56 protein-coding genes (1 of these 56 running past the window's edge) are annotated in these 57,671 nt (G+C 41.5%); 34 read left to right on the top strand and 22 right to left on the bottom strand.

Going from position 1 to position 57,671, the window contains the following annotated elements:
* Window positions 1-20 precede the first annotated feature (20 nt).
* From CSV76_RS05435 to CSV76_RS05415, 5 genes are read left to right on the top strand one after another with little or no spacing between them, the layout of a single operon-like run.
* Entirely contained in the window at window positions 21-1,541 is a 1,521-nt protein-coding gene (locus tag CSV76_RS05435) for a phytoene desaturase family protein (protein ID WP_099624918.1), read from the top strand.
* 13 nt (window positions 1,542-1,554) lie between these two features.
* The gene (locus CSV76_RS05430) at window positions 1,555-2,418 is read left to right on the top strand and encodes a phytoene/squalene synthase family protein (RefSeq protein WP_085427651.1); all 864 of its coding nucleotides are present in this window, start codon (window positions 1,555-1,557) and stop codon (window positions 2,416-2,418) included.
* A gap of 18 nt (window positions 2,419-2,436) precedes the next feature.
* The gene (locus CSV76_RS05425) at window positions 2,437-3,945 is read left to right on the top strand and encodes a phytoene desaturase family protein (protein ID WP_099624917.1); all 1,509 of its coding nucleotides are present in this window, start codon (window positions 2,437-2,439) and stop codon (window positions 3,943-3,945) included.
* Between the two features lie 27 nt (window positions 3,946-3,972).
* Window positions 3,973-5,091 carry a glycosyltransferase family 2 protein gene (locus tag CSV76_RS05420; RefSeq protein ID WP_099624916.1) on the top strand — a complete coding sequence of 373 codons (1,119 nt, stop codon included), beginning with the start codon at window positions 3,973-3,975 and terminating at the stop codon, window positions 5,089-5,091.
* A gap of 38 nt (window positions 5,092-5,129) precedes the next feature.
* Window positions 5,130-5,612 (top strand): glycosyl-4,4'-diaponeurosporenoate acyltransferase CrtO family protein, encoded by a 483-nt coding sequence (locus CSV76_RS05415; RefSeq protein WP_099624915.1) that lies wholly within the window; start codon window positions 5,130-5,132, stop codon window positions 5,610-5,612.
* 105 nt (window positions 5,613-5,717) lie between these two features.
* Here CSV76_RS05415 and CSV76_RS05410 read toward each other — a convergent pair whose 3' ends face one another.
* The gene (locus CSV76_RS05410; protein WP_099624914.1) at window positions 5,718-6,503 is read right to left on the bottom strand and encodes a lantibiotic ABC transporter permease; all 786 of its coding nucleotides are present in this window, start codon (window positions 6,501-6,503) and stop codon (window positions 5,718-5,720) included.
* Window positions 6,504-6,655: 152 nt separating this feature from the next.
* Here CSV76_RS05410 and CSV76_RS05405 point away from each other — a divergent pair, with 152 nt between their 5' ends.
* Window positions 6,656-7,048 (top strand): (deoxy)nucleoside triphosphate pyrophosphohydrolase, encoded by a 393-nt coding sequence (locus CSV76_RS05405; protein WP_085427646.1) that lies wholly within the window; start codon window positions 6,656-6,658, stop codon window positions 7,046-7,048.
* A gap of 24 nt (window positions 7,049-7,072) precedes the next feature.
* On the top strand, window positions 7,073-9,976 hold the full coding sequence (locus CSV76_RS05400; protein ID WP_099624913.1) for a DEAD/DEAH box helicase: 2,904 nt from the start codon (window positions 7,073-7,075) through the stop codon (window positions 9,974-9,976).
* Window positions 9,977-10,015: 39 nt separating this feature from the next.
* On the opposite strand, the gene CSV76_RS05395 is transcribed toward CSV76_RS05400, so the two are convergent.
* A complete protein-coding gene (locus CSV76_RS05395) occupies window positions 10,016-11,803 on the bottom strand; it encodes a multicopper oxidase family protein (protein ID WP_099624912.1) in 1,788 nt (595 codons plus the stop codon).
* 158 nt (window positions 11,804-11,961) lie between these two features.
* Between CSV76_RS05395 and CSV76_RS05390 the strand changes: the two genes are divergently transcribed.
* Entirely contained in the window at window positions 11,962-12,819 is an 858-nt protein-coding gene (locus CSV76_RS05390; RefSeq protein ID WP_085427643.1) for a YitT family protein, read from the top strand.
* 49 nt (window positions 12,820-12,868) lie between these two features.
* On the opposite strand, the gene CSV76_RS05385 is transcribed toward CSV76_RS05390, so the two are convergent.
* A complete protein-coding gene (locus CSV76_RS05385) occupies window positions 12,869-14,602 on the bottom strand; it encodes a globin-coupled sensor protein (RefSeq protein WP_085427642.1) in 1,734 nt (577 codons plus the stop codon).
* 191 nt (window positions 14,603-14,793) lie between these two features.
* Here CSV76_RS05385 and CSV76_RS05380 point away from each other — a divergent pair, with 191 nt between their 5' ends.
* Complete coding sequence (locus CSV76_RS05380) at window positions 14,794-16,248, top strand: protein adenylyltransferase SelO (RefSeq protein ID WP_099624911.1); 1,455 nt, start codon at window positions 14,794-14,796, stop codon at window positions 16,246-16,248.
* Window positions 16,249-16,407: 159 nt separating this feature from the next.
* On the opposite strand, the gene CSV76_RS05375 is transcribed toward CSV76_RS05380, so the two are convergent.
* The 6 genes from CSV76_RS05375 to CSV76_RS05350 form a co-directional block, all read right to left on the bottom strand.
* On the bottom strand, window positions 16,408-17,346 hold the full coding sequence (locus CSV76_RS05375; RefSeq protein ID WP_085427640.1) for an ABC transporter permease: 939 nt from the start codon (window positions 17,344-17,346) through the stop codon (window positions 16,408-16,410).
* Entirely contained in the window at window positions 17,324-18,247 is a 924-nt protein-coding gene (locus CSV76_RS05370; RefSeq protein WP_099624910.1) for an ABC transporter ATP-binding protein, read from the bottom strand. The genes CSV76_RS05375 and CSV76_RS05370 overlap by 23 nt, the downstream gene beginning before the upstream one ends.
* A 72-nt stretch (window positions 18,248-18,319) precedes the next feature.
* On the bottom strand, window positions 18,320-18,991 hold the full coding sequence (locus tag CSV76_RS05365) for an ABC-2 transporter permease (RefSeq protein WP_085427638.1): 672 nt from the start codon (window positions 18,989-18,991) through the stop codon (window positions 18,320-18,322).
* Window positions 18,991-19,848, bottom strand: coding sequence for an ABC transporter ATP-binding protein (locus CSV76_RS05360; RefSeq protein ID WP_085427637.1), 858 nt, complete (start codon window positions 19,846-19,848; stop codon window positions 18,991-18,993). The genes CSV76_RS05365 and CSV76_RS05360 overlap by 1 nt, the downstream gene beginning before the upstream one ends.
* 5 nt (window positions 19,849-19,853) lie before the next feature.
* Window positions 19,854-20,225, bottom strand: a complete 372-nt coding sequence (locus tag CSV76_RS05355) for a GntR family transcriptional regulator (protein WP_085427636.1) — start codon at window positions 20,223-20,225, stop codon at window positions 19,854-19,856.
* 123 nt (window positions 20,226-20,348) lie between these two features.
* A complete protein-coding gene (locus CSV76_RS05350) occupies window positions 20,349-21,677 on the bottom strand; it encodes a TrkH family potassium uptake protein (RefSeq protein WP_099624909.1) in 1,329 nt (442 codons plus the stop codon).
* Between the two features lie 175 nt (window positions 21,678-21,852).
* Between CSV76_RS05350 and CSV76_RS05345 the strand changes: the two genes are divergently transcribed.
* Window positions 21,853-22,077 carry a group-specific protein gene (locus CSV76_RS05345; protein WP_099624908.1) on the top strand — a complete coding sequence of 75 codons (225 nt, stop codon included), beginning with the start codon at window positions 21,853-21,855 and terminating at the stop codon, window positions 22,075-22,077.
* Window positions 22,078-22,100: 23 nt separating this feature from the next.
* On the opposite strand, the gene CSV76_RS17200 is transcribed toward CSV76_RS05345, so the two are convergent.
* Both CSV76_RS17200 and CSV76_RS05340 read right to left on the bottom strand, forming a co-directional pair.
* The gene (locus tag CSV76_RS17200; RefSeq protein WP_157129956.1) at window positions 22,101-22,256 is read right to left on the bottom strand and encodes a hypothetical protein; all 156 of its coding nucleotides are present in this window, start codon (window positions 22,254-22,256) and stop codon (window positions 22,101-22,103) included.
* Window positions 22,257-22,319: 63 nt separating this feature from the next.
* The gene (locus CSV76_RS05340) at window positions 22,320-23,249 is read right to left on the bottom strand and encodes a patatin-like phospholipase family protein (protein WP_085427633.1); all 930 of its coding nucleotides are present in this window, start codon (window positions 23,247-23,249) and stop codon (window positions 22,320-22,322) included.
* Between the two features lie 169 nt (window positions 23,250-23,418).
* On the opposite strand from CSV76_RS05340, the gene CSV76_RS05335 reads away from it, so the two are divergent.
* The 7 genes from CSV76_RS05335 (at window position 23,419) to CSV76_RS05305 (ending at window position 29,336) form a co-directional block, all read left to right on the top strand.
* Window positions 23,419-23,766 carry a DUF378 domain-containing protein gene (locus CSV76_RS05335; protein ID WP_085427632.1) on the top strand — a complete coding sequence of 116 codons (348 nt, stop codon included), beginning with the start codon at window positions 23,419-23,421 and terminating at the stop codon, window positions 23,764-23,766.
* 136 nt (window positions 23,767-23,902) lie between these two features.
* On the top strand, window positions 23,903-24,466 hold the full coding sequence (locus tag CSV76_RS05330) for an RNA polymerase sigma factor (RefSeq protein ID WP_099624907.1): 564 nt from the start codon (window positions 23,903-23,905) through the stop codon (window positions 24,464-24,466).
* Entirely contained in the window at window positions 24,459-25,172 is a 714-nt protein-coding gene (locus CSV76_RS05325; protein ID WP_099624906.1) for an anti-sigma factor, read from the top strand. The genes CSV76_RS05330 and CSV76_RS05325 overlap by 8 nt, the downstream gene beginning before the upstream one ends.
* Window positions 25,173-25,338: 166 nt before the next feature.
* The gene (locus CSV76_RS05320) at window positions 25,339-26,700 is read left to right on the top strand and encodes a copper amine oxidase (RefSeq protein WP_099624905.1); all 1,362 of its coding nucleotides are present in this window, start codon (window positions 25,339-25,341) and stop codon (window positions 26,698-26,700) included.
* Between the two features lie 36 nt (window positions 26,701-26,736).
* Window positions 26,737-27,375: a class F sortase gene (locus CSV76_RS05315; RefSeq protein ID WP_099624904.1), complete on the top strand. Its 639-nt coding sequence runs from the start codon at window positions 26,737-26,739 to the stop codon at window positions 27,373-27,375.
* Between the two features lie 127 nt (window positions 27,376-27,502).
* A complete protein-coding gene (locus CSV76_RS05310; protein WP_099624903.1) occupies window positions 27,503-28,027 on the top strand; it encodes an RNA polymerase sigma factor in 525 nt (174 codons plus the stop codon).
* A complete protein-coding gene (locus CSV76_RS05305; RefSeq protein WP_099624902.1) occupies window positions 28,020-29,336 on the top strand; it encodes a DUF4179 domain-containing protein in 1,317 nt (438 codons plus the stop codon). The genes CSV76_RS05310 and CSV76_RS05305 overlap by 8 nt, the downstream gene beginning before the upstream one ends.
* Before the next feature lie 33 nt (window positions 29,337-29,369).
* Here the strand turns inward: CSV76_RS05305 and pgeF are convergent, their stop codons facing one another.
* Window positions 29,370-30,131, bottom strand: coding sequence for a peptidoglycan editing factor PgeF (gene pgeF / locus CSV76_RS05300; protein WP_085427625.1), 762 nt, complete (start codon window positions 30,129-30,131; stop codon window positions 29,370-29,372).
* A complete protein-coding gene (locus CSV76_RS05295) occupies window positions 30,128-31,261 on the bottom strand; it encodes an amidohydrolase (protein WP_085427624.1) in 1,134 nt (377 codons plus the stop codon). The genes pgeF and CSV76_RS05295 overlap by 4 nt, the downstream gene beginning before the upstream one ends.
* Window positions 31,262-31,803: 542 nt before the next feature.
* On the opposite strand from CSV76_RS05295, the gene CSV76_RS05290 reads away from it, so the two are divergent.
* Entirely contained in the window at window positions 31,804-33,285 is a 1,482-nt protein-coding gene (locus CSV76_RS05290; RefSeq protein ID WP_099624901.1) for a BCCT family transporter, read from the top strand.
* A 486-nt stretch (window positions 33,286-33,771) separates the two neighbouring features.
* Entirely contained in the window at window positions 33,772-35,328 is a 1,557-nt protein-coding gene (locus CSV76_RS05285) for an ABC-F family ATP-binding cassette domain-containing protein (RefSeq protein ID WP_099624900.1), read from the top strand.
* Window positions 35,329-35,436: 108 nt separating this feature from the next.
* Here the strand turns inward: CSV76_RS05285 and CSV76_RS05280 are convergent, their stop codons facing one another.
* Window positions 35,437-36,303: a LysR family transcriptional regulator gene (locus CSV76_RS05280; RefSeq protein ID WP_085429038.1), complete on the bottom strand. Its 867-nt coding sequence runs from the start codon at window positions 36,301-36,303 to the stop codon at window positions 35,437-35,439.
* A 114-nt stretch (window positions 36,304-36,417) separates the two neighbouring features.
* Between CSV76_RS05280 and CSV76_RS05275 the strand changes: the two genes are divergently transcribed.
* From CSV76_RS05275 to CSV76_RS05265, 3 genes are all read left to right on the top strand, one after another.
* Window positions 36,418-37,113, top strand: coding sequence for a CoA transferase subunit A (locus CSV76_RS05275; RefSeq protein WP_085427621.1), 696 nt, complete (start codon window positions 36,418-36,420; stop codon window positions 37,111-37,113).
* Window positions 37,114-37,128: 15 nt separating this feature from the next.
* Entirely contained in the window at window positions 37,129-37,779 is a 651-nt protein-coding gene (locus CSV76_RS05270) for a 3-oxoacid CoA-transferase subunit B (protein WP_085427620.1), read from the top strand.
* Window positions 37,780-37,848: 69 nt separating this feature from the next.
* On the top strand, window positions 37,849-38,781 hold the full coding sequence (locus CSV76_RS05265) for a 3-hydroxyacyl-CoA dehydrogenase family protein (protein ID WP_085427619.1): 933 nt from the start codon (window positions 37,849-37,851) through the stop codon (window positions 38,779-38,781).
* A 41-nt stretch (window positions 38,782-38,822) separates the two neighbouring features.
* Here the strand turns inward: CSV76_RS05265 and CSV76_RS05260 are convergent, their stop codons facing one another.
* From CSV76_RS05260 to CSV76_RS05245, 4 genes are all read right to left on the bottom strand, one after another.
* On the bottom strand, window positions 38,823-39,830 hold the full coding sequence (locus CSV76_RS05260) for a FecCD family ABC transporter permease (RefSeq protein ID WP_085427618.1): 1,008 nt from the start codon (window positions 39,828-39,830) through the stop codon (window positions 38,823-38,825).
* The gene (locus CSV76_RS05255) at window positions 39,827-40,834 is read right to left on the bottom strand and encodes a FecCD family ABC transporter permease (protein WP_085427617.1); all 1,008 of its coding nucleotides are present in this window, start codon (window positions 40,832-40,834) and stop codon (window positions 39,827-39,829) included. Before CSV76_RS05255 ends, CSV76_RS05260 begins: the two co-directional genes overlap by 4 nt.
* Before the next feature lie 71 nt (window positions 40,835-40,905).
* Window positions 40,906-41,838: an iron-hydroxamate ABC transporter substrate-binding protein gene (locus tag CSV76_RS05250; protein ID WP_099624899.1), complete on the bottom strand. Its 933-nt coding sequence runs from the start codon at window positions 41,836-41,838 to the stop codon at window positions 40,906-40,908.
* Window positions 41,839-41,841: 3 nt separating this feature from the next.
* The gene (locus CSV76_RS05245; protein ID WP_085427615.1) at window positions 41,842-42,636 is read right to left on the bottom strand and encodes an ABC transporter ATP-binding protein; all 795 of its coding nucleotides are present in this window, start codon (window positions 42,634-42,636) and stop codon (window positions 41,842-41,844) included.
* A 121-nt stretch (window positions 42,637-42,757) separates the two neighbouring features.
* On the opposite strand from CSV76_RS05245, the gene CSV76_RS05240 reads away from it, so the two are divergent.
* Complete coding sequence (locus CSV76_RS05240; protein WP_085427614.1) at window positions 42,758-43,804, top strand: NAD(P)/FAD-dependent oxidoreductase; 1,047 nt, start codon at window positions 42,758-42,760, stop codon at window positions 43,802-43,804.
* Window positions 43,805-43,844: 40 nt separating this feature from the next.
* Here the strand turns inward: CSV76_RS05240 and CSV76_RS05235 are convergent, their stop codons facing one another.
* Both CSV76_RS05235 and CSV76_RS05230 read right to left on the bottom strand, forming a co-directional pair.
* Window positions 43,845-44,465: an MOSC domain-containing protein gene (locus CSV76_RS05235; protein ID WP_085429037.1), complete on the bottom strand. Its 621-nt coding sequence runs from the start codon at window positions 44,463-44,465 to the stop codon at window positions 43,845-43,847.
* 118 nt (window positions 44,466-44,583) lie between these two features.
* On the bottom strand, window positions 44,584-44,916 hold the full coding sequence (locus CSV76_RS05230) for a DUF5658 family protein (RefSeq protein WP_085427613.1): 333 nt from the start codon (window positions 44,914-44,916) through the stop codon (window positions 44,584-44,586).
* Window positions 44,917-45,137: 221 nt separating this feature from the next.
* On the opposite strand from CSV76_RS05230, the gene CSV76_RS05225 reads away from it, so the two are divergent.
* From CSV76_RS05225 to CSV76_RS05210, 4 genes are all read left to right on the top strand, one after another.
* Entirely contained in the window at window positions 45,138-45,500 is a 363-nt protein-coding gene (locus tag CSV76_RS05225) for a GntR family transcriptional regulator (RefSeq protein ID WP_198166270.1), read from the top strand.
* Window positions 45,500-46,408: an ATP-binding cassette domain-containing protein gene (locus CSV76_RS05220; RefSeq protein WP_198166139.1), complete on the top strand. Its 909-nt coding sequence runs from the start codon at window positions 45,500-45,502 to the stop codon at window positions 46,406-46,408. The genes CSV76_RS05225 and CSV76_RS05220 overlap by 1 nt, the downstream gene beginning before the upstream one ends.
* Window positions 46,380-47,132 carry a hypothetical protein gene (locus CSV76_RS05215; protein ID WP_085427610.1) on the top strand — a complete coding sequence of 251 codons (753 nt, stop codon included), beginning with the start codon at window positions 46,380-46,382 and terminating at the stop codon, window positions 47,130-47,132. The genes CSV76_RS05220 and CSV76_RS05215 overlap by 29 nt, the downstream gene beginning before the upstream one ends.
* A 131-nt stretch (window positions 47,133-47,263) precedes the next feature.
* Window positions 47,264-47,839, top strand: a complete 576-nt coding sequence (locus CSV76_RS05210; protein WP_143560345.1) for a hypothetical protein — start codon at window positions 47,264-47,266, stop codon at window positions 47,837-47,839.
* A gap of 58 nt (window positions 47,840-47,897) precedes the next feature.
* Here CSV76_RS05210 and CSV76_RS05205 read toward each other — a convergent pair whose 3' ends face one another.
* A complete protein-coding gene (locus CSV76_RS05205) occupies window positions 47,898-48,749 on the bottom strand; it encodes a dimethylarginine dimethylaminohydrolase family protein (protein ID WP_369823288.1) in 852 nt (283 codons plus the stop codon).
* Between the two features lie 203 nt (window positions 48,750-48,952).
* On the opposite strand from CSV76_RS05205, the gene nhaC reads away from it, so the two are divergent.
* Window positions 48,953-50,401, top strand: coding sequence for a Na+/H+ antiporter NhaC (gene nhaC / locus CSV76_RS05200; protein WP_085427607.1), 1,449 nt, complete (start codon window positions 48,953-48,955; stop codon window positions 50,399-50,401).
* Between the two features lie 44 nt (window positions 50,402-50,445).
* Here nhaC and CSV76_RS05195 read toward each other — a convergent pair whose 3' ends face one another.
* Window positions 50,446-51,684: an HTH domain-containing protein gene (locus CSV76_RS05195; RefSeq protein WP_085427606.1), complete on the bottom strand. Its 1,239-nt coding sequence runs from the start codon at window positions 51,682-51,684 to the stop codon at window positions 50,446-50,448.
* Window positions 51,685-51,772: 88 nt separating this feature from the next.
* Here CSV76_RS05195 and CSV76_RS05190 point away from each other — a divergent pair, with 88 nt between their 5' ends.
* The 6 genes from CSV76_RS05190 to CSV76_RS05165 all read left to right on the top strand — a co-directional run.
* Complete coding sequence (locus CSV76_RS05190) at window positions 51,773-52,885, top strand: mandelate racemase/muconate lactonizing enzyme family protein (RefSeq protein ID WP_099624898.1); 1,113 nt, start codon at window positions 51,773-51,775, stop codon at window positions 52,883-52,885.
* A complete protein-coding gene (locus tag CSV76_RS05185; RefSeq protein WP_099624897.1) occupies window positions 52,882-53,538 on the top strand; it encodes a GNAT family N-acetyltransferase in 657 nt (218 codons plus the stop codon). The genes CSV76_RS05190 and CSV76_RS05185 overlap by 4 nt, the downstream gene beginning before the upstream one ends.
* A gap of 139 nt (window positions 53,539-53,677) precedes the next feature.
* Entirely contained in the window at window positions 53,678-54,724 is a 1,047-nt protein-coding gene (gene selD / locus CSV76_RS05180) for a selenide, water dikinase SelD (RefSeq protein ID WP_099624896.1), read from the top strand.
* Between the two features lie 21 nt (window positions 54,725-54,745).
* Window positions 54,746-55,780, top strand: a complete 1,035-nt coding sequence (gene mnmH / locus CSV76_RS05175) for a tRNA 2-selenouridine(34) synthase MnmH (protein ID WP_099624895.1) — start codon at window positions 54,746-54,748, stop codon at window positions 55,778-55,780.
* A 187-nt stretch (window positions 55,781-55,967) separates the two neighbouring features.
* Window positions 55,968-56,396, top strand: a complete 429-nt coding sequence (locus CSV76_RS05170) for a YugN family protein (protein WP_085427601.1) — start codon at window positions 55,968-55,970, stop codon at window positions 56,394-56,396.
* Window positions 56,397-56,576: 180 nt separating this feature from the next.
* A protein-coding gene (locus CSV76_RS05165) for an MFS transporter (protein WP_085427600.1) crosses the window boundary here: on the top strand, window positions 56,577-57,671 show its 5' portion. The gene runs 198 nt beyond the window's last position; only the first 1,095 of its 1,293 coding nucleotides appear in the window; the start codon lies at window positions 56,577-56,579; its stop codon lies beyond the right edge, outside the window.

Raw genomic sequence — 57,671 nt, 5'->3', positions numbered from 1 at the left:
GAAGTGAGGAGATGTAAAAAATGAAGAAAAAGGTAAACGTAATTGGCGCGGGTGTAGCAGGACTCGCGAGTGCCACCCGACTTCAACACGCGGGTTATCAAGTAGAGCTATTTGAGAAGGAATCTATGGCTGGAGGTAAGATGCACCGTATTCAACAAGACGGCTATCAATTCGATTTAGGGCCCACCATTGTAATGATGCCTGATCTATATAAAGAAATTTTTTATCTGTGTGGAAAAGACCCCGATGACTATATTCCTATGGAACGTTTAGATCCAATGTATAGCGTATACTTTGGCGACAAACCACAGGATCACTATGAAATCTCTGCTGAACTATCAAAACTGATGGAAGTGTTCGAAGGAATAAGCGAAGATGACGCGGCTGGATTCCTAGAATACTTGCAAGTGATTTATAAGCGTTTCCTAGTGGCGAAAGAACATTTCTTGCAGAAGCCATTCCGTAAACCATCGGATTTCTATAACTTGTCTGTACTTAAACAAGGTTTGAAGCTGAAGACGTTTGACACAGCGGATGCATTTATGAGCAAGTACATTAAAGATGAACGTCTAAAGCAGATGATCAGTTTCCAGACATTATATATTGGGGTTTCTCCTTATAGTGGACCGTCACTATATACGATGATTCCGATGATCGAATTCCTCTACGGTGTCTGGTTTATTAAAGGCGGAATGTACACTATGGCATCATCGCTTGAGCGTTTGTTCCTAGAGCTTGGTGGCAAAGTACATTACAATACACCGGTCGAGGAGATAGTCATTGAAAATAGAGTAGCAAAAGGTATACAAGTTGCGGGTGAGTTCATCGAATCCGATTATGTAATGTGCAATGCGGACTTCCCATACGCAATGAAAAATTTGGTGAAAGATGTGCCTTCTAAAGGGAAGTACACAGATAAGAAAATAGATAATATGAAATACTCTTGTTCATGCTTCCTGATGTATCTCGGAATGGATAAGAAATATGAAGAAATAAAGACTGCACACAACTTTATCTTCAATGAGAAGTTGAGAGAAAACTTGGATGATATTTTTACTGGTAAGAAACTAGAAGAGGCATCTTTCTACGTTTATATTGGCTCCAAGTTGGATCCTTCATTGGCACCTGAAGGTAAAGATGGTTTGTATATTCTAGTACCTGTTTCCGACCGTTCATGTTCACAATACGAGTGGGATGAAGAAACAATCCAGCATTATCGCCACTACGTTCTAGAAGCATTGAAGAAAGTAAAAGGCTTTGAAAACGTGGAAAATGAAATTGTGTCTGAAAGCTTTATGACGCCGAAAGACTTTGAAGAACGTTTCAACGCACAAAATGGTGCAACATTCGGGTTGCAGCCAACACTTAGCCAAAGTAATCATTTACGTCCACAAAGTAAAGCAACGCATTGTGAAAATTTATACTTTACAGGTAGTAGTACACATCCAGGTGCAGGGGTGCCGATTGTTCTTCTTTCCGCACGAATCGCGACAGAAGAACTCATGCATGATGATAGAGGTATATTATTCCAAGCAACTTGAGAGGAGAATTCATATGGTAATCGATCGATCATCGACTATAGCTTCTGACTATGCCTATTGTGAAAAAATCATCAAGCGTCATTCAAAGAGCTTTTATTACGCGTTCTCAAATCTACCAAAAGATAAAGCACGCGCAGTATATGCTATCTATGCCTTTTGCCGAACTGCAGATGATAGTGTAGATGAAAATAATACAAGCGGTTTACAACTTATTGCGTTGGATCGATTGACAGATGAACTCAATCATTTTGCAAAAGGCCAAGAAGTAGATCATCCATTATGGAGAGCTTTACGTGACGTATTCAATCGTTTCGATATGGACTTACAACCGTTTTATGAACAACTGACAGGGCAACGTATGGATATTCATTTTATGAGCCCATCGAATCTTAGTTCATTGGAAACGTATAGTAAGTATGTGGCAGGTTCTGTAGGAAAAATGTTATTACCCATTATTGCGAGTAACGCTAAGACGGACTTGAATCGCGTGGCGGAAGATCTCGGCATTGCAATGCAACTAACAAATATCCTTCGTGATGTCGGTGAAGATTACCGAGACAAAGGTCGTATTTACTTGCCACAAGAGGAAATGGAACGCTATAAGTATAGTGAAGTTTTTTTGTCAGAAGGGCAAATCACAAAGAACTTTGTGGCTATGTGGGAATATCTTGCGAAACGTGCGGAGAACTTATATGACAATTTCACGCAACATATTGGAGAATTCGATGAGGATAGCCGTTTTCCCGTATTATCGTCAGCACATGTTTATCAAGGAATATTAAATAGTGTACGAAAAAGTGGATACGATTGTTTTAATCAGAAAAATTATGTGTCAGCGGTGGAAATGGCAAAGTTAGTTGCCCGTGCGAGCATGTAAGAAGGAGAGTGGCCCTATATGTTGGAAAACCAAAAACGCGTAGTGGTGATTGGCGGTGGCCTAGGTGGGCTGTCGGCTGCTATTTCATTAGCGCAACGTGATTATTCTGTAACCTTGTATGAACAAAACAATCATCTAGGTGGAAAATTAAATCGCTTGGAGCAAGACGGTTTCGGTTTCGATTTGGGCCCTTCCATTTTGACGATGCCGCATATTTTCGAAAAGCTGTTTGAGGATAGTGGGAAGTGTATGTCAGATTACGTAAAAATACTTAGATTAGAGCGTGAATGGCGTTCTTTCTTCCCCGACGGAACAGTGCTCGATTTATATGGTGATTTACAAAAGATGGAGCAGATGAACCCACAGTTATCACATAAGGATATGAAAGATTATCAGAAGTTCCTGAACTATTCTAAAGGTCTGTATGACATGACGGAAGCGGGCTACTTCAAAGAAGGACTGGACTCCACGAGTGAAGTGATTAAACATCATGGTGCACTCAAGTCGATTAAAGGCTTTGATCTGTTTTCTACTGTACACGGTGCAATTGACAAGCGTGTACGTAATCCGCATCTGCGCGATATGTTGTCGTACTTTATTAAATATGTTGGTTCTTCTCCTTATGACGCGCCAGCTATACTAAATATGATGGTCTATATGCAGCATGCGCAAGGTTGTTGGTATGTACCGGGCGGAATGCATCATTTAGCTAATGCACTTGTTCAATTGGCAGAAGAAGTTGGTGTCAAGCTACATACAGGGATCGGTGTTCGGAAAATGAAGACAGTTGGAGACCAAATTATTGGTGCTGAACTGGCTAACGGTGAAATAGTAGAGGCAGACTATTTCATTTCCAATATGGAAGTAATTCCGTTCTACCAGAAGATGGTCGATAGTGACCCTAAGTTCACGAAAAAACTCGAGAAGAAGTTTGAGCCATCCAGTTCAGGCTTGGTGCTTCATTTAGGCGTAAAGAAGAGCTATCCGCAACTTAATCATCACAACTTCTTCTTCTCCAAGAATCTCAAAAAGCAAATGGATAAAGTGTTTGTGAAGAAGCAATTACCTGATGACCCAACAATTTATCTTGTTAACACGAATAAAACAGATACTTCACAAACGTTACCGGGTCACGAAAATCTGAAAATCCTACCGCATATTCCATATATTCAAGACAACCCATTTACGCCAGCGGATTATTTGAAGCTTGAGAATAACGTGTTAGAAAAGCTTGAGCGTATGGGGCTAGAAGGTTTACGTGAGAACATCGTAACGCGTGATGTCTGGACGCCTCATGATATTGAACGCACATATGGCTCTCACCGTGGAGCGATTTATGGGACGGTATCGGATAAAAAGAAGAATAAAGGATTCAAACACTCGAAGCATAGTGAACGCTTTGATAATTTGTACTTTGTTGGCGGTACAGTCAATCCAGGTGGCGGTATGCCCATGGTGACGCTAAGTGGTCAACAAGTATGCGATAAGATCCTGACGCGTGATATGGTGAAACGGTCACGATCATAAAGGAATGATACAGAGGAGGAGTTTGTGATGGATGTCTTATCGATCTTGCTACTGATTGCACTTGTCATAGCGCTCCTTGGCTTGTTATGTGGCGTACTAGTTTTTTGGCGAGTACCCACCATTCAGCATAAAGGTATTCCCACATCTTCTGTTTCCATTATCATTCCAGCAAGAAATGAAGAGTTTCGTCTGAAGCCGTTACTTGAATCCATTGTTCATCAGCGACACGTATCGTATGAAGTGATTGTGGTAGATGACGGCTCTACTGACGGTACAAGAGAATTGGCACGATCTTACGGTGCTAATGTAATTTCAAATGAATTATTGGAAGAAGGCTGGATTGGAAAGTCTGCTGCTTGTTGGGCGGGTTCATTGGTAGCTAACAATAAATTATTACTATTTATGGATGCAGATACGGTCTTTACACATCCAGACAGTTTGTCGAATTATATCGCATCATTTGAATCCATGGGGAGCGGTGGAATTTTGTCTTTACAGCCGGAGCACTATGCCGAGAAATGGTATGAGCAGTTGGCATTTCTGTTTCCACTCATTGTGATGGCGGGTATGAACGTCTTTACAGTTGCAGGAACTCGTTTGAAGGCAGGGGGTTCGTTCGGGCCGTGCTTGTTATGTGATAAGATGCAGTATGAAGAGATTGGCGGACATGCGGTCGTACGTGGAGCCGTAATGGATGATTTAGCGCTTGGGAAGGCGTTTCAACAACATGATTTGCCTGTACGTTGCTATGGTGGTAAGGGAATAGCCTGGTTGCGTATGTATCCAGGAGGCTTATCCGATATGGTACAAGGCTATTCAAAAAGTATGGCAAGTGGTTCTGCAGCGACGCACCCACTCGTTATGGTATTGATCTATACATGGATGGCGGGTGCATTAATTGCTGCTAGTATGCTATTTGCTTCAGGCTTTAGTTCGACAAGTTGGCTAGGGGTGTCTATTGGTTTATATATACTGTACGCAGTTGAATTAGCGGTCGCATCTAAACGTGTCGGTCGTTTTATTTGGTGGATATTCCCGCTATATCCACTATTGTTGGTCGTCTTTATTTCTATCTTTACGTACTCACTTTATCTATCAAAGCGAAAAGGTAGTGTACAATGGAAAGGGCGAAATATTAATGTGTGAGGTAATGAGTTGAAGGAACCAATGAAGGGGGTGATGGGATGCCGCTGATCGAATTGCCACTGCATAGAGTCATTCTTCTGGATGCAGTCGCGTGGATGATCTTTCATCTAACTATATCGGTGGCGGCGCAGCGAATTCCTATCAATTGGTTTGCGCGGAATGGACGCTTGTTTAAGAGTTTTTCTTGGGAACAGGAAGGACGAATTTGGCAACGGTTATTCCGCGTGAAGAAGTGGAAGGGGCATATTCCAGACGGTACGTTGTTCATTTCGAGCGGATACAATAAAAGTCATTTGCATGGAGCGGATGATTCATCGCTTTATGACTTTCTTTTAGAATCAAGACGTGCGGAATGTGTACATTGGTTAACTATTTTGCCGGGATTTCTTTTCTTTTTCTGGAATCCAGTTTGGGCTGCTTGGCTTAATGTTGCCTATGCCGTACTGTTTAACGTGCCGTTGATCGTGGTGCAACGATTTAATCGTCCTCGATTGGAAAGGCTGTTGAATTCATCACGATAAGTTTTGTAGTAGAATGTATGTATTGGGTATTGTATGATAACACAACCTAATTGCACAACTATTTGACGCAAAGGAAAAGGCAATCGCCTGCTCCTTTGCGCTTTTTTATTTGCGTAACTTTTTCACAACAACGAATACAATAGTCAGTGCTATAAGCGCTAAGCAAATTATTATCGATAGAATAATCGTAGGATACTCTCCATTAAATCCACTCACTGCAGTGTGCTTCGAGTAAATACCGTAATATGCCCAAATCAACACAAGGGCATAGGCGATATCTTGTTGTCGAATAGTAGTCATAATTCCGATAGCAGCGCCAACAAATAAAATGATAATCGTCCATGTGACTTCAGATATTCCAAATCCATCCCAATCAATTGAGACGAGAAAGGCGGTAATATTCGCGATCGTAGCAATCGTGATCCATCCAAAGTAGACACTGAATGGAAGTTTGACGAAAAATGCTTCTCTACGTGTCAGTGTTGCATTCAAGGTGATGGTATTGATTTTGATGAGAGTTAGCAACATAAGCAACATCACAACAACGGAAAAAAGTAAGTATTCATAATGCCATAAGAAAATCCATGAAGCATTTAACAAAGATGAAATACAGAAGTACTTACCTACTTGACTTAGAAGCTGTGGATTTTTCGTTTTCTGGACCAACCCTAATTGATAGACGACGTGGAATAATAACAGTAAATAGATCAAACTCCAAATGGAAAATGTAAATCCTGCAGGTGCGAATAGATTTCCATATTTATCTGACAGCTCACCTGTTGTTTGTCCGTTCAGAGGTAGTATATTTGCGAGTGCATTGGCTGCAATCATGATGACATATGTAACAACAATTGCCACGCGCAATAATACGGATGTGTTTCCTCGTTTCATTTCTACACCTCATTTAAGTAGATTATATTATAGTAGTTGGTTAAGTATTCCTGTTTTCTTGCAGACTGAAACACTTTGAGACTTCTTCATTTAACTTCAATCGGTGGTATAATGAATCCCAACTGGATATAGCAAAAATAGAGGTGAAAAGAATGAAGAAACAAGTACATGTTGTAGGAGCAGTAATTGAAAATGCGCAAGGTGAATTATTGGCTGCTCTTCGAAGTCCTGAGATGACATTGCCGAATTATTGGGAGTTTCCAGGCGGGAAAATAGAATCTGGCGAAACATGCCAAGAAGCGCTACGCCGTGAGATTCAGGAAGAACTAGGTTGCGTGATTACGGTAGGAGAAGCAGTAGAAGACACTACATATGAATATGAAAAAGTGATCGTTCGTTTGGAAACATTCATGGCGAGCATTGTCGAAGGAAAGCCTGTGGCGGCAGAACATGCAGAATTACGCTGGGTTGTTAGAGATCAATTACATATGCTTGAATGGGCACCTGCGGATATTCCGGCGATAGAAAAGCTGGCAAACCAATAGCTTTAGAAATGGGGTAGCTTAGGAATGGGAGATTTTATTCGGCAATTAGAAGCATCTTTACAAAAAGGTTTTGTGAATAAAGAACATCATCAAAGTGGTAGTTATAAACCGGAGCTTTTGGTGAACAGTTCCCAAAAGAATACGACGGTGTTGTCTTCTATTCAAGATGAACTTCGTCACTGTGAACAATTTCTCTTTTCCGTGGCATTCATTACAGAAAGTGGGCTCGCTACACTTAAATCATTATTTTATGATCTACATAAACGAGGTGTAAATGGTCGGATCATCACGTCTACTTACTTATACTTCAATCAACCAAAAGTATTTCGTGAGCTTCTGAACATCCCAAATATTGAAGTGCGGTTAACTGAAAAGCAAGGCTTTCATTCAAAGGGGTATATTTTTCAGCAAGGTGATCAGTATTCATTAATTGTAGGGAGCTCAAACTTAACGGCACATGCGCTACAAGTGAATTATGAGTGGAATGTGAAGCTGACATCTCACCGCGATGGTGACATCGTTTATCACTTTAAGGATCAGTTTGAGGATGTATGGTCAGATGCTAATGAGTTAACTGAAGAGTGGATTGCACACTATGAAACAGCTTATCAAGACAATGCAGACCGGACGAGGGTGTCTCAAGTATTCGAGCATCCATCAGCTTATCAAACTAATGCGATTGAGCAAGCTTTGGAAGTAGTTCCGAATAAGATGCAACAAGCAGCTCTTGGCAGTATTGAAGCAGTACGTGCAACTGGTCATGATAAAGGACTAGTTATTTCAGCTACGGGTACAGGGAAGACGTATCTTGCTGCTTTTGATGTGCGAAAATTTTCACCTAAACGTATGCTGTTTATTGTGCATAGAGAACAAATCTTGAAGAAAGCCATGCAGGATTTTAAACGTGTACTCGGTGGAATGGATGAAGACTTCGGCTTGTACGTCGGGGCGAATCGACAGGCGGATAAAAAGTACGTTTTTGCGAGTATCCAAACATTATCAAAAGCTGAAAATCTTCAAGACTTCAATCCAGAAGACTTTGATTACATTTTAATTGACGAAGTGCATAAAGCAGGCGCAACTAGTTATTTACGTGTAATTGATTATTTCACACCTAAGTTCTTAATGGGGATGACCGCTACGCCTGAACGTACAGATGATTTCAACATTTACGAGCTTTTCGATTATCATATTGCGTATGAGATTCGTCTTCAAGAAGCGTTAGAAGAAGATATGCTGTGTCCGTTCCATTATTTTGGTGTGACGGATTTTGAAATAGATGGGGAGCTTATTGGTGACCACACCGTTCTTTCTAAATTGGTAACGAATGAACGTGTTGAGCATGTCATTGAAAAGATTACCTATTATAGTCACGCTGGTGATCAGGTGAAAGGCTTGATGTTTTGCAGTCGAAAAGAAGAGGCACATGAATTATCAAAAGAACTCAATTTGCGCGGCTATAGAACCGTAGCGTTAACGGGCGATGATTCGTATGATGAGCGCATGCGCAGAGTGGATCAGCTAGAAAAAGGAGAACTCGATTATATACTGACCGTGGATATTTTCAATGAAGGTATCGATATTCCAAGTATCAACCAAGTGGTCATGCTTAGACAAACACAGTCCAGTATCATTTTCATTCAACAACTAGGACGTGGACTGCGCAAGGATCACAACAAGCCCTTCGTTACGGTCATTGATTTTATCGGAAACTATGCGAATAACTATTTGATTCCAATTGCATTGTCTGGGGACCGATCGATGAATAAAGACAATGTTCGACGGAATATGAAAGATACTAGTTATATTAAAGGTGTCTCGACAATTAATTTTGAAGAAGTTGCACAGAAGCGTATTTTCAACGCAATCAACAGCAGTAATTTAACGTCTTTGAAAATCTTGAAAGATGCGTATCAAGATTTGAGGAATAAAATTGGCAGAGTGCCTTATCTATTCGATTTTATCGAGCAGCATTCTATTGATCCGGTCGTTATTATTAATAAACACGATAGTTACTTTGATTTTCTATTGAAGGTTGTATCTAAGGAAGATTCTATTCAAACGATTACTCCTTATGAGAATCAAGTATTAACGATGTTTTCTATAGAATTGATCAATGGCAAACGGATCCATGAAGTAGTACTGGCGGAAATGTTACTTTCTAAAGGAAGTGTACGCTTAGATGAATTCATCTACGAGCTAGAAACTACAGGCTGTCAAGTAGATGAGGATACGATTGAATCCGTCACACGAATTTATGATTTATCGTTTTTCACACAAAACGCCCAAAGGAAATATGGCAATCAAGCGATTATTACGATGGATCATAACCGAGTTTTCACGTTCAACGAAAAGATCCAGCAGAGTATAGAAGATGATTCGTATGCAGTGTTTCTAATTGCGGACGTGTTGCGTAGTGCGAAAGAGAAATCCAAAGTATACGATTGTGCAAATAAATTAACGCTGCATGCCAAATATTCACGTAAAGATGTATGTAAATTATTGAATTGGCAGGCGGATGAGAGCTCGACGATGTATGGTTATAAAACGAAGCACGGTACTTGTCCTATATTCGTCACGTATCATAAGCATGGAGAAGTGGAAGCGAGCGTGGATTACGGTGATGAATTCATCAATCCTGAGTTATTCAAATGGTATACTCGCAGTAACCGAACGCTCCGATCGAATGAAGTGCAAACGATTATTCAGGCGAAAGAAAAAGATATCGACATTCATTTATTCGTAAAGAAAGATGACGATGAGGGAACAGACTTCTATTACTTGGGTAAAGGCCTACCTGACCAGCAAAGTGTTGTGGAAGACCATATGATAGATGGTAAAGGAAAGCGTTTACCAGTAGTCCATATGAACATGGTAATGGAGCACCCAGTAGAAAACACACTCTATGATTATTTGATAGAAGCCTAAAAACCCCGCGAGATTCATCTCTCACGGGGTTCTTTTTCATCATTCACATTCGCATCGATACGTTTCAGAACAAGGAGGACATGTAGGACATTTTTTATGATGACGTTCTTTTTTCGATGGGTGATTCGATTTCTTTTTCTTACAAGTACAGCTTTTTTTACACGTACACTTACCCTGACATGTACAATTCTTCTTGCACTCACATTTGCGTTTTGGTTTATGCTCTTTACATGTGCAGTTGGTTTTGCAGCCACATTTGCGCTCCACTACTTCGAATTGTCGCATCATATCATGATCTTCGTGCTCTAAAATATGACAATGAAGCATGTAGCGACCGGTGAATGGAGCAAAGCGCATAATCACTCGTGTTACAAATCCAGGTGGAGATTGGACGACGTCTTTCCATCCTCGTTCATTTACGGGAGGTTTTACAGGAGGACCTGTAAAATTCAGTAAACCATTCGCTGTGAAACCTTGGGCGTCAAAAGGGATGCGGTCGAGAATCTGGAATTGGATCAAATGGATGTGTATAGGATGCGTTGCGCCGGCCGTGTTGATGATGCGCCAGATTTCTGTATCATTCAGTTGAGGTTTAAAATCGATTCGTTCCATGAAACCTTTATTATTAAACAAGAACTTTAAACGACCATATTCATCGATGTCTGCATCCAGTGTAATATCACGTGTTTGAGCAGCGTCACATTCCCGAAGTTTGGGGATATGGCTGAGTATAGCTGGGAGATTGCTCGTATCTGGTGCCGTTAATTCAACCACTCTAAACTGCATAATTTGTCCGTCGGTTTCGGGGTCAGGCAGAGCACCTACTGGCGGTGCGAAATCAAACGGTGTCGCTGCGGTGTTTTCTAAGACGATCGTATCATCGGGTGCCAGTTTGGAGAAATCGATAATTACGTCCATACGTTCAGCGGGTGCAATCGTTAACTCATCCATATAGGCAGGTGTTTCCAATAATCCACCATCTGAACCGATCTGTATGATTTTCTGACCATTTGATAAATTCATTTTATAAAAGCGTTCATTGGATGCATTCAATATGCGGAATCGGTACTTTCTTGGCTCTACTTCTAAAAACGGCCAGACTTTACCGTTGACTGTGATGTTTTCAAACGCCTCACCAGGTGTGACGGAAGGATGAGGGAATGTCAATCCGGGCTGTACAGGTCCTGGCCTCACGTTTGTAGTATCTGAATAAAATAGGGAGCCGTCTTCGTTAAAGCCGCGATCAGCAATAATTAATGGAATTTCATATGCTCCAGAAGGAAGGTTTAGTTTGCGTTCTTCTTCATCGCGAATAATATACATGCCAACGAGACCCGCATAAACATTTAAACGGGTAATGCCGACTGCGTGATCATGGTACCAAAGTGTAGCGGCACGTTGATTATTATTATATTTATAGACCGGCGAGTCAAATACCGCACCGACGGTATGATAGTTATTAGTAAACCAAGCTTCAGGATGACCATCACTTTCAGGCTCAACTTCCGCCCCGTGTAAATGGACGACTGTACGAACATCTGGCATATGTTCGCTTGAACCGTGCAGTGTTCTATCGATTGGTAGGAAATGTTGCTCGGGGAGTTCATTCTTCCACTTAACATGTGCGCACTCACCACTGTTGACGTTGACTAGTGGACCAGGGAATTGCCCCTCGTAACCCCAAATTTTTGTGGGTGCCAACTCTGAATGAAACTCGTGAAAGAACTCTTTCATGCCAATTTCATAGTACGTGAAGCACTTATGCCTCTCCAGTGGAGTAAGATATTGAGGAATAGGTAGTGGGTCAATAAATGGTGTTAATTTCAATGCATCGCTTCCTTCCAAGTGAATTTACTATCAAAACTAGTAAATGCAAAGGGGAGACCGTTTATGCCTATAAATATACGGTAGGCTATTCATCCTCACAAATATGATGTAAAATGACAAATGTACTTTTAGCTCATCGAGATAGGGAGGTTTTACGAATGAAAACCCGTTCACCGAAGAAAAAGCTTCTGATAGAATATGTCTGGATTATGATCGGATCTGTTTTAGTCGGTTTAGCTTTTAATATATTTTTCTTACCAGCGCGACTAGCAGCTGGAGGCGTATCTGGAATTAGTACCATTCTGTATGAGATGTATGGGTTTGAGCCTGCCTTTGTTCAGTGGCTTATTAATATCCCAATATTCTTTATAGGCATGTTACTTCTCGGCAAGGATTTTAGTTTAAAAACATTAGTTGGAACATTTTTTGTGCCGCTAACTATTTGGCTGACTGCTGATATTCCTTCGACTATCGACAATCCTTTACTATCCGCTATCTATGGAGGAATCATGTTAGGAGTAGGGCTAGGCATAGTCTACAGAGGAAATGGTTCGACTGGAGGACTAGCGACAGTGGCGCAAATCGTCAAGAAGTATTCGGGTTTGTCCAGTGGATATGCGCAATTAATTGTAGATGGCATGGTGGTTATTGCATCCGCTATTGTATTTAATCTAGAGTTGGCATTATTTGCGATGATGGCGATCTTTGTGACCAGTAAGGTAATTGACTTTGTGCAATTACAGACATCACAATCTAAGCTGGTATTGATCATTACGGATAATGAAGAACGTATCCAGACGATTATTAAAGAGGAAATTGACCGTGGATTGACTAAAGTTCGCTCGGTAGGCGGCTTTTCCAATCAAGAGAAAACTATGATTTTATGTGTAGTAGAGCAAGCGGAAGCAATTTATTTGAAGAAGATTCTGAGAGAGGAAGAACCACAAGCATTTGTTGTATTCCTGAACGCATCAGAAATTCTTGGTAGAGGATTCTCTCTTGCGAAAGTGTATTGAAAAAAGCTATCTTGGACATCAATGGATGTCCCGGATAGCTTTTTTACGATCATACTGGTTGTAAGTTCTCGCTTTCTTTTTCTAGAACGATGATTAATTCGTCTAGTAGATTGACCACTTCCATTGATGCAACTTCTAATTGCTTTAAATCATTTTCAGCACCCACACGGTCACCTTGTTCAAAGTGAGTTGCTGCTTCGCGTGCGTATTGATGAACTAATGCATGATACTGATCTATGTTTTGATAGGCAGTCAGATGCCCAAGCCTTTTTTTCGTTTCAGGCAGGTTATACCACTTACCGAGGCGACAATCTTTGTGAGAAGAAACATCTGCCGGCCTCACAGTCTCAAGACCCAATAGCATATTATAAATACGCCATTTCCAAAGTATATGATCAGCTTTCGATAATTGTAGTAAAGATTTAGAAGATAAGTGAACACTGTTTTCGCTAATTACGCGTAAACGAAATGCATTGATCTCTTGACTCAAATCGTAAATGGAAGCAGAAGTACTCTCGCCAAATTGACGTATGTCTTCCTGTGTTTGAGAAATAGCCATCATGCGATGAGACACTTCGTCAATTGAGGCAGCTTGTTGCTGGGATATGGCCGCTGTATTGCTGACATCCATATTAATTTCTTCGATTGCAGAAACTATTGCTGTCAACAACGGCAAAGCGTTTTTTGCTTCTGAAGTAGCATGCGTAATGATTTTCGTTGTATCTTCAATAGAATGGGATACGTTATTGGCATAGGATTTTAAATGTCCTACGTTATCCGTAACTTCAGCCAGTGCAGATACTGTATTTTCAGCTAGCTTACGAACTTCTTGTGCTACGACAGCAAATCCCTTACCGTGTTCACCTGCTCTCGCTGCTTCAATGGATGCGTTCAATGCCAGCAAGTTTGTCTGTCCTGCAATGCCATTGATCAATTGCACGACGTTTTCAATTTCTCCGATGCGTTGTTGCAAAGAAGAGAATGTTTCAACAATAGAACGGAATTGTTGTTCCGTTTGAAAAATATCTTCTAGTGTTGTTTCGATTGTTTCCTTACTGTTTATCGCATAGTCTACGGAGTCTGCAGTCTTTTCAGAAATTCGTGAGGAAGTATTGGCTACTTCCGTAATAGAAGCTGTAATTTGTTCAGTAGCGGCAGTAGAGGATTGGATTTCATCCGATTGGTGGTCTAGGCTAAAGATCAAATCCTTCATGAACATGATCTTTGCATTCGCATCAACAAGACCTGAAATTTCTGTTACTACATGTTCTACTGTCTGCTCTGTCATCAGTTCAATATACAGTTGCTGATCAATATTGACAGCGGCTTGCAGAGACTTCAGTAAATCGAATGCTTTGGCTGGGCGATAACCGAAATGATACAATACATGCGTCTGGATATAAAAGGCGAATTGATTAAATAAAACAATGGTTTTTCCTGCTTCGAATTTATGCTTGCGTAAAGTAAAGAAGAAGCGAAGTGTTTTTTCCATATATTCTGTACTGCGTGTCATGGTGAAGAAGTCGTGTAAATACTCATCAATTAATGAGCGAGGTACAGGGTTTTTTTGTGTAGGAGAAAGTTCCGTTAAATATTGTTCAAAAATATCAGTAATACTCGGTGTGATGTTCTCACACTTTTTATATAGTTCTTGAAGATTTTGAACATCTTGTTTGCGGAAATTATTGTAGTGCAGTGTCTCTTGAAATCTTGGCGCAGAATCCAAATCCGTGCCTCTTTGAAGTAATTGTTCCATATTCATTTTGGGACGAAATGACGACATGGTATAGGCCTCCTAAATAGGTATTTACTAATAGTATAGATATTTTTACGCATAAATCAATGTAAAACAGGAGAAAATATTTATAATTTGAGTAAAAAGGTCTGAATGGTGTTAATATATTTTTCCTGAACTAGAGCACCATAGAAATTGATGATTTATTCTAGATCAACAAATGGAGGGAAGAGTAATATATGAAAACTAATCAAACTATTGGATGGAAAGTCGAGTGTAGCTACTGTGACTTACCGGAGGCATTTTATACAGAAGTGGAACCGAATACCGTCGACTCCCCGCAATTAGTCCTGACCAATGATGAATTAGCAGTATCGCTAGGACTGGATGAAAAACAATTGCATTCTGAAGAAGCAATCGCGATCTTTGCTGGAAATAAACGACTTGAAGGAATAGAACCTATTGCGCAAGCTTACGCGGGGCATCAGTTCGGTAATTTCACGATGCTTGGTGATGGACGTGCCATGCTGTTAGGGGAGCATCTCACACCTGAAGGGCATCGGGTGGATATTCAATTAAAGGGCTCGGGAAGGACACCCTATTCGCGCGGTGGGGACGGACGGGCGGCACTGGGTCCGATGTTACGAGAGTACTTGATCAGCGAAGCCATGCACGGACTGGATATCCCCACAACACGCAGTTTAGCTGTCACCGTAACAGGAGAACCTGTTTTGCGGGAAAAGGCTTTGACAGGCGCAGTGTTGACGAGAGTTGCTTCAAGTCATTTACGCGTAGGGACGTTTCAATATGCAGCGGCGAGACAAGTAGTCGAGGATTTACGGGCTCTTTCAGATTACACGATCAATCGGCACTTTCCTGAAGCAAAATCAGAGTCACAACCTTATTTATCGCTATTGGAACACGTCATCCAACGTCAAGCTTCTTTGATTGCCAAATGGCAGCTGGTCGGCTTCATTCATGGCGTGATGAATACGGACAACATGGCAATAGGCGGTGAGACAATCGACTATGGACCTTGCGCATTTATGGATAGCTATGATCCCAAAACTGTTTTCAGCTCAATTGACGTGCAAGGACGCTATTCTTACGGCAATCAGCCTGGTATAGCAGAATGGAATTTAACGCGCTTTGCCGAAACGCTTGTCCCATTGCTTCATGAAGAGCCAGCGGAAGCTGTAAAACTGGCAGAGGGTAAGCTTGCTGAATTTGGCAGGCTTTATGTTGCTGAGTGGATGGGCGGAATGCGTTCGAAACTCGGTCTGTTCAATGAGGAAGAATTTGATGAAACGTTAGTCAATGACTTACTTGCTATCATGGAAAACCATCAGGCTGACTATACGAACACGTTCCGTTCATTGACACTTGGCCAACAAGAAGAAATGTTTGGCACGCCTGAGTTCATTGATTGGAAAGATCGCTGGATGGATCGACTGCAACGTCAGCCTCAAGATGTCCAAGAAGTAGAAGCATTGATGAAACAGCATAATCCATCAGTCATCCCGAGAAATCACCGGGTGGAGGAAGCGTTAAAGGCAGCTGAAACAGGTAATATGCAACCGTTTATCCGTTTGCTCAAAGTACTTGAAAACCCTTATGCTTATACAGCAGAACAAGAAGAATACACGACACCGCCTTCTGATGGAAGTTCTTTTCAGACGTATTGCGGAACATAAAAAAGAGATGCCCCGGAAATTCAATGGGGCATCTCTTTTTTAATAAAGCATAGTTCAAGGCTGGATGTAGGGTGAGTGAGTAGTGAATGCGAGGGGATTGCTGCTCGGTCAAGAGAGCACATCTATTCATTCAAAATCTCTCTTCATTCTTTAAAGATCCTATGCAGTAATATCCCGTTTCGTAAACACAGTGTAGCTAATCACCAAGAAAATCACTATATATACTGCCAATACAACAAGCGAGAACGGCATCGTGATTCCATCCACAAAAACAGAGTTGGTCTCATACATCGTCAGATTCATATGCGTGAACACCAAGTATTTCGCAACTTCATATTGTGAAAGTAATAAAGCGATCGTATTGCCTGTAAAGAAAATGAATAACGACAGACCAATAGCCATTCCGTTAGAGCGGAACACGCTGCCGATCATGAAGGCAAACGTAGCCGTGATGAGTACGTTGGCGAAAGATAGAATCAGCATATACAGCCCATGTCCCCACACCGAAACAGGGACGATCGCATTGCCGACTAATTTCAGTTCCTGACCTGCACCTGAAGGGAACAGAATATAGGCACTGATGACAGTTACCGCAAATCCTATACACATGAGCAAGATGCCAAAGAATAGAACTGTAATGTATTTTGACGTCATGATTTTCCAACGACTAACTGGTCGCGTCAGTAACATTTTGATCGTACCTTGGGAGAATTCAGAAGCTACGATGCCCGCTGCTGCAATGACTGTTAGAAGTACGACAAAGCTTCCAACCCCGACAGGATTAATAATCAAGGATTCCCGGCCATCTACAGCAAGAGGTGGAATGTTATTTGCTAAACGGTATTCTAAAACTTTAACCGTTTCCTCGTTCTGTTTACGTTCCATTTCAGGAAGGTCTAGCTCAAGTGCCTCTTTTGTATAGTTTATCTGTTCTTGTGCATTGGACTTCCAATCGGTTGCCTCTGTACGATCTTGGTTGTTTATCCATTTAGTCAACCCCATTAGGCCAATGACTGAGATAATTAACAAAATAGTCATTACCCATGTACCTTTTTTAGCCCATAACTTCATCCATTCATTTTGTATGAGATTCAGCAATTTGTCCGCCTCCCGTCATTTCAAGGAATTGATCCTCTAGTGTTTTACGGTGTGGTTGCACAGCATATACTTCAATTTTATTAGATGTAAGAAGCTGAATGATAGATGGAATCTGTTCTTTCTCGGCTTGGAGTAGTAAACCGACAGGTAATGATTCTACTGTGAAGCCTTTGGAAATCAATAGACTTTTTGCTTCTTCGGCAGGGGACAATTCTAGGTAATAATGAGATTGAGTAGTTTCTGACATATCCCGTATATCGACAAGGCGACCATTCTGGATTACGGCTATCCGGTCACACATTAATTCGATTTCGGATAACATATGGCTCGAAACAAAGACAGAAACACCTTCTGTTTCCGCTACAGTTCGCAAATGTTGACGAAACTCCCGAATGCCAGCAGGATCCAAACCGTTCGTCGGTTCATCTAGAATTAAAAATTTAGGACGGTGCAATAAAGCCTGTGCCAAACCAAGACGCTGTCGCATACCTAGCGAGTAAGTGGAAACCTTTTCATGAATCCGTTGTTCCAATCCCACTTGTGTAACGACTTCGTTGATTCGTTCTTTACTGATGTCCTTCTGCATGCGTGCAAAATGCAGTAAGTTTTTGTAACCTGACATGAATTTGTACATCTCAGGGTTTTCTACAATGACGCCTACTTTGGATAAACCTTCTTCAAAGTCTTCGGAAAGCGATTTCCCGTCAATCAGGATTTCGCCGCTAGTCCGTTTCATCAGCCCGACCATCATGCGAATGGTCGTAGTTTTACCGGCTCCATTTGGTCCGAGGAATCCTGTGATCTGACCAGGGTATAAAGATAGGCTGATATTATCGATGATTTTCTTGTTGCCAATGACTTTCGTCAAGTTTTGTAATTCGACTATTGGTTTTATGTCCATAGATCCTCCCTTTTGTATCAGTGATAGAGTATTGAACGATTTTCAACCATAAAAGTTGTAAGACTTAAAAAATTAACTATGGTCAAAGTCTGTTTTACGGATAATTCGTATAGATAAAAGGATAGACAGCCATGTCACTAGAGCACTTACTAGAAGGACGGAGACGGCAATTGACCATTGATTGATCATCACAAGATTCGCGGTGTGCCGGAAGAAGTTCTGTTCTGCCACCATTCTTGGATTTTCCATAATGTTCAGTATGATTCTAAACGACATCATACTCAGTAATGGCAAGATAATGGTCAAAGAAGAAGCTAGCAAATAACCCACTTTGAATTGCAACGGATAAAACAGAGAAATGATAATGAAAAAGCATCCAAGTGCGATAAGTAGTTCAGGTACTGTCATCATTCTCGTAGGAAACGGGGCAAATGTATCAAATAGAAAGATATAAACGAGTATCGCAACTGCCGATATACCGAACCATATGAAACCAGTTGCATACTTAGCCAATACAAACTGTTTTCTAGTGACAGGTAGGCTGTTGATTAGTACGGATTCTTTCTCAAAGGCTTTGCTATTAGTTGAAATGGCAAGGAAATACGCGACGAAGATCAGAAGTAAGACATGGCGTACAGGTTGACCGTCCGTAAAAAAGTTTGTGAATATGATGAACCACAAGGCTGTAATGAAATAAGCACTCGCCTTTTGTGTATATAAATCCTTTTTTATTAGCGCATTCATCAAGATTCGCTCCTTCCCGTGTAGTACATAATGTCTTCAAGAGTCGGTTGTTCTATGAGTAGCGATGACAGAGTGTCTACAGGTATTTCTACAGTATCGACCAAACAATCAAATCCGACATCTGTTGCACGGAGTCCGATTACAGGTAAGCCATCAAGTAGACTGTGCTGATCGGCCCTCCCTTTTACCAGCCTATAGCGTTCGGTAAATTCTTCTTTTTCTCCTTGAAAGATAATTCGTCCGTCATGGATAAATACAATGAAATCTGCTATTTTGTCTAGATCAGTTGTAATATGTGTAGAGAAGAAAATGGCTTTCTCCTCATCTTGTATGAGGTCTTGCATCATATCAAGCAACTCACGACGAATAATCGGATCCAAGCCAGCCGTTGGTTCATCCATGATGATAAAGTCAGGGTGATGGGAAAGAGCCATCGCTAGTGAAAACTTCATCCGCATACCTTTGGACAAATGCTTGACTCGTTTGGCAGTATTCAGCTGAAATTTCCTGAGGTAATGATAGAACAGTTCATCATCCCAACGTGAGTAGAAGGGAGCAAGAATCCGTTTGTTTTTCTCAATCGTCAGGTCTTCATAATAGAAATCTGCGTCATAAACAAAACCGATGCGTTCCTTGATCTCTGCCGTATGATGAATATGGGATTGACCAAATACTTGTATTTCTCCTTGTTCACTTTTAATTAAATCCATTAGGCAACGGATTGTCGTTGTTTTTCCTGCACCATTTGCTCCAATGAATCCGGTAATGAATCCTTTTTTAATATCGAAGCTTAGATCATTTAATGCAAAGCCATTGAACTGTTTCGTCAGGTTCCGTACTTCTGCTATATTTTCCATTTTCATCACTCCTCGTACAGTAATGTCAGCATGTGAATCATCTCTTCAAGACCTACATCAAATGCTCTTCCGTCTTCAATCACATTGACTAGCTGTTCTTCAATTTTCTTTAACTGTTCTTCTTTCAAGAGCTCATGGTTCTGTGCAGCAACAAATGAACCTTTTCCTGGGAACGTCTCGATCAGTCCATCCCGTTCCAATTCTTCGTAAGCTTTTTTGGTTGTGATCACACTAATCTGCAAGTCTTTTGCTAGTTTGCGTATGGAAGGCAATGCTTCCTTCTCTTTCAGCTCACCCATTAAGATCTGCTCTTTCAACTGATTTTTTATTTGCAGATAGATGGGCTGATTCACCGAATTGGAGATGATAATATTCAATACATCACCCTTTTCCTTTTATATACTGTATATGCACAGTATATACAGTTGTATTATTTATGTCAATAAGAAAACCCTTCAGAATAAACTCTGAAAGGTTAAGGATAATAATTAAAAGGTAATTCAACCCGTTTGCACTTGATCGTACGAATAGTGATACGATTCCTTTTTTGCCCGAATAAGTAAGAAAAACAAAGTCAACGGGCCAATTCTTCCCAAGAACATGACAACACAAAGTATGACTTTGCCTACGGAACTTAAATCATCTGTAATGCCCATGGACAATCCTACCGTACCAAAAGCAGAAATGGTTTCAAACAAGACAGGTAGGAAAGGTATACTTTCTGTAATGGATAATAAAAATAAAGCGGTGAAAACTACACAAGAGCTTACCGCAGCAATCGCCATGGAACGAACAATTAACTCTGCTTTAATTGTTCGTTTGAAAATGTGTGGCTCTTTTATGCCTCTAAAATAAGAAAGTGTCGCTAATATAATAATCATAAATGTCGTCAATTTAATTCCCGATGCTGTAGAAGCGCTTCCTCCGCCAATAAACATTAGAAGAAGTGTAAGAAGCAATGAGGATTCTTCCATATTACCAACAGCCATCATATTGAAGCCGGCTGTTCTTGGCGTGACGGCTTGGAAGTAAGAAGTCCACACTTTATCTATAAAGCTCAGATCCGCAATGGTTTTTTCATTGTGAAATTCTAGTATAAGCAAAAACAACGTAGCAATCGCATTCAAGATCAATGTGCCATAAACCATCATTTTAGTATGTAAAGCCCATTGTCGTATAGAACGCTTATGCCAAATATCCACTACTACTATAAAGCCAATACCGCCAATAACAAATAAACTAGATAAGATCAGGATGACGGCGGAATTTCCAGCGAACGATTCTAGGTTATCTGGAAAAATGGAAAAGCCGGCGTTATTAAATGCGGATATTACATGAAACAAACTATAATAAAGGCCGTGCTTCCATCCAAATTCAGGAACCCAGAAAAATGACAGTGCAATAAATGCAATACCTTCCGCTATGAAAACGAACAAAAGTATTTCACGCAGGAATTTAATCGTGCCACCAATCGATTGGTAGTTGAACGATTCCTGAATAAATATGCGGTTTTTCATTCCAACTTTTCTGCCGAGAATCATCAGCATAGCCACAGCAAATGCCATAAATCCCACTCCACCAATTTGGATCAGAAAAAGTACAATCAGTTCACCAAATATAGTCAGTGTAGTGTTAATATCGAAGACACTTAGACCGGTAACAGTCGTTGCCGAAGTCGCGGTGAAAAAAGCGTCCGTCCAGCTAATTGGTGTATAGGTCGCAAAAGGTAATTTCAGAAGCAAAGTCCCTACTACAATAGTAATTGCAAAAGACAAAGCAATCAGTGCGGGTGGAGAAATAGTCCGTCGGCGCTTTGGAATAGTTGTCATATGTTGCTCATCTCCCGTATATCGAATGCAAAATGGCTTGTAGCATGTATCGGTTAAAGAGTAGTTAGTTGAATAAACCACAAAAAGACCTGTGGCTTCTTCGATATAGCAACAAGTCTTCGTTTTATGTTCACCGAATATTATGATATGGTAGTGGACAAGGGAGTGAATGTAAATGAGCAAATGTACGATTGATCATACGCAGCAGGATGTTGTGCAAAAGTTAAGTGAACAACAAACATTCATGCCGCAAGAGCTAGTGGAAAGTGGTAAGGAATTTTTGAATAGGCAATTGAGTCAGGAAACATTGAACGAGGTATTTCATCTATTGAAAAAGTATGACTTGGCAACGGAAGTGGAACGTGATAGTAAGATGCAACAGTTATTTTTGAAAGCATGAAATAGACTCTATGTGATAAGTAATTACTGTACATCACTTTGTAAAAGGGAGATCGCAGATTCAAGTAACTGAATATCTTCTAAGATAAAAGTTTTGATATCGGCGGGTGCAGTATCGTACTCGTCACTGAGTAGTTCAAGCTCTCGGATGAAGATAGAACTTTCTTTATAGTTGGTCATGATAGCAACCCTCCTCATAAGTCAATTTACCCGCAGTGACAGGGTTTTAAACAGAAACCTATGCTAATATTTCATTTGTGTGACATTTTGCTTACTGACTAACTGTAGTTTAACCGGCGACCAAGTTAGCAGAAAGTCTTTGGTACGGCTGCGTCCAATAGACAGCAAGTTTTCAATTTCTTCTTCATTCATATCGAATTGAGTTGCGCTGTAATCTTCTACTGGAATGAAGATTATATTCTTCTCTTGATCACGTGAGATATACTTTTCATCATGCGCATTTTTCATTGTAGCAAACAAGGCTTCGAATAATTGCAGAGCATTACGGATAGAGCGTCCAGGTACTTCGCTTTGATCTCTACTTAACTTGAGACCAATTACTGGTCGTTTTACGGACACCGTATCTTCATCGAAAATCCACATCGGGAAATTACTTAGTATTCCACCATCGACAACAATCGTTCCTTTCTGGGCTATCAGGCGCACTGGTTCGAAAAAGTATGGAATACCACAACTCATGCGAAGAGCTTTGGCAATTGAAAAACCATCGGGATCGTATCCATATTGCTCTAAATCATCAGGCAAGACCATCATTTTACCGTTCGTTAAGTCTGATGCTACTAATTTCAACGAGCCTTTAGGCAGATCACCAAACGTGTAACAACCTTTTCGGGCTAGCTTATCAAAAAACCAATCCTCTAATGCTTTCCCTTGATATAAACCCATTCTCCAATAAAGCGATAACCACTTCATAAATGGAAATGATAGCAGAGACTTTCTTGGATCCAGCAAATCTTGAAAATTCTCTTCGGCCAACATGACTTCAATTTCATTAGCTGTATAGCCTGCTGCCAAAAAGCTTGCTACAATAGCACCGGCACTAGTTCCAGCTACATTTTCAAAATGATATCCTTGTTCCTCTAACTCTTGAACCGCACCTACTAACGCAAAACCCTTCAATCCACCACCTGAAAACACTCCATTTATTCGCATGTGATCCCTACTTTCATTTTTATAGTCTTATACTGTAAGGTCTTAACTGAAGAAATAGAACGATTTTCATATGTAAATGTATGAAAAGTCTCATTCGGTGAACTATAATAAGGAATCTATACAAACATGTACTGGATTCGATTATAGATTGTTGGAGGAGGTGTGCAACATGAGTACATTTATGCGAATTGCACTAGCGTTAGTCATTATTGGTGCCCTTAACTGGGGATTGATCGGATTTTTCAACTTTGATTTGGTTGCCAGTGTATTTGGAGGACAAAACACGATTCTTGCTAAGATTGTTTATGCCATTGTGGGACTAAGCGGATTAGCTACAATTGGACTTTTAGTTAAATCGAATGAAGAAATGGTTGTTGATGTGGATGAGAAAGTAGAACCTCATAAACAGTTTGACCGAATTCGAAATGTGAATTACAACACAGAATTTGGAGAAGAGCTTGATTTGAAGGGAAAGCGTAAAAAAGTGGATCGGTCGCTTGAGGATCCCAAAGAATAATAAAAGAGGCGTTCTCGTTGCTATAACGGGAACACCTCTTTTTTATGTTTTTACAAATAGTAGAAGTCTAGTAAATGATGTCTTTCGATCGTCTGTGGTAAGGTAAAAAGAAAAAACCTGTAAAAAGGAGGGTCTTATGACCGAACCGGATGATGTACAACTCTATTATCAAACAGTTGCTCATAATCGGCATTCATTTGAGCAATTATATGACCGTTATGAAAAATTGGTTTTTTCATTTGCTTATCGAATGACCAATAACCGCACTATGGCGGAGGAAGTAACGCAAGATGTCTTTTTAAAGTTGTGGAATGGAACGAACCACTATACTGAAGGCAAAGGAAAATTTTCTTCTTGGCTACTGACCGTGACACGAAATAAATCGATAGATGAGCTTCGTAAATCTAAACGCCATGCGTATGAACCGATGTTGGACAAAGATTCATTGACTGAAGAGACCGTATCCACAGAAGTTACTGCTGAATGGAATGAACGGCGTGAAGTGATTCGTACAGCAATTGCGGAGCTACGCGCAGAGCAACGAGAAATTATTGACTTGTTTTACTTTAAGGGCTTCAGCCAAAGTAAAATTGCCGAACACTGTAAGCTTCCACTTGGAACGGTAAAAGGTAGGATTCGGCTAGCATTAAAGCATTTAAAAGGAATTATTGGTCAGGAAGGAGGGGTGTCAAATGAATGAATCATGTCATATGCTGATTGACTATTTCAATCGTACCCTGACTGAAGACGAGATGAGACAATTTGAAAATCATTTGATTGAGTGCCCATCCTGTCAAGAAGAGTTAATAGAGTGGGAGATGTTAACAGAAGATCTACCCTATGAGTCAGAAGCGATAGAAGTACCGACAGATTTAAAAGCGCGTATATTTGCTTCACTTCCTGACATCCCAGAACAAGCTAAAGTGGTATCGATGCCGACTAAAGAAAAAAGTCGTCGGCGTATGGGTCCCGTGACATCCTTACTGGCTGCGGGGTTATTTGCTTCACTCGTTGCGAATGCTTTCTTATTTTCAGAAACACAAAAGCAACCTGAAATAGCGCAGAGTGAAATCCAGTTGATTGGTCAAAGTATACTGGCACCACAAGAAGGTACGAGTGCATCCGCAGTCGCAATGTTAATAGAAGATGGCAATCAAAATATATTGCTACTCGACGCCAAAGATTTACCAACGCTCTCTAAAGATGAACTATATCAAGTCTGGGTGATAGAAGGTGATCAGCCGTATCCTGCGGGAATTGTTCAGCCGAATGAAACCGGTACAGGAACTGTTAGCCATCCGCTCACAGACCTTTCGGGAACATGGGATACTGTTGCTATCACGGTAGAGAAAGAACCGAACCTCTCAGCGCCAGAAGGCCAGATTATTTTGGCCGGTGGAATATAGTAGAAGTACAGCCTGAACCTTCATGCAAAGTGATGGGTTCAGGCTTTTTCATGTTGTATTCAACGTTGTATTTATGGTTTTTTTTAAAACTTTTAAGAAAAAGTGATCCGTTTTGATATTCGTTGCGTTAGCTGTATAACAAAAACGAATAAGGGAGCGATTGATTATGAAATTCAAAAAAACTTGGGCAGCTATTCCATTGAGTGTGTCACTACTATTTCCAACAGGAGCGATTCTGACAAGCGCAGCAGAACACGAACACGGAGGAAAAGCATCTGAAGCCGTATCGAATAAAGCAGTAGATTTACGAGCAACACTCGACAGCATTCTTTCAGAGCATGCCTACTTGGCGGTTATTACTATGCAAAAAGGTTTGGATGGTGCCGCCGACTTTGAAGCAGCCGCGGGACAACTTGGAGAAAATACGGATGAATTGTCGAAAGCAGTAGGTTCCGTTTACGGCGACAAAGCAGGTGAGCAATTCAAAGAAATCTGGAGCAGCCATATAGGCTATTTCGTCAACTATGTTACGGCAACAGCTGAGAAAGATGAAGAAGGCAGAAAGAAAGCGCTTAAAGATCTAGACGGATACCGTGTCACTCAGGCAGACTTCTTGGCTGTCGCTACGGAAAATCGTCTAAAGGCGTCAGATCTAGAAGAAGGCTTGAAAATGCACGTCGATCAGTTGATCTGGGCATTCGATAACTATGGAGCAGCAGATTACGATAAGGCATATGAAAGTCTAAAAGAGTCTATGCATCACATGTTCGGAACGGGAAAAGGTCTATCATGGGCGATCACTGACCAATTCCCTGAGAAATTCGACAATCTATCCGTAGACACGAAAGCTGCAGATTTACGCGAATCACTAAACAATGAATTTTCAACACATGCAGCGTTGGCGATACTTGCTATGCAAAAAGGAATTGACGGTGCGAAAGACTTTGACGCAGCTGCAGCTATTTTAAACACCAATACAGAAGATCTAACAAAATCCGTTGAATCGGTATACGGTGCTGAAGGGGCAAAACAGTTCAATGAAATCTGGAGCAGTCATATTGGCTACTTTGTGGATTATGTACAAGCAACAGCGAAAGAAGATAAAGCAGGACAAGACAAGGCCATGGCAGATTTGGATGCCTACCGTGTAACACAAGCTGCATTTTTGGATACGGCAACGGAAGGTCGATTGAAAGCCGCAGATCTCGAAGAAGGCTTAAAGATGCACGTCGATCAATTACTAATGACATTCGATAGCTATGTGGATGAGGACTACGAAGCAACATATGACAATATTCACGAAGCATACAGTCATATGTTTGGTGTAGGAACCGCATTATCTGGTGCGATTGTTGACCAGTTCCCAGATCAGTTTGCTTCTGCAATGCCTGCTGACATGCCGAAAACAGGAATGGGCGGAATGAGTCAAGAAACGGATTATACGGTGCTATGGGTCACATTAAGCATGATCTTCATCGCAGGCACATCTCTAGTCTTGATTCGTAGAAAAACAGCAGCACAGCAATAAAAGACTACACTACTTTTTTAGGAAGGAGCCGTGTAGATGATGAAACTATATATACAAGTACTCATTGGTGCAATGCTGTTGGCTGGTTGTACACAGCCCGAGGCCAAGCCACAAGAGAAAGTTGTGAAGGCTTCTTCCTCTATAGAAGTAGCTGAGGTGGAAGATATGCCGATTGTTCCCTTACGTACAGCGGAGGAATTTTCATTAGAAGATAAACGGGTTGGGATCGAGCCGAAAGTAATTGAAATTCCTTCACTCGACGTGAAGGCTCCAATCGAAGAAGTCGGGCGTTTGGATAATGGTCAGATGGGAGTCCCACAAGACCCTGATCAGGCAGGCTGGTTTTCACCGGGTACAAAGCCTGGCGGTAGGGGGAGTGCAGTTATTGCGGGACATGTAGATTCAAAGACGGGCCCAGCCATATTTTATGAATTGGATAAGATGAAAATTGGCGATGAAGTCTTGATACATGGCGAAGATGGAGAAATGTTACGTTTCGCAGTAGTAAAGAAGGTCGCATATCCACGTACTGATGCACCAGTTGATGAGATATTTGGCTTCACGTATGGCAGTGGATTGAATTTAATCACGTGTACAGGATCGTGGGATCGTAAAGCGAAAACACATGATGATCGACTCGTTGTCTATACTGAATTAGTAGAAGGAACAGAATAAATAAAGTGAGGTGCCTAGTAAGAATAGGCATCTTTTTTATGCAGAAAAATAAATAAAAAGTGCCGTGAACTTTTTAGCTGTTGTAGAGTCTAATGTATAAGAAGCTAGAAGAAGAGGTGATAGTCCAATGAAGGTTAATGAAAAAGAGTTGCATAGAAAAGCAATAGCCGGCGATGATGACGCGTTTCTGGCTGTGATGCAACTATATAAGGAACCGCTTCTGCGGACAGCCTTGGCTTTTCTGCGAAATGAAAATGACGCGATCGAAGCACTACAGGAAGTAACGTATCGCGCATATAAAAAAATTGCGACAGTGAAAGATTCGAATTATCTCAAGACGTGGCTCATTCGGATTATGATGAATTACTGCCAAGATCAGTTAAAACTACGTAAACGATTCACTGTAGACGCCAGTGGATTGGAGACTGTATCCGCAGAGGATATTTCGTATCTTGAAATGAGGGAAGCGTTAGCTACGTTATCTAATGAAGAGCAACGATTAATTTATTTAAAATATTTTCAGGAAGTGAAAATTAAAGATATTGCACAATCGGAAAATATTCCAGAGGGCACAGTGAAGTCTAGGCTTCATAAGACGATGCATACGCTGAGGTCATACTTTGAAGATAAAGGGGGTAGTGATCATGTATGAGACAGAAGAAGAGCAGTTGAAGCGACTGAAAGACCGTTTGGATCAACAGCAACTACCTTTATCTGAAGCTGATCAAGCGATCCGTCAAGGCATGGAAAGGGCGCGGCAAGAAAAGCGAGAGAGTAGAAGGAGACGAAAGAGATTCTTCGGAAGTGTAGAGGTTGTAGCATTGTTGCTTCTGACATTCATTACGTCTATTCGCGTATCTCCTGTCTTCGCCAATGCAGTAGCTTCCATTCCAGGTCTGGAAAAGTTCGTGGAATTGATTGCGATGGATAAAGGGCTCGATGCAGCGATTCAAAACGACTATTATCAAGAAATCGGAGCGACTCAAACGATTGACGACAAAACACTGACGGTAGATGGCGTCATTTTAGATGAGTCGGGAATTAATATTTTCTATACAATTGCATCCGATCATTCATTGAAAGGCTTACGAGTCGACTATATCAATTTACAAGCGGAAGGAATTCCCGAAGGCAGTTTTTCTTATGGGAATATGATGGATGAAGGAGAGAATTATACGTACAAAGATCGTATAGATTATCAGTTTGGTGAACAGTATACTTCGCACAATCAGTCATTTGATTTGGAAGTAGCCATCAAATTGAAAGGCGAAGTAACGGTGTTTACTGTACGGTTTACTGTGCCTGAACAAGTTAAGCCAAGTGAGGTCTATTCAATAGATAAAGAAGTAGAAATCAAAGGACAGAAGTTTTGGATTGAAGACATTACGATATCCCCATTACGAGTAGGTGTAAAAGTTTCTATTGATCCAGATAATACAATGAAAATTTTACAATTCGAGGATATGCGATTGGAAGATGAAAAAGGCGAGGTGTGGGGATCTATTCGAAACGGTACGACAGCGTTCGGTGGGGAGGATGGGAAGTCTACGTATTTCCTGCAAAGCAATTATTTCTCAAAACCCGAAAAACTGTATTTGCGCATAAATAAAGTGCAGGCAATACGAGCAGAGGATGCCTTTGCGGAAGTGAACACGGAAACGGGTGAATGGATCAATCAGCCAGAAGATCAAAAGATTCAGTTGTTAGAATCCACCAAACATCATGCTGAATTCATCATGAATCATACGGGTGATGAGGAGTTTCCGTTTTTCTTTATTGGATCTGCGGTTGATGCAAACGGGAAAGAGGTGGAAAGCCCTTCAACAGGTAAATATAGTGATGGAGAAGCAACGCATTGGGATTTGAACTTTGATCGGACCGATTATGTAAATCCATTGAAGCTCGAATTATTTGCTTACCCGAATTATCTTGAAGGTGATATTAAATTAGAGTTGAAATAAAAATGCAGTGGGGATAGTCTCCTCACTGCACTTTTAGGTTATTCGTTTAATAAAACTGACATGACGGCCTGCCTGCTTGTCTTGGCGATAAGAGAAGCCGTGTGGACTCAGATACGTACAAGTACGATCGATCGTAATGTGAGCATCGGGTATTCCTGCTAGCTCACATTGTTTTTTCACGATCAGTTGATTATCGATGTGATATTTTTTTGTATCCTGATTATAAGAAATCCACTCGTCGGCATAGCGAAGCTCGTGGAACTTTTTGTAGACATCCTCATCCACTTCAAATTTCTCCTGACTAAGTGCTGCACCAATTTGGACATGAATATGACTCATATCACAGTTTTCATAATGCTGTAAGTGGCGGAATAACTTCAAAGTAATTTCTTTCACAGTGCCTTGCCATCCTGAATGAATGGCTCCAATCAATGTGCTATCGTCACTGTAAAATAAGACAGGCACGCAATCTGCCGTTAAGCTACAAAGTACAATATTGGGTTCAAAGGTATACAGTGCATCGGTGTCAGCTATTGCCGTGTCTTGCCGCAACGCACCTTTCCCTCGATCTTGAGTTGTCACTTTATGAAAGTTTGCGCTATGTGTTTGATTGGCAAATACGAAGTCTTTCACTCCACACTGCAAATCACGAGCCAATTGTTGACGATTATGCAGTACGTCTTCCTTGGAAATACATGCGTGCAAGGCAGTGTTGTTAGACTCGGGTTCACTACAGTCTTTCATCGTCATGCCAAGTAGTAAATTGTCATGTCCTTGATAGATGACAGTTTTCATAATTCTCGATCCGCATTCAGCAATAGTTCGGTTAATATTTGTGCGCCATAAATTAAGGCATCGGTATTGAACGACATCTGCGGATGATGCAAGCCTGGTTTCAAATCACAACCAAGTCCAATCATCGTGGCGGGAATATCAGGTGTTTTCCATGTGTAGAAGTGAAAATCTTCTGCGCCTTGAGAAATACAAGGACCCTCTACATTTTCTTCTCCCAGTACAGAACCAATTGCTTGCTGGGCTAGTCGTACAGCCGTTGCATTTTCTGTAGCGGCAGGGGAATAGCCCTCTTCTTCGTACATAATCTCCGTCTCTGTCAACGCGGCAGTGTGTTGGATGATGTGGCGAGCTTTTGCCAGTAAAGAATCCATTGTGTCATTCGTTTCGGCACGAACATCGAGCGTAAATCGCGCACTGGCTGGTATAGAGTTGCTCGTCTCGCCGCCGTGCAACTCTGTCATTTTGATAGAAAACTTTTTATTCCCAAGTAATCTAATTTGACGCAGTGACTGGATGAGAGAACTCGCTGCTTCAATCGGATTATTGCCTTCTTCAGGTCTCGCCGCATGCGCTGGTGTGCCCGTAATCGTTCCTACAATGGTCGCTGATGAGCCATGCAAGATTACGGGTGCTGATTTACCGAAAGGAACTTCCGTGTGAGGACGCACGTGCAAGCCGCCTAGGAACAATACATCATCGAGCACGCCTTCTTTCATCATTTGCAACGCGCCTTCTGCTAACTCTTCTGCTGGCTGGAAAATGAAGCGGATCGTATGATGTAAATTCTCTTCAATTTCTTTTAAAGCGAGTGCCGTATATAGAGTCATCGTACTATGTGCGTCGTGTCCGCAAGAATGGTTAGCTATCACTTCACCATGGACTTCCTGCACTAATGCATCCATATCAGCGCGCAACGCGATAACGCCTTCCTTTTTACCAGCGATCTCCGCAATAAATCCGTGATGCCCTGTATACGTAGTAATAGTCAATCCTGCAGACGAAAGCTTATCTTGTAAATATCGGGATGTCTGCTGTTCTTGCCAGCTGGGTTCGGCGAGGGCGTGTAGTTCTTTATAGGTTTGTAGGAGTTGATTCTTATGCTGTTCAATGTAGGTTATTGGGTTAGTCATTTGATTTGCCTCTCTTCCATGAAGTTGTTTATCTTAAAAGTAAAACATACCGACTAGAAAATCACAAAAAATAATAGGAAATCGTTATAAATAAATTGACTTTTCAAAACACTTACTCGAGAATAGTAAAGTAATACTGAGCTTATCAACTAAAGGAGGAAGGGTTATGAAACGCTTAGTAATCGCAATGAGTATGTTAGTAGGTTAACTTTACCTAGACGCACATTCATAGACAAGTTACATTCAATGAAAATGAAAAATAGAGTTGTGTAAGAAAGCATAAGAAATATTCCACGAAGATGCACCATGGGTTCCGTTAGTGCACACGAAACCATCTTTTAGTTTTCCTAAGTAAAGCCTTTTTAAAAGTGTGTATAAAAAAGTTGGAATTGCATAAGTGTATAAAAAACGTGATACTGTAAGGTTTTGCTTATACTGTATACTGATTTCATCAAATAAATAGTGCATATGTGTTTGATTTTCATCTGTTTTTACAGTATAGTGTAAACCTGCTTGTGCAATTCATCTATTAAGGGGGAACTATGAAGAAAATTTCAAAAGTATTTTACATTACTATTGTGTTAATCGTAATAGCGGTTGGCTATGGAGTAATAAATCCAGTCCATTTTGAGGAAATTACGTCAGCTGGTAAAGCTTTTGTAGCATCTACTTTTGGTTGGTACTACATGTTGATCATGACAGCTCTATTGTTACTTAGTATATTTATGATATTCAGCCCATACGGTAAAATCCGGTTGGGAAAAGATACAGATCGTCCGCAATTCTCTACAATAACATGGATCGCGATGTTGTTCTCGGCTGGGATGGGAATCGGACTAGTGTTTTATGGTGCCGCAGAACCTTTATCCCACTATGCAGTACCTGCAACTGAGGACGCACTAACACCAGCTGCTTTTAAAGAGTCTATGCGGAAAACATTTTTACACTATGGTCTACACATCTGGGCTCTCTATGGAATGGTCGCTTTGGCTTTGGCATACTTCCAGTTTAGAAAAGGTGAACCAGGCCTAATTTCGGCAACATTGAAGCCGATCTTTGGAGAAAAAGTAAAAGGTCCTTTAGGGACTGTCATTGATGTACTTGCAGTATTTGCAACAGCATTCGGTGTAGCAACATCACTCGGATTGGGTGCCGTTCAAATTAACGCAGGTTTGGACTACTTATTTGGTTTCACGATAGGTATCCAGTCACAAATTATTATCGTAACCGTCGTAACTGTTCTATTTATCGGATCAGCTTGGTCGGGACTAAGTAGAGGGATTCGCTATTTGTCCAATATCAACTTAATTTTGGCGGTAGCACTTTTGGGATTAATCCTAATTCTTGGACCTACTTTACTCATCCTGAATATGTTCACTGATACTGTAGGTGGCTATTTTACACATCTCATCGATATGAGTATGGGTACGGCTCCACTTAACGGAGAAAATCGTGGATGGTTAGATGGATGGACAATCTTCTACTGGGCTTGGTGGATTTCTTGGTCACCATTTGTCAGTATGTTCATTGCACGTGTTTCTAAAGGACGTACGATTCGTGAATTTATGGCAGGCGTTTTGCTTGTTCCTTCATTCTTCGGTTTCCTATGGTTCTCTACATTCGGTACAACAGCAATTGAAATGCAGAACAATGGAATAGCAGATTTGGCGTCATTGGATATTGAAGTTGTCGCATTCGAAATGTTTAATGCAATGCCATTCTCATTAGTATTATCACTGTTTGCAATTCTTTTAGTCACGTCGTTCTTTATCACATCGGCTGACTCAGCAACTTACGTGTTAGGTATGCAGTCGACGTATGGTTCGTTGACACCACCAAACTCTGTGAAGGTAATCTGGGGCATTATTGTTTCGACAATCGCATTGATTTTGCTTTCTGCAGGTGGACTTCTTGCTTTGCAGAATACAATTATTATAGCGGCCTTGCCGTTCTCGTTCGTTATTTTATTGATGATGTATGCGTTATTCAAGTCAATGAATGAAGAGTTATATAAAATGAAATAAAAGTGAGGGACATGCGGGTTTGACTGCATGTTCCTTTTTTGTTTAGATTGTACTTTGGGGGATGTGGTAAGGCATCGTTTCGCTGCGTTTCAGGCGGACGCGTTTGGGAGGGCTCGCGGTGAGCCAACTAGGTCGCGTTGCTCCCTTTAGTTGTCTCACCTGTCGAGCTGATCCTCCCCGAGTCGCCGCCTTCCACTTCGCTACACTTGTGTCACTTTCTTACATTAGAAAGAGGTTCATCTACTGATGCAATAATGGTCTTTGTGTTTTGAGGAAGAACAGTGTCGCTTCACTTATAGTTTGTTGAGAAGGACTATAGAAGACAACACAATCAGTTAATGTACTAGATATTCTATTAGTAACAATGGGTTCAATTATAGGAAACCATATACTGTTTTTTCATTTCTTAAGCAATTGCACGTTGAGAATGTTAAAATAGCGTATACAGATTTTATTGAAACAATTGAAAAGGAATAGGTGTACAGTATGAGTTTATTAACAGTAAAAAATATTAGTCACGGTTTTGGTGATCGTGCCATTTTTGACGACGTTTCATTTCGTTTATTATCGGGTGAACATATAGGATTAGTTGGTGCAAATGGAGAAGGTAAATCTACCTTCATGAATATTATTACGCATAAGTTGGAACCGGATGCAGGAACGGTCACGTGGTCGAAGCGTGTGCGTATCGGCTATTTAGATCAGCATGCCGTCCTGAAGCAAGGAATGTCCATACGTGATGTGCTGCGCACGGCGTTTCAGTATTTATATGATATGGAGACGGAAATGAACGGTCTTTTTGCGAAGATGGGTGAAGTAGAGCCAGATGAACTGGAAGGTTTGCTTGAAGAGACTGGACAAATTCAAGACTCATTGGAGCAAAGTGGTTTTTATATGATTGACGCCAAGGTGGAAGAAGTAGCAAATGGACTTGGATTGAACGAGTTTGGATTGGATACTGACGTGAACGCTTTGAGCGGAGGTCAGCGTACAAAAGTATTATTGGCTAAACTGTTACTTGAAAAACCTGATATTCTATTGCTCGATGAGCCAACGAACTATTTGGACGTAGAGCATATTGAATGGTTGCGTACGTACTTACAAGAGTATCCTGGTGCATTCATTTTGATTTCTCACGATATTCCGTTCTTGAATAGTGTCATCAACTTGATCTATCATATGGAAAATCAACAAGTCACGCGTTATCCAGGAGATTACGACGAGTTTTTGCGTGTGCATGAAATGAGACAGCAACAAGTCGAAGCGGCTTATAAGAAGCAACAGAAGGAAATCTCTCATCTGAAAGATTTTGTAGCGCGTAATAAAGCCAATGCTGCAACTAGCCGGATGGCAACGTCAAGACAGAAGAAGCTAGATAAGATGGATATCATTGAGTTAGATTCAGAAAAGCCGAAACCTCATTTTGATTTTAAAACGGCAAGAACACCCGGAAAATACTTGTTTGAAACGAAAGATTTGGTTATTGGATATGATGATCCTTTATCCAAACCGTTGAATCTTAGCATGGAACGTGGACAGAAGATTGCATTGGCAGGGGCTAATGGTATCGGTAAGACCACATTGCTAAAAAGTATTCTCGGGGAAATAAAAGCTCTATCAGGTAAAGTAGAGCAGGGCGAGCATCTCTCGATCGGATACTTCGAACAAGAAATGAAAGCCGATACGGATAACACGTGTCTAGAAGAGATTTGGAGTGAGTTCCCACATCTTGCTCAATATGAAGTGCGTTCGGCTTTAGCGCGTGTTGGATTAACGACAAAGCATATTGAAAGTAAAGTGAAAGTATTGAGTGGGGGAGAACGTGCGAAGGTGCGTCTTTGTAAACTAGTAAATAGTGAAACGAATTTATTAGTTTTGGATGAGCCGACTAATCACTTGGATTACGATGCAAAAGAAGAACTAAAACGTGCATTGAAAGAATACAAAGGAAGTATCCTGCTGATTTCACATGAGCCGGACTTTTATGAAGGTATCGTATCTACTATATGGAATGGGGAAACTTGGACTACGAAGATGTTCTAAGCAAACCAATTTGTTCCACGTGAAACAAAAACTCCAGCCGATTATTTGGCTGGAGTTTTCAGCGTTCATTTACGAATCATCAGATAAGGGAGAGATACGTTTAGCAGATTAAAACATCTGCATAAACTTCTTCAATGCGAATGAATGATAACTATTCTTTTTAGTCACAATGCCAAGCTTCCATAATAAATCCGGCTTCTGTAGAGGGATCATGACGATACTTTCATTCGTGACTTTTGTTGAAATCGATTGAGGAAGGAGTGTAATACCAAGTTTTGCTGCAACTAATTCAATAATTAAATCCCATTGCGAACTTTCGTAAGATACGTTCGGATTGAAACCTGCATCTTTGCATGCACTGATGATATTACGATGCAATGCAAAGCTTTTGGAGAATAGTATAAGGGACTCTTCTTGTAAATCGGATAGTGCGATAGAATCAAGCTGTGCAAACGGATGGTCTTTATGTACAAAAAGAAAAAACTTATCAGATATAAAAGGCTGTACATTGAAGAGATCTGTATTTGTAGGAAGCACGATGATCCCCGCATCAATCTGTCCTTTTTCTACAAGTTCTTCGACAATACGAGCCCCGTGCTCATGTAGCTCGATTTTAATATGAGGATAATTCTCTGAAAGGTTTTTTGCAATCTGCGGGAAAAATAATGTACCAATCAAAGGTGGCATACCAATCTTGATTTCCCCTGAAACACCTTCTGCCAGTCCTTCAAGCATGACAGGAAGTTCGCCGATCAATTGAACAATTTGCTGGCCTTGTTCATATACAATATTCCCCGCATCCGTCAGTCGAAGACCACGAGTAGAGCGGTTAAACAGTATGACATTCAATTTTTCTTCAATCTTTTTCACCGACTTACTTAAAGAAGGCTGGGATATATATGAGTGCTCAGCTGCTTTTGTAAAACTTAGGTGGTTAGCCACTTCTATAAAAGCATGAAAGTCTTTAAGTTCCATGATCATCCGACCTTTCTTTATTCCAATCGAGAATAAAATTCATTCAATATATTCATTTTACATATAAGTCAGAACTCTGTACACTATTACTAAGAGTCTGAAGGAGGTTACAGTATGAGTAAAGTGATGAATTCATTTATGGAAGCGGTTTCAGATATTCAAGATGGTGCTACGCTGATTGTCGGAGGCTTCGGCTTATGTGGTATTCCCGAAAAGTCGATCGAAGCATTACGCGATAGTGGTGTAAAGAATTTAACAGTAGCCAGCAATAATTGTGGAGTAGATGATGCAGGTCTTGGTAAGTTGCTAGTAAATAAACAGATTAAAAAAATGATTGCTTCTTATGTTGGAGAAAATAAGATGTTTGAAAAACAGTTCCTAAATGGAGAGCTAGAAGTAGAACTTAGTCCTCAAGGTACGCTTGCAGAAAGAATCAGAGCAGGCGGTGCGGGGATTCCAGGATTTTATACGGCAACGGGAGTAGGTACACCGATTGCGGAAGGCAAGGAAACGAAAGAATTTAACGGTAAGACCTATCTGCTTGAAGAAGGTATCGTTGGAGATTTTGCGCTTGTTAAGGCGTGGAAGGCTGACACACTTGGAAATCTAGTGTACCGCAAGACGGCTATGAATTTTAATCCACTGGCTGCAACTGCAGGTAAAATTACGATTGCAGAAGTAGAGGAAATCGTTGAAGCTGGCGAACTTACTCCGGAAGAAATTGATACGCCGGGTATTTATGTTCAGCGTGTACTTCTTGGGACAGATTATGAAAAGCGCATTGAACGCCTAACAGTGAGAAAAGCGTAAAAAGGAGAGATGAACATGACGGAAACACGAAATACGATCGTAAAACGTGCGGTAGAGGAAATTCGAGATGGTATGAACGTGAACCTTGGAATCGGGATGCCCACGCTAGTAGCGAATGAAATACCTGATGGCATGACGGTGTTATTACAGTCTGAGAATGGATTGCTTGGTATCGGACCTTATCCGGTAGAAGGGCAAGAAGATGCAGATTTAATCAATGCGGGAAAAGAAACTATTACGACAGTTCCCGGTTCATCCTTCTTTGATAGCGCGGAATCGTTCGCGATGATCCGGGGTGGACATATCGACTTGGCGATTCTTGGTGGAATGGAAGTTTCTGAACAAGGAGACTTGGCCAACTGGATGATTCCCGGGAAAGTTGTGAAAGGAATGGGCGGCGCGATGGATTTAGTTGTCGGCGCTAAACGTGTGGTGGTCATCATGGATCATGTCAATAAACACGGTGAATCAAAGGTTAAGTCTACGTGCTCGTTACCGTTAACAGGTCTAGGCGTTGTAGATCGACTTATCACTGACTTGGCTGTATTTGATTTCACGGATGATGGTATGGTTCTGGTTGAAACGTTTGCTGGTGTTACTATAGACGAGGTCAAAGAAAAGACAGAAGCATCCTTTACGATTTCATCTGATTTTAAGACTAGATAATATAAGTGGACGATACCTTTTAGTGCAGGTATCGTCCTTTGCATTCAAGTAATGAGTAGGGGGTAGACTATGGAAAGAATAACGATTATAGGCTCCGGAACGATGGGTCATTCCATTGCTCTAAGTGCTGCATGGGCTGGATACGATGTGACAATGTACGGTATAGCTGTTAAAGAACTAGAGCATGCTCTTGCAAGTATCGATAGTAAGTTGCAGGTACTAACAGATAATGACTTATTGGCAATTGAAGAAGTGCAGTTAGTAAGAGACAGGGTAACTACAGTCACAACAATGGAAGAAGCGATAAAAGATGCGACGTTCATTATCGAAGCAGTACCTGAACGTTTGGAGTTGAAGCAGCAGATTTTTAAACAATTGGACGAGCTTTGCGATCCGACAGTTATTTTGGCAAGTAATACATCAGCAATCAGTCCCACTGATATCGCTTCTAAAACCAAACATCCTGAACGTACGGTGATCACGCATTTTTGGCACCCCGCACATTTAATCCCATTAGTTGAAGTAGTTCGCGGGTCGAAAACAAATGATGAGACAGTCGAACGTTCAATGATGTTAATGATCGAGATGAATAAAAAGCCCATTGAGGTTAAAAAGGAAGCACCCGGTTTTGTTGGGAATCGTTTGCAGTTCGCTTTGTTACGTGAAGCACAGCATATTTTAGAAGAAGGCATCGCGACAAAAGAAGATATCGATGCAGCGGTGCTTTACAGTATCGGTAGAAGATTACCTATCACCGGACCATTTCTATCTGCAGATATGGGTGGCTTAGATGTGTACACGGATATATCGAATTATTTATACAAGGATTTGTCGAACACAAAACAATCTGCGTCTAGTATGCAAGAATTATTGGATGCAGGTGATCTTGGTAGTAAAACGGGCAAGGGATATTACGAGTGGAGTGCCGAATTTACGGAAGAGATGAATACAGAACGAGAAAAAGAACTGATTCGTTATGTTAAAAAGGATCGAGGGATATAATGAAAACGCCAGAACTCCCATAAAGGGAATTCTGGCGTTTTTCATTTCTTCAGCAATAAATAGCAAAAATACGGTGCGCCGATCAACGATACGATAATACCAGCGGGAATACCGCTAGGATCCAGAATGTTTCGTCCGATCGTATCAGCAAGCAATAGCAGAAAACTACCAAGTAGAATTGCGATAGGTAAATTTATACGATGGCGCGGTCCGACTAGTGATTTAGCAATATGAGGTGCCATCAGGCCGATAAACGCTATGCCGCCTGTTACGGATACAGCAGAGGCTGCAAGAGCTACTGCTGTCAGCAATAAAACTATACGCTCGCGTTCGATGGATACGCCAATTCCTGTAGCGACCGCTTCATTCAATCCCAACATATCGAGTCGATGTGCTTTAAATAAAGCGAAAGGAATCAAGAGTAGTAACCAAGGAGCAAGTGCCCATATATAAGGCCAATCAGTTCCCCAAATGTTTCCCGCTATCCATCTCGATATGAAATCCACTTTCTCTTGATCTGCAGAAGAAGTTAACACGACCATCACGCCTGAAAGTGCCATCGAGAAGCCGATCCCGACCAGTACAAGCCGCATAGGTTGTAAACCGATTTTTCGGCTATACGCGAAAAGGTAAATGAGAATAGACGTGATAATTGCTCCAGCAAATCCTACTAACGGTAGCAAATAAGCAAATGCACCGGCTTCGATTGGTACAAACAAGAAAAATACCGCAATCGCGACCCCAGCTCCAGAGTTAATACCGATAATACCTGGATCCGCGAGGTCATTCCGTGTAATGCCTTGTAAAATAGCGCCTGACAAAGCGAGAGCCGCACCCGCGAGTAACGTGATAATAATCCTCGGAAGGCGAATGGAAAACAGAACAAACTCTTCTTTAAACGTGCCTTGGCCAAGGAGGGTAGGAAGTAACCGACTCCATTCAATAGATGCATAGCCTAAACCAATAGCAAGAATACTTAAAGAGATAATCAACGCAATAAACAAGACAACTAAAATTCGCTGCTTTCTTTTAATATGTGGAAGAATCATGAGAAAGCACGACCTCCCTTGCGTACGATCAATAGGAAGAACGGTAAGCCGATCACCGCGATTAATGCAGCGACAGGCGTTTCAAACGGCGCTTGCAACATGCGACCGACTGTATCGGCAAGCAACATGAATGCAGCACCGATAATTGCTGAAACAGGGAGGATGAACCGATAATCCGTTCCTACAATGGCACGCACGATATGAGGAATCATCAAACCAACAAATGCCAAGTTGCCGGCCAAAGCCACAGCAGCCCCAGCCAATAAAATAATAATGATAAACAACATAACTTTTACTTTGAACGTGTTTTGTCCAAGCCCAATCGCTACTTCTTCATTAAGGCTTAATAACGTCAATTGACGTGATAATAATAATGCAACGAAAATTCCAATCATAATAACAGGTGCAATCGTCTGCAGTTGTCCCCATGACGTGCCGATCAATCCACCAGCCGTCCACATTGCCACGTCCTTTGAAATTTTAAAATACAAGCCAACACCTTGTGCAATGGCAAATAGAAACGTAGATACCGCTGCTCCGGCTAATACAAGTCGGATGGGTGCAAAGCCACCACGCTTTGCGGATGCAATGCCGAAAACGATCAGCGCACCGACAGCCGCCCCTATGAAGCAAGCCGTCATGATGCCGAAGTAATTAATCGTTGGAATGAATGCAAGTGCAATCGCAAGTGCTGCATTCGCTCCAGCCGTTAGTCCGAGCAATCCAGGATCAGCCAATGGGTTTCGTGTCATGCCTTGCATGATAGCTCCGGAAACGGCCAAAGCAGCACCTACAAACACGGCAGCTACTTCACGTGGGAAACGAATTTCTTTCAGTATCAGAATGTTACTCTCTTGACTTGTTGTGAATGAAAGCAAGACGTCTTGCCATGAAGTGTGAGCGGCACCAAGCTTCATGGCAAATAAGAAACTGATTAGTAATAGTATTGCACTGGCAAAAAGTTTGAGACTAAACGGAATAGCTTTTCTAACCGGTTTTTCCATCCTATTCATCCGCTCCTTTCTTGTCATAAAAAAAGGGGTTCTTCAATGAAGAAGAGCCCCATCTTGTTTAATTACTTAGTTCCTAAAAAGCTTTCGATAAAGAAATCAAGCTGATTATCAAGTGTATAGGCGTCGTTGAATGAGAATTCTGCTGTGTTTACCTGATAGACTTGATTGTTTTTGACAGCGGGAATACTCTTGTATGTTTCTGTTTCCAAGAATGAATTATCTCCTGTATCACTTTTACTCAAGATAATATAATCTCCAGCAAATTCAGGCAAAACTTCTGCAGATAGCGCATAATATCCGTCTTTCTCCGTCATTTCTTTTACTTTTTCAGGCATAGCCAATTTCATTTCCTGATAGAGAATTTCTGTCCCTCTACCCCAGTTATCGCCGAAGACGTAAATTTGTTTGTCGAACTCTTCGATAACGGAAACCGTCGTATCTTCTCCGATCTTCGCTTTAATATCTTCTCCAGCTTGCTGTGCACGTGCTTTAAATGCATCTACCCATTCTGTTGCTTCTTTTTCTTTATTCAATAATTTACCGATCTCGATTTGCTGTGTTAAGTAGTCTACTTTGCCATATGTATACGTAACAGTAGGTGCGATTTCTTTGAATTTATCAATGTTCTTGATAGTGGAAAGTCCGATAATTAGATCTGGCTCTAGTTCGATAACTTTTTCGATATTCTCATCCGAAACTTCTTCTACATCTTTCAGGAATGAATCAAAACTAGGATTATCTTTTGACCAAGATTCTGCTCCTACTAAATTAACGCCCAATTCATGCACAGTACCAGCAAAACTTGATAATACGACGACACGTTGCGGGTCAGCCGGTACTTCTACTGGACCATCTTCGGATTCATACGTAATGGTACCGTTTGTTTCTTCTTCTTTTGCAGGTGTATCTTCTTTCGCTGGTTCATCTTGTTTATTGCCGCAAGCTGCTAACGCAAGTACGATTAGCAAAAGGGCAGGTAATAGAAATTTCTTCAACAGTTATTCGTCTCCTTTGAGTAGATCATATGTGATGCATAACGGTTTACCCGTTCGTGGATCCGTTCCGATTTCAGCGTCGATGCGAAATACTTCTCGCAGTATGTCGGGGCAAATTACATCTTCGCACATGCCGGCACGAATAATTTCTCCGTCTTTCATCGCAATGATGAAATCAGCGAAACGTGCTGCCTGATTCAAGTCATGTAAAACCATGACGATGGTGCGTTGCTGTTCTTCATTGAGCCTTTGCAACAGCTCAAGTACTTCTAACTGATGTGCCATATCCAAATAGGTAGTGGGCTCATCGAGGAATATGATGTCTGTCTCTTGGGCAAGAGCCATCGCAATCCACACACGCTGACGTTGACCTCCGGATAACGTGTCGACTTGACGATGTTTAAAATCAGTCGTATTGGTAACTTCAAGTGCCCAGTTGATGACATCCATGTCATGGGGAGTTAGACGTCCCATCGCGTTTTGATAAGGAAATCTACCATAGGACACTAACTCACCAACAGTCAATCCGCTGGCGGCTTCTTGTGTTTGAGGAAGAATCGCCATCTTTTGTGCAAGTTGTTTCGTCTTTTGTTTAATGATACTACCGCCATCTAGTACGACATCCCCGGCTTGATGTGGAATCAAACGAGTAACGGCTTTTAAGAAAGTGGACTTGCCACATCCATTTGCTCCAATAATTGCAGTTACTTTCTGGTCAGGTATTTTTACCGACAGCCCTTTGACGATGAGGCGGTCATCATATGAAACTTGCAGATTTTCTGTATACAAGCGAACCATTTTATGGGCTCCTACCTTTCCTACTAAATAATCATTGATAATGATTATCAATATCAGTATAATCAAAACTATAAATTGAAATGCGAGCGTTGTCAATTACTTTTTAAAAGGAGAAGATGAAATGAAACAAGATCAGCTACTGGATGTTACGGTTATCGGCGGTGGACCTGCAGGATTATATGCTACTTTTTACAGTGGATTGCGCGAAATGAAGACGAAAGTCATTGAATACCAGCCGCAACTCGGTGGGAAAGTCCATGTCTACCCAGAAAAAATGATTTGGGACATCGGGGGTATTACTCCTGCTCCAGGTGCACAGGTAATCGAGCGTCTTGTAGCTCAAGGATTAACATTTGATCCTGAAGTAGTACTCAATGAAAAAATTATTAAAATTGAAAAGACAAAAGAAAATTACTTTGCTTTGCATGGTTCTTCCGGTACGATTCACTACAGCAAGACAGTAATAGTAGCGACAGGAACAGGTATATTAAATCCCCAGAAGATCGAAGTGGAAGGTGCGGAACGCTTTGAAGTATCGAATTTGAACTATACGGTAAAGTCTCTAGGACGTTTCAAAGACAAGACTGTTCTCATTTCGGGTGGTGGTAACGCAGCAATCGATTGGGCAAATGAATTACAACCGATAGCTAAAGAAGTATATTTAACCTATCGGAAAGACAATTTGAATGGCCACGAAGCGCAAGTGCGACAACTTTTGGAGAGTGGTGTTGTCTGCCACTTCAATACGAATATCACTCGGTTCATTGCGTCTGAAGATCATAGTGCGATCGAGAAAGTTGAACTGCAACATAATGACGATTTAACAGTCGTAACGATAGCAGTGGATGAAGTGATCATCAATCACGGCTACGAGCGCGATACCTCATTGATTGGCGATCAGCAGCTAGGTGTGGAGCTAACAGAGCACGACCAAATTGCAGGTACTTGCACGAGCGCTACATCCATAGAAGGGATGTATGCGGCTGGTGATGTGCTAAGCCATGATGGCAAGTTGCACTTAATCGCGGGAGCATTCCAAGATGCTGCCAATGCCGTGAACTGCGCCAAGAAGTATATTGACCCTGAAGCGAATCAGAACGGAATGGTCTCTTCTCATAACGAACTGTTCAAGGAACGAAATCGTGAATTAGTGAAACAACTTATATAATAGAAAAAGAACGAACCACAATTCGTGTGGTCCGTTCTTTTTAAGTAGTCTGTAATTTTTCCAAACGTTTCATTAGCATGTCTTTCCACTCGTCAGCTAGCGCATCGACAGCTAAAATTCGTTTTAACCCGTCCTGATCTTTTGGACGTTGAAAGTATACTTCGTTAGCGTAAAGAATTGACACGTTGTTTGGATCGCGTTGCAACAACGTAATTGTAGAATTTGAATGAACCATTCCTTCTTCAACGACACGACATAAATAGCCTGTAAGTCCAGTTTTAATCATCTCTTTCATCAGACCAGGCAAACCTGTCCGCTGACTGATTGTGCTACAAGGAACCCGACCTTGTGTCACTTGGATGACCGCATCTCCCACTTGATAGATATCCCCTATACATACTTTATCCTCAAGCATTCCACCTACTGTGAGATTTTCTCCAAATGTAGAAGGGGACAATGTACAAGAAAACTGTTTCTCCCAAAGAGCGTAGTGTTCTTCTGAATACATACAGACTGCACGGTCAGGCCCACCATGATGCTTCGTATCCGCAATCCCGTCTCCTTTGAAACCGTCCACTGAAAGAAATGCTTCATCCGTAGCCTGTTTACAAATGGCGCTCACAAAGTCTTTTCCATCCACCGTTTTTAATGACCGTGGCATCCCGATTGATAGCGCTTGCAATGTTCGTGCATTGTTCAATCATAACCCCTTCTTTCCGCGTATTGATACAAGTAGTATACAACAAATACGATGTATAGAAGGGGTGATTATCCACCTGTTAGATTGCGACCACGATCAGCCAGAATATATGAACGAATAGCACCGTAATATAAAGAAACAAAGCAGTTGTTAGCGAAATCCGTACAATTATACCTGATGCACGAATCGCCACAATATATAAAAGAAGTAAAGGTAAGCCCAATTTCACTATATAAAATAAAGCAATACTTTGATCATACATAAACGCTACTAGCAGATTGGCTTCCTCTATATAACCAAGTCGCAGACCATAATCAGTGAAAACGGCGTCTAATAAACATAAGCAAACTAATAGAAAGCCTGCATTCAATAATCTATTTTGCTGAATAGGAAAATCTTTTACTGTATTCATTTCATCCTCTCCTTACATACAGTATAAATAGCTAGCATGTGCAGAAAATGAAGCTTTTATGCATTGATATTGCTGTTTGCCAATATTTTTGTACTTTGGGATGCAAGGTCTTGAGCCTTGCATTTTTTTATATTCATTTGCAAACGACTATAAAAACGAGTATAGTACATTACAACAGTAATGTACTGGGTAACCTAAAGGTGGTGAAGCTCTTGATCAACATGGATGGAGAAAAGCCGATTTATATACAAATTGCAGAATGGTTAGAGACGGAAATTATTGATGGTACGTTACAAGCGGACGATAAAGTGTACTCGCAGTATCAGTTGGCAGAGCTATTCAACATTAATCCTGCGACTGCGGGGAAGGGGTTGACAATTTTGCTGGATGCGGAACTTATTTATAAAAAACGGGGACTCGGTACATTTGTCTCCGCAGATGCACGCAATAAACTGCTAACGAAACGAAAAGACGGAACATTGCGGCGGTTAGTACAAGAGCTGCTGAATGAAGCTGCGTTACTCGGTTTGCAAGATGAACAACTTATCGAATTAATTCAAGCAGAGCGAAAGGAGAGATCGTGATGCCGGTCATTACTCTGGAAAACGTAACAAAACGGTATCGTTCTACTACGATATTGGATCAATTGAATTTGGAGATTCGCGAAAATACCATTACAGGCCTAATAGGGCGCAACGGTGTAGGGAAGACAACACTCATGAAGATGATTGCAGGCTTCATCAAAGAGTCGGGTGGGGAATTACGTGTGTTTGGCGAGCGTCCCTTTAATAGCCTTTCCGTTTCTGCAAACATGATATTTGTTGACGACATGATGGGCTTTCCCGACGCGATGACGCTAGAAGACTTACTTTTGGAGTTTAATCGCTTCTACGAAAACTGGGACGGCGAACTCGCTGAGCGTCTACTTAAATATTTCAGGCTGCCGTTAACATTGAACCATCGCGTACTGTCTAAAGGAAAACGTAGCACATTCAATGCAATCGTCGGGATCGCAGCACGTTGTCCATTGACGATGTTTGATGAACCGATTACAGGAATGGATGCCGGAGCCCGCAGTGATTTCTACCGAGCATTATTAAAAGATTATTTGGCGCACCCAAGAACCATTTTGTTATCGAGTCATCATATGGAAGAGATGGAAGACTTGCTGGAAGACATTTTATTGATCGAAGGAAAAGGCATTGCATTTCATAGTTCCATAACCGAACTACAAGAGAAGTTCATCAAGTTCCAAGGGAAAGAAAACGTATTGAAGCAGTATGCGAATCAATATGCCGTAATCCATCGAACTTCAACAGGTCCGTTAACAGAATGGATAGTTGACAATGAACATACGAAAGCAGAACTAACGGAATTAAAGCAGGCTGGAATCCGTGTGTCGGCCGTTTCGGCAAGTGAAGCGTATCTTGCTATGACAGGTCAGACGAGAGGAGGTGTAGATGATGTATTCGACGCAATGGAGTATGAATGAACTTGCCACACGACAGTTTTTATTCAAACTGAATGCCAATGGCACAATTTTTACGATGCTGATTATATTGCAGATTTTAGCTACTGTATTTATCAGCGGTGCATTTACATCTACCTACACGAACGATTGGGGAGAGCCGATTTCCTTCGACTTCACTTCCATAACGAACGACAGTCAAGTAGGACTCACACTATTCTGGGCATTCATAGTCGGTTTCCTGTTGACGTCTGCCGCACAGCGAAATGAATCCTTTTCGTTTGTGACCAATCGTTTGACGTTTCAACTAGCTAATTTCTACTTCTTCTGTACCGCCGCGTTACTCGGCGGTGTGACGACCGTTTTACTAGGGTCGGTGATGAAGATTGTGGCGATGTTCCAAGATAATATGATAATTGAAACGTCGGGATTACTATCTTCACCACTGGATTTCCTTTCACGTATTTTTGCTATGACGGCTTATACGCTATTGCTTATGCTGGTTGGGTATACGCTCGGATCACTTATCCAATGGAGCAAAATGTTTGTCGCGCTGTTTGGAGTGATGTGGTATGCATTCACGCAGAGCACATTTGGTATAGCAGACAATGAGAACAATGGATTGCTGTATTTCTTCTATGGGGAAACATCAATTCTATTATTCACAGTGAAGATAATAGGGGCCATTGTTATTCTGTTTGCTATTAGCTTCTTCGTCACAAACCGTTTGGAGGTGAGGAACCCTTGATGCTTCTTACTATACTAGTACCTATAGTCCTTCTTCTAGGAATATTGACGATTATACTGGTAACAAGGAATATGGGACGCGTACGGATAAAAAGATCCTTTCATTGGAAGTTTATTATTGGATACCTAGTGTTGCTGATAATTGGACTTGGCGTAGCGGAAACGATGGAACGAAAAGTAAAGGGTGTTAATCTTCCTGAAGCAATGGAAAACGAAGTGGGATTTGATCTATATAGTGCGATTGTAGAAGAGTTACCAATTCCTGATCACCTAGTATTAGCAAAACGGTCGCATGAAGTGAAGGGGGAATTTTCTATTCCTTCTTTCTCCGGTGCGTATGTTCTGATCAAGCGTACACCGAGTACTAGTCGGATAATAGAAGAAACAGTCTATTCTCCCGAATTGATAGCCACGTTCAATGATGAAGAGAATATGTATTACGATTTATCCGATCAACTCAAAATCAATCTACCTGTCTGGGATAGCAAGTCCATGTCTATTCCGAAACAACCTAAAAACCATTTGGAATATACGTTTTATCATGACTCAAACATCTTGAATCAGTTTACTGGCGAAAAGACCTCTGGATATTCCTCTGGTACTGTATCGGGTGTTATGACGGTTCATTTGTTGATTCCAGAATCAATTGAGATCGATATACCTGAGCTAGACGATGACCAAAATTACTATATAGACCTACTGGAATGAAAAAGACTGAAGCCTAATCACCACGAACATTATGTGGGATGGGCTTCAGTCTTTCACTTTATCCGCGTTCTACCGGCATGGAACAACATCTGAATGAACCGCCTGATTTAATGATTTCAGAGAAGTCGACTTCAATGACTTCGAAACCATGTGCGCGTAAATCTTTATTCACTTTTTTGTTTTGAGGCAAACTGAATACTTTATTATTGCCTATTGAAAGTACGTTCGTACCAAGCGAGAATTGTTCATCTTCAGCGACTTCAATTAGTTCGTACGACGCGGCTAATTGATCGATCGTGTCTTGATCAAATGCTGCGGGGAAGTAGAGAGCCTTTCCTGAAGACAGGAGATTGAATACACAGTCCAAGTGCAAGTAGCGCCCGTCAAATGGAATTCGCTTGATGTAATGATCGGGCAGTTTTTCTTCTAGTTTGCTGACTGCTTCCTCGGATGTGCGGCTACTGATGCCGATGTAGATCGTATCGCGGTCGACAATGATGTCGCCGCCTTCCATTCGATCCGTCGCGGACTGATAGGGGATGTCTTGTGCGATCAGCCATTCTTTTAGCGTGATCTCTTCACCTTTTCGAATATTTGCGGCCAAATCGGCTATGAATACTTCATTACCGATTGTGAAACCGATATCCCGCGTGAAGACTTGTTCCGGATATTTTTCAGAAGTAGGAAGTGTGATGACTTCCACTCCATTTTCTTTTAGTAATTTCTCGAATTCCGCATGTTGTTTCATCGCACGGGCTTTATCAATATTTTCGTCTTCATACTTTTTCTGTACTTCGTTAATCACTTCGTCAATTGCCATAAACTCTGGCGGGCACAAAATGACTCTGCGTAACGTATCGTATTCCGTAATACATTTTATCATTTCTGTTTTTTGGACATTAGCTGTCAATGGCAGCGCGCCTCCCATTCGTGAAAGTACTTTATAGTATTCCCGTTATCAAAGTACTATAAACGTATTCTATATGAAGAGTTCGTGACTTCGGAAAACGCTTACAAATTTTGCGTTGACAAGTAATTCAGAAAACGCTTACTATAGATTAAACGACTATATAACGACATTACGGAATTATCAGAAGATGGGTGGGGTGAATTATGGAAGCGAAAAGAGAAAAAAGAGAGATAGGTTTTTGGTGGGCTGTACTGCCACTAGTATTGATGATTGTAGTGATGCTGATCACCGTGGTAAAGCTAGAGCAAGGACCACATATGCCGTTAATAGTAGGTACTTCTATTGCGGCACTCGTCGCTTGGCGTTACGGTTATTCCTGGAAAGAGATTGAAGAAATGATGTACAAAGGCATTCGTTTAGCACTTCCTGCCGTCATTATCATTATGCTCGTTGGATTAGTGATTGGTTCGTGGATGGGTGGCGGCATCGTCGCTACAATGATTTTCTACGGATTGAAGATCATTACACCATCTTGGTTCCTAGTTGCCATTGCGTTAATTTGTGCGCTTGTTTCGTTGGCAATCGGTAGTTCATGGTCCACGATGGCAACGATCGGTGTGGCGGGTATGGGCATCGGGTTAAGTATGGGAATTCCAGCAGGCATGGTCGCGGGTGCTGTTATTTCAGGTGCGTATTTTGGTGATAAAATGTCACCTCTTTCGGATACGACGAACCTTGCAGCAGGGCTGACAGGGACAGATTTATTCGATCATATTAAGCATATGTTGTATACGACGATTCCTGGTTTACTCATCGCATTGGCTGTGTTTACCTTCTTGGGAAGAAAGTTTGGATCGGGTGAAGCAGAATTATCATCGATTGCGAAAACATCGCAAGTCATGCAAGAAAGCTTTATTATTTCACCTTGGCTATTGCTCGTTCCGTTAGCGGTCATTGTAATGGTCGCGTTAAAGATTCCTGCGGTTCCTGCATTAATTATCGGTATTGTGTTAGGATTCATTTCGCACATCACTATTCAGGGCGGGACGTTTGCAGACGCTCTTCATGCTTTACAGAGCGGATTTGCTATTGAAACAGGTAATAAATTAGTTGATAATTTATTCAATGGCGGTGGACTCGATAGTATGATGTATACCGTTTCCATGACGATTGTGGCGATGACGTTTGGTGGAATCCTTGAGTATTCCGGAATGCTACGTGCAATCATGAAGCAATTGTTGAAAGTCGTGAAATCTACGTCATCATTGATTATTTCGACGATCGGTGCGTGTGTTCTAACCAACGCTACGTGTTCAGAGCAATACGTTTCGATTGTAGTGCCTTCTAGAATGTTTAGTAAAACCTATAAAGACATGGGATTAAGCTCCAAGAACCTGTCGCGTGCGCTTGAGGACGGTGGAACTCTGACTTCCGTATTCATTCCGTGGAATACATGTGGTGTGTTTATATTCGGTACACTTGGTGTCAGTGTTGTAGAATATGGTCCGTATGCTATTTTGAATTTCGCGGTTCCGTTGTTGTCGATTGTGTATGCATTAACCGGCTTCAGCATTGTAAAAATGACATCGGAAGAAATCGTAGAGATGGATGAGCAAGAGGCACGGTTAGAGCCAGAAGTGCAGTTGGAATAATATAAAAAAGAAAAGCCGAGATTATTTCTACGGCTTTTCTTTCGTTATGGGTGGGGGAGTTTCATTTCATATAGAGCACGGGGGCGGCCTTGCGAATATGTCATTTCTTCACCAACTGCCTGTATGAATTGATGATCCATCAATTTCTTGATCGTCCGTTCTGCGGTTCTTCTTGAAACGGCTAAATACCCGGCGAGATCATGTGCAGTAAAAGAAGTGGATTGTCTGAATTGATTGAACTGAATGATCTTGGAAATGACTGCAGGACTGAGAGTAGTCTTCTTGCTAATTGCTAGTAACTTTGGTTCTTCGAGCTTCATGGCGATGGAGATGTTTGTAGAAGGCAACGGTCCGTGAAGCTGTTTATGTTCATCTAGCATAAAAATGCCTTCGTTTGAACCGAGTTGCAGCGCACTCCACGCATTGTCGCTAGCTTCTACAATAGTTTGACCCAATCCAAAAGATAAAGAAGCTTCGGGTATAGAGTTGATAAAGAGAACGAATGATTCCAGTGCCAACACGAACTCCACAGTACCTAGCGAAGTATAGAAGTAGTAGAAACCTTCACTTTCCGACCACTTTGCCTGTAAGTAATTAGCTAGTTTCACTACTGTTTCATGAGAAAATTTCTTCTTATTATGTACTTTCAATAATCCGACTGCGATTTTAGTTGCTTTACTTCTTTCAAGACTTGCTTGGTGTGCAGCTTGTTCAAGTGCACGTAAAGTATTACTGACGGGATCAAGCATACGAAAAGCGGGAATCCCTGCTGCTTTTAGTTGGTCATAGACGGCATGCACACTGGTCACTGCCATTTTAGATTGCCCGCTTCTGAAGTGTTCCACGTGAAAGTTTACAATCGCTTGTAAATCACTGTTCCTCTGCAATTCATGTATAGCGGGTTTCTTACTGGGCGATAAAGTGTCGAGGTCACGCAAAATATGTTCGATATGAGAACGATCTTTTATATCGATAGAAATATCGTAAATTGCTAAATTCTTTTCTGAAGCAAGGTATAATAATGTAACAGCGATAGTATGTTCATTTTGTTGAAGATAAAGTACAGGAACGGAGATGGTCTTAAGAACATGCTCAGATGCCTCATATGGCAAGGATCCAGAAAACAGAATCGCATGACAAGGCTTCATCGTGTCGAGCAAACTCGGTGCTTCTGAAGGATTACGGTATTGATAACAATCGATGCGGATGTTTTGAGGCAACACAATAGTTTCCGCTTGTTGGCAAAACTCTTGTGACCCAATCAATGCAATGGTAACCTTCATATAGATACCTCCTCTTTCATTAACGACTATTTAACGACAATCATACAATACGAATGAAAGAATGCAAATAGGAAAGGAAGAATATATAATGAAAATAACTGAAATTGAAATATTCGCGATTAGATTGCCTCTCCACGAACCATTTGTGATTAGCTACGCGTCTTACGATGACATGCCATCTATTATCGTGAAGATGACGACAGATACCGGACATGTCGGCTACGGTGAAGCAGTGGCGGACGACCATGTAACAGGAGAAAGTTGGGAAGGTACATTTGCTGTACTCCAACACACGCTCGCCCCTATTTTACTTGGAGAAGATCCGAGCTGCTTTGGTAGAATTCATGAAATAATGGATCAGGCAATCTACGGTGTACCTACTGCAAAAGCTGCACTGGATATAGCTTGTTTTGATGTAGTAGGAAAAGCATATAGTATCCCAGCCTATAATCTTCTCGGTGGACGCTATCATGAGAAGTTTCCGATTACGCATGTGTTAAGTATCGCGTCTCCTGAACATATGGCACAAGAAGCCGCAGAACGTGTAGAAGCGGGCTATGGTTCATTGAAGATGAAGGTAGGTACCAACGCAACGGAAGACGTCAAGCGTATTCAAGCAGTACGTGAGCGTGTAGGTAAGGATATTGCAATTCGTGTTGACGTCAATCAAGGATGGAGCAACAGTGCGACGACATTACAGGCGATGAAGCAATTGGAAAGTTGTGAACTAGACTGGCTCGAGCAACCTGTGAAAGCGGATGATATCGATGCGATGGTAGAAATCAAATCGAAAACTGCAACGCCTCTAATGGTAGATGAAGGACTACGCGGTGTGCGTGATATGCGTGAGATTATCGCAAAACGTGCAGCAGATAAAGTGAATATCAAGCTAATGAAATGCGGGGGTATGTATCCTGCTATGAAACTTGCACATATGGCGGAAATGGCTGGAATCGAATGTCAGGTTGGCTCAATGGTAGAGTCATCCATTGGCTCTGCAGCAGGTTTCCATGTAGCTTTCTCACAAAAAGCGATGACAAGCGTAGAATTGACTGGGCCATTGAAATTCAGCAAAGATGTCAGCAATCTACGCTATGACGTACCGTTTATTGAACTCAATGAAAAATCCGGGCTAGGAATTGACGTAGACGAGCAAACTCTAGAAGAATTGACGGTACGTAAAGAAAAGGTGGCACTATGACGTTACAATCTTCACTTTCACTGCTTACAGAAGATCAACTACCGGAAGTTTTGGCTTTGCAAGAACAGGTCATGGCAGTACTCGAGCAACCCGAATTCTTACAACCACTAACGGAAGAAGAATTTTTATATATTTTACACGGTAACGGCATGATGGCAGGTGCCTACGTCGATGATCGCCTCATTGCGTTCCGAGCTATGCTGGATCCTGGTGAAGATGACGAGCATTTAGGAATCGACGTAGGTGTAGCGCAAAACGAAATGACAAGTGTACTGTACTCAGAAATCACCTGTGTGGATCCAGCCTTTAGAGGTCATGGATTACAGACGATTCTCGGCAAATGGCTATTGGAGCACATCGAGAGTGAGCATTATCGCTATATTTGTACAACCGTTGCACCATTTAATATACCGAGCTTAAAGGATAAATTTGCACTTAATTTACAAATCAAAGCACTCCAAGTTAAGTACGGCAATAAACTACGCTATATTTTATTCAGAGATTTGCAGAAGCCTTTCAAAGAAGCTACGTCCGAACAGCAAGCAGTTCCTATGCAGGATATCGAACGACAACAGCAATTGTTATTGACTGGTTGGACAGGAACGCGTATAGAGAAACATGATAATGAATGGCAAGTACTTTATGTAAAGTAATAAAATGAATTAAGTGAGGCTGTGCGATTTACGCTCAGCCTCTTTGTGTGTCAATAGGAATTTCAAGTGTTCAACAACTCTAGAATACAAACTCTATGGTAAAATTAAGGGACTACAAATTGAAAGGTTGATATCTGTAATGCGAAACTCTTCTGTAAAACTGACTTCATTATCTTCAAAAGGAGGGTGTGGGTGTAAAATTGGGCCTGCTGATTTGGCTGAAGTTCTACGCACATTACCCCCTGGCCTAACGGATCCCAACTTACTAGTCGGACTGGATACGAGCGACGACGCCGGCGTTTATAAAATAAATGATACGACTGCTATTGTGCAGACACTTGATTTCTTCACACCGATTGTTAATGATCCGTATGATTTTGGACAAGTGGCAGCGGCGAATGCAATCAGTGACGTCTACGCAATGGGTGGAACACCTATCACAGCATTGAATATCGTAGCCTTTCCCATTCATACACTCGATCGCAATATTCTAACGGAAATCTTGCGTGGCGCTGCAGACAAATTGAAAGAAGCTGGTGCAGTACTAGTTGGCGGACATTCAATTGATGATCAGGAACCAAAATTCGGTATGCAAGTAACTGGAACGGTGCATCCCGACAAGATCCGTACAAACGCTGGTGCTAAGCCTGGAGATCGTTTGATTCTAACAAAACCAATTGGTGTAGGAATCATGACCACTTCCTTGAAAAACGGATTATTGTCTGAAGAAGAGGAAATTCACGTGACAAAAGTGATGACGACACTCAATAAAACAGCGTCAGAAGTGATGGATGAATATAGTATTCATGCCGCGACAGACGTAACAGGCTTCGGTTTACTTGGACATGCTTCTGAAATGGCAACAGGTAGTGGCGTTTGTTTACGTATTGATAACGAGAAAGTACCTGTTTTGCCGCGTACAAGAGAACTTGCAGAAGCGGGCTCAGTCCCAGGCGGTACGAAAAACAACTTTGCTCATATAGAGGACATCGTTGAATACCCCGAATCATTGGATCAAGTCGGTAGATGGATTTTATGTGACGCGGTAACTTCTGGTGGATTGCTTGTAGCAGTTGCAGGAGATGAAGCAGATCGTCTGCATGCACAATTACGCGAAGCTGGAGTCGATGCGCATATTATTGGGGAAGTGACCGATGAACATAGCGGTCGAATTATCGTGCAGTAAATCAAGGAGATGGGGAATCACATGGTACGAGACATTACATTGGCGGAAGCGCTCGACTTGCAAAAAAATCATTCACAAACTTTAGTCGATGTGCGTACGCCTAAAGAGTTTGAAGAAGCTACTATTCCAGGTAGTATCAACATTCCAATCTTTACAAATGAAGAACGTGCAGAAGTAGGAACGCTTTATAAACAAGTAGGCAAAGAAGCAGCAATGGATCATGGACTAGCTATTTTCTCCAAGAAGTTGCCTGACTTCATTGACGAATTCAGGAAGATTGATGCACAGATTACCGTATTTTGCTGGCGTGGCGGCATGCGAAGCAAAACGGCAATGACTGTGCTTGAATTAATGGGAATCCGCTCAAGTCGGATCAGTGGCGGAATACATACGTATCGTCAGTGGGTTATTGCGCGACTGCAAGAACCTATCACACCTAAATTACTTGTACTTAACGGCTATACTGGCAGCGGCAAGACGAAGATTCTTCACAAGCTGATGGAAGACGGTTGTCCGGTCATCGATTTAGAAGGAATGGCAGGTCATCGCGGTTCGATATTCGGACAGATCGGTGTGCAACCGAACAATCAGAAGAAATTCGAATTACTAGTTGCAGATAAACTAGTAAAGTATGCGAATGAACCATTCATCTTCATCGAAGGCGAAAGCAAACGCATAGGCCAAGTGCATATGCCTGAACTACTGTTTAAGAAAAAAGAGCAGAGTCCTCAATGGATCATTCAACTACCGGTCAAAGTACGTGTAGAAGAAATCCTCTCCGAATACGAACCCGAAAAACAACCGGAACTATTCTTAGAAGCATTTGCCCGAATTCGCAAACGGATCCACCAACCAATCGCCGCACAGATCCAAGAAGATTTAGAAAATGGACGCTTTGCACAAGCCGTGGAGCAACTACTGATCCACTACTACGACCCACAATACGAACATTCCGTGGCCCGTTTTGCCACAACCGGTGAAGACGTCATCCAAGCCGAAACCGTACAAGAAGCGTATGAAGAATGCTTGCGACGGTATCAGGAATTAATGAAATAAAAGAAAGTAGACTGCCTATGTATTTGGTAGTCTTTTCTTTTGTGTAAAAACGACGATGCCATCCCTCTATTTCTTTTAAAAATCAACTACCTTTAGAAGTTTGCCAAACAGCTAACTAGGGTATTCTTAAAACTACTATCAACTAGACAAACAACAAGAAAAACTGATATAGAAAAGAGGACAAGCCATGATCGAACTAAAAACAAATCTACCAGGAAAGAAATCACTATTTGGAGATGCAACTAAAATTCTCGCAGAACATGACATTCAAATGGGTGGAAATTGGGACTTCGACAGAGGAAACTTCGACTCCATCCTGAATCAGGACGGCAGTGATACCATCTACTTGCGAATACCTTTCCATGTGATCGACGGTGAACTCGATGAAGATAGTGCCATGATCGAATTCGACGTGCCATTTATCATCAATCATGTAGTCAATATTGGATTAGACGACGATGATAGCCCGGTTCTAGCAGCTGTCGGTCTCGATCAGTTCCAAACACCTGAAGACAAAGACGGTCCAATTGTATACGATGAAAAGTGGGTACATGAAGGGGAAAAGCGTATAGCACAATTCTCTGATCATCCTACTTTTATTGCACCGTTTATTTAATCTTAAGCAATAGTAGAACAAAACAAGCAAGTCCATTACACCTGGACTTGCTTGTTTTTATATTCAGATAAATTCTCGCCGTCTACTTGTCTAGGTGTGATAAGATGAGTAAAGCATAAAAAGATTTATCTTTATACATAGCAAAATGGCATAGACGTAAAGAAGGAGCTGGGAAATTTCATGTCAAGACGACAAGACTATTCGTACTATGTAAATTCTGAAGAAGCGCAGAAGCAACTCTACAAGCGATCTTTACTTGTCGTGATCATATCCCAAATATTTAGTGGTGCAGGACTCGCTGCAGGAATCACAGTAGGATCTTTGATCATACAGGAGATGACTGGTAACGAAAGTCTGGCGGGTATGCCGATTGCACTTTCCACATTCGGTTCAGCTCTTTCAGCCTATCTAGTGGGCAGACTATCACAGCGATACGGCCGGAGATTCGGCTTGGGAGCTGGCTTTATTACAGGTGGAATTGGAGCATTTGGTGTTATTCTGGCCACCATGTCTGGAAGCTTGGCTATTTTATTTATTTTTCTTTTCATATATGGGGCGGGGACTTCTTCGAACTTACAGGCGCGCTATGCAGGAACAGATCTTGCCAATAAAAAGCAACGTGCTACAGCAGTCAGTGTAGCATTGGTTTCGACCACAATCGGAGCGGTCGCAGGACCGAATCTCGTATTACCTATGGGATACGTGGCGGATTTTATCGGTATTCCTTCATTGACAGGTGTATTCTTACTAGCCGGTGTCGCGTATTTATTGTCCGGTTTGACCTTCCTACTGTTTTTAAATCCCGATCCGCTACTAGTAGCACGTGAAATTGAATTGGCCAATCAAAAGAATCAAGGAGAATCCAGTGAAGGACAATTTATGCAGCAGCATACGGCGAACAGAATGGGGATTTGGATAGGAGCCATTGTTCTCGTTCTGTCTCACGGCGTCATGGTTGCCATTATGACTATGACACCGCTTCATATGCAGCATCACGGCGCGGAAATATCGGGTATTGGCATAGTTATTGGACTTCATATTGCAGGGATGTACTTACCATCGATTTTCACAGGCGTATTAGTAGACCGGATTGGACGTCCGGCTATGGTGATTGCTTCCGGTGTGACACTTGCAACCGCGGGTATTCTTTCAGCCTATGTAGCAGGAGGATCGATACTCTGGATGTCTGTGGCACTCATATTACTCGGAGTTGGTTGGAACTTCGGGTTAATTAGTGGAACAGCAATTGTAATCGATTCAACTGATGTGTTGACG

It is taken from the genome of Sporosarcina sp. P17b (assembly GCF_002743115.1).
GTDB lineage: Bacteria > Bacillota > Bacilli > Bacillales_A > Planococcaceae > Sporosarcina > Sporosarcina ureae_C.
The sequence above is the reverse complement of the archived record's forward strand: the minus strand, read 5'-3'. Positions and strand labels throughout refer to the sequence as shown.

What these genes read in the sequence shown, in the direction of transcription:
- CSV76_RS05435 (WP_099624918.1), top strand. Translation starts at nt 21, where the DNA reads ATGAAGAAAAAGGTAAACGTAATTGGCGCGGGTGTAGCAGGACTCGCG.
- CSV76_RS05430 (WP_085427651.1), top strand. Translation starts at nt 1,555, where the DNA reads ATGGTAATCGATCGATCATCGACTATAGCTTCTGACTATGCCTATTGT.
- CSV76_RS05425 (WP_099624917.1), top strand. Translation starts at nt 2,437, where the DNA reads ATGTTGGAAAACCAAAAACGCGTAGTGGTGATTGGCGGTGGCCTAGGT.
- CSV76_RS05420 (WP_099624916.1), top strand. Translation starts at nt 3,973, where the DNA reads ATGGATGTCTTATCGATCTTGCTACTGATTGCACTTGTCATAGCGCTC.
- CSV76_RS05415 (WP_099624915.1), top strand. Translation starts at nt 5,130, where the DNA reads ATGCCGCTGATCGAATTGCCACTGCATAGAGTCATTCTTCTGGATGCA.
- CSV76_RS05410 (WP_099624914.1), bottom strand. Translation starts at nt 6,503, where the DNA reads ATGAAACGAGGAAACACATCCGTATTATTGCGCGTGGCAATTGTTGTT.
- CSV76_RS05405 (WP_085427646.1), top strand. Translation starts at nt 6,656, where the DNA reads ATGAAGAAACAAGTACATGTTGTAGGAGCAGTAATTGAAAATGCGCAA.
- CSV76_RS05400 (WP_099624913.1), top strand. Translation starts at nt 7,073, where the DNA reads ATGGGAGATTTTATTCGGCAATTAGAAGCATCTTTACAAAAAGGTTTT.
- CSV76_RS05390 (WP_085427643.1), top strand. Translation starts at nt 11,962, where the DNA reads ATGAAAACCCGTTCACCGAAGAAAAAGCTTCTGATAGAATATGTCTGG.
- CSV76_RS05385 (WP_085427642.1), bottom strand. Translation starts at nt 14,602, where the DNA reads ATGTCGTCATTTCGTCCCAAAATGAATATGGAACAATTACTTCAAAGA.
- CSV76_RS05380 (WP_099624911.1), top strand. Translation starts at nt 14,794, where the DNA reads ATGAAAACTAATCAAACTATTGGATGGAAAGTCGAGTGTAGCTACTGT.
- CSV76_RS05370 (WP_099624910.1), bottom strand. Translation starts at nt 18,247, where the DNA reads ATGGACATAAAACCAATAGTCGAATTACAAAACTTGACGAAAGTCATT.
- CSV76_RS05365 (WP_085427638.1), bottom strand. Translation starts at nt 18,991, where the DNA reads ATGAATGCGCTAATAAAAAAGGATTTATATACACAAAAGGCGAGTGCT.
- CSV76_RS05360 (WP_085427637.1), bottom strand. Translation starts at nt 19,848, where the DNA reads ATGGAAAATATAGCAGAAGTACGGAACCTGACGAAACAGTTCAATGGC.
- CSV76_RS05350 (WP_099624909.1), bottom strand. Translation starts at nt 21,677, where the DNA reads ATGACAACTATTCCAAAGCGCCGACGGACTATTTCTCCACCCGCACTG.
- CSV76_RS05345 (WP_099624908.1), top strand. Translation starts at nt 21,853, where the DNA reads ATGAGCAAATGTACGATTGATCATACGCAGCAGGATGTTGTGCAAAAG.
- CSV76_RS17200 (WP_157129956.1), bottom strand. Translation starts at nt 22,256, where the DNA reads ATGACCAACTATAAAGAAAGTTCTATCTTCATCCGAGAGCTTGAACTA.
- CSV76_RS05340 (WP_085427633.1), bottom strand. Translation starts at nt 23,249, where the DNA reads ATGCGAATAAATGGAGTGTTTTCAGGTGGTGGATTGAAGGGTTTTGCG.
- CSV76_RS05335 (WP_085427632.1), top strand. Translation starts at nt 23,419, where the DNA reads ATGAGTACATTTATGCGAATTGCACTAGCGTTAGTCATTATTGGTGCC.
- CSV76_RS05330 (WP_099624907.1), top strand. Translation starts at nt 23,903, where the DNA reads ATGACCGAACCGGATGATGTACAACTCTATTATCAAACAGTTGCTCAT.
- CSV76_RS05325 (WP_099624906.1), top strand. Translation starts at nt 24,459, where the DNA reads ATGAATGAATCATGTCATATGCTGATTGACTATTTCAATCGTACCCTG.
- CSV76_RS05320 (WP_099624905.1), top strand. Translation starts at nt 25,339, where the DNA reads ATGAAATTCAAAAAAACTTGGGCAGCTATTCCATTGAGTGTGTCACTA.
- CSV76_RS05315 (WP_099624904.1), top strand. Translation starts at nt 26,737, where the DNA reads ATGATGAAACTATATATACAAGTACTCATTGGTGCAATGCTGTTGGCT.
- CSV76_RS05310 (WP_099624903.1), top strand. Translation starts at nt 27,503, where the DNA reads ATGAAGGTTAATGAAAAAGAGTTGCATAGAAAAGCAATAGCCGGCGAT.
- CSV76_RS05305 (WP_099624902.1), top strand. Translation starts at nt 28,020, where the DNA reads ATGTATGAGACAGAAGAAGAGCAGTTGAAGCGACTGAAAGACCGTTTG.
- pgeF (WP_085427625.1), bottom strand. Translation starts at nt 30,131, where the DNA reads ATGAAAACTGTCATCTATCAAGGACATGACAATTTACTACTTGGCATG.
- CSV76_RS05295 (WP_085427624.1), bottom strand. Translation starts at nt 31,261, where the DNA reads ATGACTAACCCAATAACCTACATTGAACAGCATAAGAATCAACTCCTA.
- CSV76_RS05290 (WP_099624901.1), top strand. Translation starts at nt 31,804, where the DNA reads ATGAAGAAAATTTCAAAAGTATTTTACATTACTATTGTGTTAATCGTA.
- CSV76_RS05285 (WP_099624900.1), top strand. Translation starts at nt 33,772, where the DNA reads ATGAGTTTATTAACAGTAAAAAATATTAGTCACGGTTTTGGTGATCGT.
- CSV76_RS05280 (WP_085429038.1), bottom strand. Translation starts at nt 36,303, where the DNA reads ATGGAACTTAAAGACTTTCATGCTTTTATAGAAGTGGCTAACCACCTA.
- CSV76_RS05275 (WP_085427621.1), top strand. Translation starts at nt 36,418, where the DNA reads ATGAGTAAAGTGATGAATTCATTTATGGAAGCGGTTTCAGATATTCAA.
- CSV76_RS05270 (WP_085427620.1), top strand. Translation starts at nt 37,129, where the DNA reads ATGACGGAAACACGAAATACGATCGTAAAACGTGCGGTAGAGGAAATT.
- CSV76_RS05265 (WP_085427619.1), top strand. Translation starts at nt 37,849, where the DNA reads ATGGAAAGAATAACGATTATAGGCTCCGGAACGATGGGTCATTCCATT.
- CSV76_RS05260 (WP_085427618.1), bottom strand. Translation starts at nt 39,830, where the DNA reads ATGATTCTTCCACATATTAAAAGAAAGCAGCGAATTTTAGTTGTCTTG.
- CSV76_RS05255 (WP_085427617.1), bottom strand. Translation starts at nt 40,834, where the DNA reads ATGGAAAAACCGGTTAGAAAAGCTATTCCGTTTAGTCTCAAACTTTTT.
- CSV76_RS05245 (WP_085427615.1), bottom strand. Translation starts at nt 42,636, where the DNA reads ATGGTTCGCTTGTATACAGAAAATCTGCAAGTTTCATATGATGACCGC.
- CSV76_RS05240 (WP_085427614.1), top strand. Translation starts at nt 42,758, where the DNA reads ATGAAACAAGATCAGCTACTGGATGTTACGGTTATCGGCGGTGGACCT.
- CSV76_RS05235 (WP_085429037.1), bottom strand. Translation starts at nt 44,465, where the DNA reads ATGCCACGGTCATTAAAAACGGTGGATGGAAAAGACTTTGTGAGCGCC.
- CSV76_RS05230 (WP_085427613.1), bottom strand. Translation starts at nt 44,916, where the DNA reads ATGAATACAGTAAAAGATTTTCCTATTCAGCAAAATAGATTATTGAAT.
- CSV76_RS05225 (WP_198166270.1), top strand. Translation starts at nt 45,138, where the DNA reads ATGGATGGAGAAAAGCCGATTTATATACAAATTGCAGAATGGTTAGAG.
- CSV76_RS05220 (WP_198166139.1), top strand. Translation starts at nt 45,500, where the DNA reads ATGCCGGTCATTACTCTGGAAAACGTAACAAAACGGTATCGTTCTACT.
- CSV76_RS05215 (WP_085427610.1), top strand. Translation starts at nt 46,380, where the DNA reads ATGTATTCGACGCAATGGAGTATGAATGAACTTGCCACACGACAGTTT.
- nhaC (WP_085427607.1), top strand. Translation starts at nt 48,953, where the DNA reads ATGGAAGCGAAAAGAGAAAAAAGAGAGATAGGTTTTTGGTGGGCTGTA.
- CSV76_RS05195 (WP_085427606.1), bottom strand. Translation starts at nt 51,684, where the DNA reads ATGAAGGTTACCATTGCATTGATTGGGTCACAAGAGTTTTGCCAACAA.
- CSV76_RS05190 (WP_099624898.1), top strand. Translation starts at nt 51,773, where the DNA reads ATGAAAATAACTGAAATTGAAATATTCGCGATTAGATTGCCTCTCCAC.
- CSV76_RS05185 (WP_099624897.1), top strand. Translation starts at nt 52,882, where the DNA reads ATGACGTTACAATCTTCACTTTCACTGCTTACAGAAGATCAACTACCG.
- selD (WP_099624896.1), top strand. Translation starts at nt 53,678, where the DNA reads ATGCGAAACTCTTCTGTAAAACTGACTTCATTATCTTCAAAAGGAGGG.
- mnmH (WP_099624895.1), top strand. Translation starts at nt 54,746, where the DNA reads ATGGTACGAGACATTACATTGGCGGAAGCGCTCGACTTGCAAAAAAAT.
- CSV76_RS05170 (WP_085427601.1), top strand. Translation starts at nt 55,968, where the DNA reads ATGATCGAACTAAAAACAAATCTACCAGGAAAGAAATCACTATTTGGA.